Below are 57,671 nucleotides of genomic sequence, written 5' to 3'. Positions count from 1 at the left end.
GTATTTCCATTATTTAAAATTATATTTTTCATACTTCAATATAGTATTAATTGTAGATGTTTTCTTTAAGAGGAAGACTGTCATAATAGAATTTTGATGTGTATTATTCTTCCGAGACAATTTTCCTTATTCAATTTAGAAAAATGTTATTGTTTTAAAAAATCAATTAATGGTTTTATAAAACTTTCAAACTTTTCTATGTGAGGTAAATGTCCAACGTTTTCTATTTCAACTAATGTTGCATTAGGAATTTTCTTCTGGGTTGCTTTACCTAATTCATCATATAATCCCATGGTCTTTTTTACGTCCTCTGAAACAAGTCCTTTACCCAAAGCTGTTCTATCTCTAGTACCAATAATTAAAAGTGTTGGTGCAGTAATATTTTCAAATTCGTAAACAACAGGCTGTGTAAAAATCATGTCGTAGGTTAATGCTGCATTCCATGCTATGGTTTTATAATCTGAATTTAATGTCCAGCCAGCTAATAGGTTTACCCATTGGTCGTATTCAGGCTTCCATTTATTGTCGTAATAATTTTCTAATTGGTATTTTTTAATGCCTTCATAAGATTTTTTTAATTCATTTTTATACCACCATTCTACAGGTTTGTAAGGCACTTTTAGTTTCCAATCCTCCAGCCCTATGGGATTTTCTAAAATGAATTTTTCAACAGTTCCTGGATACATTAAAGCAAAACGTGTGGCGAGCATGCCACCCATGGAATGTCCCAAAATGGCAGTTTTCTTAATATTTAAAGTATCGAGCAGTGTTTTGGTGTTTTGTGCGAGTTGCTGAAACGTATAATGAAAATGCTCTGGTTTAGACGATTTCCCGAACCCAACTTGATCAGGTACAATGACGCGGAACCCTTCTTTAGTTAGCGCTTGGATAGTCGTTTTCCAATAGGCACCATTAAAATTTTTTCCATGAAGCAACACTATGTTTTTTCCGTTATAATTATCAGGTTTTACATCCATATACACCATTTTTAATTCTTGCTCTTGTATGGTCAACTCTAACTTAGAGACAGCATATGGATAGTTGTAATTTGCCAATTCAATATCTAACCATTGTAAACTATCTGTTTGTGCCTTTGTAATTTGAAAGACGAATAAAAGTATCAATCCTATTATTAAATTCTTTTTCATGATGTGATTTTGTATTAATTGTGTTTTATTCCATGCTTATAGGTCAAATAGAATATGCAATCTTAATGCCACTAAACCAATTTCTCGGCATTCCAGGATAATAATAACGTGGTTCTGAATTGCCAAATCCAACGGCATTAATTAATACGGATGAAGCATACTGTTTATCTGTAAAATTATTAACACCTATATTAATTTCAATATCGAAGTCCTTCGTAATTGAATTCTTGTAGGCTAATTTGGTGTTGAAAACGGTATATGCATCCGAAGATAAAGTGTTAGCATCGTTTAATGGCATATCTCCAATATGAAGAAAATTAGTGTTTAAGTTAACATTTTTAAAGCCTAACTGAAGACCTCCATTTATTTTCACCTTAGGAACACCTGTTAATTGATGGCCTGAATAATCAGTTTGGTCATCAACGAAATCTATAAAGCGATGGTCTGTAATTTCGGCATTTATATAGGGGGAAAGTAAAAATCCATTACTAAATTTTTGTGTATAAGAGGCAGACAACTCAATACCTTTATGTTCTGTTTTACCTGCATTACGACCAATATATTGATCATCTCCAACACGGTCAGCCACCAATAAATTGTCAATATCGAGTAGGTAAGCTGAAAGCTGAAATTTTAATTTTCTATCTAATAAAAACAGTTCACTTCCAATTTCGTAATTAAAACCAGTTTCTGGTCCTAAGTCAGGATTGATCACTCCTTCTGGTGTTAATGTTTCTTCTATAGAAGGGTAATTGAACCCACGGCTGACGTTTACATAAATAGTTGTATTTGGTGTAAATTGATATAAAACGTTCAAATTTGGAGCAAGTATAGGGTCAAAATCACGATCTGCATTTTTATTATTCTCACCAGAATTAAAGTCATCTTTAAACTTATAATTGGTCGTGTTGAAATTCACACCCAATTGCGCTTTTAGTTTTTCGGTAATAGGCAGCGTTACCGTTGCAAATGCATTCAGAGTGTTTCTATTCTCTATATTATCACTGAGTAATTGGCCTTCTAAACTTCCATTATTCGCATTGCTGTCATAAAGATTTTCAATGGTTTTCCAGATGTACTGATCGCTATAAATTTCGGCACCAAAACTAAGATTTGCTTTATGGTTTAAGAATTTAAAATCTTTTGCGAAAAGTGTTCTGGCACCATAACCATTCGTATATTCATCTAAAATATTAAAAGGACGTGGTTCATAATGATCGAGATAACTATAGAAAATGGATGTGGTATTACTAAAATTATTAGTAAAGCGATGTGTGTAATTAAGTCCAATTAAGACCTGCTTGTTATCTTCAAAACCTTGTGCAGCATTCCATGTAAAAGCTGCTTGCGAAGGGTCTTCATTAAAGGCAGTTTTGCTTATAGAACTTGGTATTTGAGCAAAATAATCTGTGTAATTTATTAAAAGTCCAATGTCATTTTTAGCGTCAAAAGTATAGTTAGACGTTAATAAAAGTGCTTTTCTATTATAATTGCTGTTCTCGCGAAATCCATCTGATTTTAAATGATCATAATTTAGATTTAGAGCTAATTTATCATTGGTAGTAGCAACAGAAATATTGTTTTTTATCAAACCGTAACTTCCAACAGTAAGATTGCTTTTAAAATAAGTTTCACCTTCTAAAGCTTGTTTAGAATTGAGTAATAAGGTACCTCCTAAATTTGTGCCATATTGAGAGGCTTTAGGGCCTTTTACAATTTCCAAATTACCAATATCTTCAGGATCAAAAGCATCAATAGCCGTTTCTCCTATACCGTTTGTTATCGGTATGCCGTTAAAATAAGCACGAATTTTGTTGGTGCCATAAAGTGTTCGCGATCCGACACCGCGAATAACTATTCTATTGGTATTTATGGCTCCACTTTGAATATAAACTCCAGGTGTTTCGTTAATAGCCGAAGTTAAATCAATCGGACTGAATTCCTCAAATTTCTCTGACGAAATTTTTGCTGTAGGAATAATAACCTGACTTTCTTTTTGATAGGTTGAAGAGATGAGGACTTCTTCAAGATCTAAACTGGTTTCTAATGCTGTAAGCTCGAATACACTGTTATCTTTAGAATACCGAACCGTTCTTATATAATAATTGGGATGTTTTAATTTTATGGTTATTGGCAATTCAATCGCTTGTGAAAGGATAAATATACCTTGAGCATCGGTTTTAGAAATCAGCTCATTTTCTATAAAAACAGACACATCTGATAGTGGTGTACCCAGCGCATCTTGAACTTTACCTTGGCTGTTTTGAGCGTTTAAAGGCATAATAAAGGCGGTTATAATCATAACCGCCAAGGTTTTAAAAGGTGTAAACTTCATGTATACTGTTGTGAGGATTGGTATTTATAAAACTATAATATTAATTCTTATAACTTACTTTCCAAATGGTATTCCCAGAATCATCATTAACTAATAGGTCACCAGATGGAGTAACAGCTACACAAACTGGTCGTCCGTATACATCAGTCTCACTATCTTCAGCTATAAATCCTGTTAGAAAATCTTGAGGTTTCCCAGTAGGTTTACCATTTTCAAATGGTATAAAAACAACACGATACCCTGAAAGTACTGACCGGTTCCAAGACCCATGTTGCCCAACAAATAATCCATTCTTATATTTAGAAGGAAAATTGCCTTCATCGTAAAAGGTGAGTCCTAATGACGCGGTATGAGGTCCTACAGACACATCTGGTATGATTGATTTTGCGACAAGATCTGGTGCTTCACCTTCTAAGCGTGGGTCTTCAATATTTCCAAAATAAGAATAAGGCCAGCCGTAAAAGCCTCCTTCCTTAACGCTCGTAACATAATCAGGTACAAGATTATCACCAAGCTTATCACGCTCATTTACTGCTGTCCATAGTTCTCCGTTTACCGGATTCCAATCCATTCCTACAGGATTTCTAAGACCGCTAGCGTAAATTTTTTCATTCGCCCCATTTAAATCAACTTCTATGATATTAGCACGACGGATTTCTTCTTCCATTCCGTATTCTCCGACATTACTTGCCGAACCTACCGAAATATAAATTTTATCTTGTGCTTTATTGGTAATAATATTCCGTGTCCAATGGTTATTATAACCACCAGCAGGAAGCGTTACTATTTTTTTGCCTTCAGATGGTTTAAGAGCTGTTTGCCCTTCCTTGTATGGATATTTATAAAGTCCGTCCGTATTTGCGACATAAAAATAATCACCAATAATTAACATGCCTAAGGGTTGTTTTAGGTCTTCAAGAAAAGTGTCTCTAAGTTCAATTGTACCATCGTTGTCTTTATCTCTAAGAATCGTAATAAGACCTGCACTATTCTTGGTGTTGGCTTCACAAACAAATAAATCTCCATTGGGTGCTATATACGTCCATCGTGGGTTTTTAAATCCATCTGCTAATTTAGTAACCGTAAATCCTTCTGGGGCGACTGGCATTTTACCTTCTGGCCAATCTGCCATGCTATTTTGTTTTCTTACCGACTCTGTTGCGTAAGGTTTTGGTAGAATTAATTCTCCTATAGCTGTTTGCACCGTATCTGCAGGCTCTTGAGATATCATTTCTTTTTCATCTTCAGATACTTTCATTTTCTTTTCTCTTTCCGTTTTACAAGATTGTAAAGAGACCATTATAAGAAGTATTATAAATGTAGTTTGTAGTTTCATAACGTTTGTTTTCGGTTTGTTCAAAAGTAAAGTATTCCCTATATTTTTTTAACTCATTTGAAATACGAATAGACTCAAATCGATTCTTAACCTTTAGTTAACATGCTTGCTAAGCAATTATATTTTAATCTTTCTATAACAGTTTGTGGTATAATTTATGATTATTATGAGGTATGAAATCGAAACTTATTACCACATTTATTGTACTGATTTTAGTCTCTTGTAAGCAAGTGCAACATGTTTCGGATGCTATTACAAAACCTTCAGCAAGAACTATTTTTGAACGTGATTTTAAAAACAACGATAGCATATTTCAACGCTATGAATTGGCGTACCGAAATGCCAAACGAAACAATCTTCAGTTGGAATTACCTATTGTATTACATTCAAAATCGGACACTTCAGACTTTAAAGTATTAGCTTATAGTCTAAACTTACAGCGTGGTGAGCGTTTTAAAATAGAATCACATACGGATAGTTTACAATTGGCATTTGATGTGTTTATGTTTGAAAATGATTCGGTAATATCTAAAAAAGCACTGCATTCTAATGAACCTGAAGCAAATCGTTTAGAATTTGATGTGACTAGAACTGGAAAATATAAAATAGTAATTCTTCCGAACCTTACATTTAGCAGCAACTTTGGAATAAAACTATTTACGGAACCGACTTTAGCGTTTCCCGTTAGTGGAAAAGATAATAAAGCGATTCAAAGTTTTTGGGGTGCGTCTCGAAGTAGTGGTAGTCGCTCACATCAAGGCATCGATATTTTTGCTAAGCGAGGAACACCAGTTGTAGCTGCAACTAATGGTTTTATTTCAAACACCGGAAATCGTGGTTTGGGCGGTAAACAAGTGTGGTTGCGCGATGGACTCTTTGGTCAGTCGTTATACTATGCGCATTTAGATCGTATTGCGGTGTCTGAAGGCAATCGTGTTAAGACGGGAGATACCTTAGGTTTTGTTGGTAACACCGGAAATGCTAAAACCACCAGTCCGCACTTACATTTTGGAATTTATACAAGTGGAGGGGCTGTAGATCCTTTGCCTTTTGTAAAACAAACTGATCCTATTGAAATAGCAGTTGTACCGATGCTTTTGAAAGGAGAAACGCGTCTTCGGAAAAATGAGCTAAGAGCTGGTGCCAGTGTTAAGTCGAAAAAACTTCAAGATTTAGAAGCAAATACGCAACTTGAAATTTTAGGAAAAACGCAACGATGGTTTCATGTACAGGTTAATGATACTTTACAAGGTTTTATGCATGAGTCTTTAATTAAAGAAATTGAGTGAATTATTAAGTGATAGATGGTAAGACTTAACGAAACTAAATCTGATGAATCTATGTCTTCTCAATATAATAATTGTTTAAGATGGAATCCATTTCTTCTTTTCCAGAAGCTATACGTTCAATCTTATTCCATAAATCATCTTTAATTAAAACGCGTAATGGTTGCTCGTTAAAAGGTATTTTACCAAAAACGTTCAAAATTTGTTGGTCCCAAATTTTATGGAAGTTCAATAAATCATCTGGGTAAACAATTCTTCTCTCTGTGCCTTCATCAACACCTTCAAAGGGTTCTGTAATATTTAAATACCCATAATCGTCTGTTAATTGTTCGCCTGGTTGAATGTCTCGTATTGCAATTTCAAAATCATAGGCGGTTGTAAAGCAATTAGAATTAAAACTATGGTTAACAAACCGACCGTTGTCCCAGCACAACACAAAATTTCCCTTATTGTTTCTATAAGAATACGTATCTAAGATAGTCTTGTAGATGGGATCCATAGCATTAAATGCTTCTGGACTAAAGTCGCGATCTAATTGGTCTAAGACCCAAGTAATGGTGCCTGCTGGAATAAACTCAGTAGCAACAACTCCGTAGCCAATCTCTTTGTTTATAAATTTTAATTCTGTTTTTGGGTGAATCATATCGTTTTAAATTAAGTTTTGTCTTAATTAAAAATAATGATTTTTTGAATTCAAAAATAGGTTGGTTGAAAATTATTATAGACCTTAATTTGTCGTCAGAATTCTCTTGAGTATGCGAGAACTGAACCAAGTGTTAAGAATATAAGTGCACTATTTTTTATATATGTTGATCTATTAAAATAGCATTACCATCGGGATCTAAAACTACAAAACTTGCAGGTCCTGAAGTCTTTTCATCAGCTTCGTTCTCTAATTTAATAGTATTACTTTTTAAATGTTTTTGAATGTTGCGTACATCATCAAAAGTTTTAAGTGTTTTGGCGTCTTGATCCCAACCAGGATTAAAGGTGAGCATATTATTTTCAAACAGACCTTGAAATAAACCCACAAGTATTGATTCGTTTTTCATAATAAGATAGTTCTGTTCTAAATCTCCTCCAAAAACAGAAAATCCTAAGGTTTCATAAAATGCTTTTGAAGCCTTAATATCTTTAACGGCTAGACTAATTGAAAAGGCTCCTAGTTTCATAATTTATTTTTTTTTGTAATACTAAAAGGTATTGAATGTTTGAATTTTCAATACCTTAAAATATAAGCGTTACTACTTTAATTCAACAACACAGCGTCACCAAATCCTAATTCGTTTAATTTACTTAATTGAGTTTCGGCATCACCAACAATCACATAAATCATTTGATTTGGTTTTATGTACTTTTCAACAAGTGCTTTAATGTCGTCAACACTTAAATCTTTTACAATAGATTGTCGTTGTTTGGCATAATCATCTGCATAACTATAGTTACTAATATTACTCAACATGTTTAATTTTGAACTTAAAGTTTCAAACGCACGAGCGCTACTTTTTAAGGTGAATCCTTTTGTGATTTCTAAATCAGCTTCACTATAATTGGTGCCATAATTTTCTAAAATCTCTTTAATCAAAGCGGCAGATTCATAAGTCACGTTAGTACGAATAGAACTATTAATTGAAAATTCTCCTGTGTTAGCGTCACCATCAAATCCAGATCTAATTCCATAAGTGTAGCCTTTAGATTCGCGTAATTCTTGCGTTAATTGTGACGCAAAACTACCACCACCTAAACGGTAATTCATTACAGACGCAGCATAGTAATCCGTATCAGTAGCTTTTAAAGACGGATACCCAAATGCGATAACCGATTGTTTAGCTCCAGGTACATCATAGAAAAATACTTTAGATGTTTCTGGTGTTATAGCTTGTGGTAATTCTGGAATGACAACATCTTTAGATTCCCAAGTTGTATTGATAGTTTCTAAAGCTGCGATAACATCGTTTTCTGAAATTGAACCTACAACGTGTAAATTCGTGAGTTTCGGAGTTAATTTAGTCGAGTAGAAATTTTGTAAATCTGAAATCGTAATCGCATTTACGGATGCTTCTGTACCATTATTGTTATACGCTAAAATGTTGTTTTCGCCATATAATTGCTTTGCAAATGCATTAGCAGCAATACTATTTGGATTTGCCTTTTGGCGTTGAATTCCACTAATCGTACTTTGTTTTAGTAAGTTGAATTCTTCTTCATCCCAACGTGGTTCTAAAAGAATTTCAGTCACTAAAGCCATAGTCGCATCAAAATGTTTTGCTAAGGTCGTTCCAGAAATAGTGACACTATTATCTGTGGCATAGCTGTAAATTTGAGCGCCTAGACTTTCAATGGCATTTTCTAAAGCTTCTGGTGTTTTGTTTTTTGTGCCTTTACTCATTAAATTGGCCATCAGGTTAGACACTCCAACTTTATCGGTTTGTTCTAATAGTAAGCCCCCTTTTATTTCCAATTCAAATTCTACTAATGGCACTTCGGTGTTTTCAATACCAAAAACTTTGATTCCAGAATCTAAGTTGTGCTTCCATACTTTAGGAATTACTAAATCTGGACTTTTTCCATATTCTGGTTCTACAGATCTATCAAAACTGCTTGGCGTTTTTTCGTATTCTGCGGCTAGGCTTGCATCAAAAGTATCTTCAGCACCTTCAACTATTTGCTCTTCTTCTACAACGGCCTGCTGAGAATTATCTAAAACTAAGTTCATTTGTCCTTTTGGAACAAAGCTCGTAGCAATAAAATTCTGATCCTTAATGTATGTGTTGTAAACACGCATCACATCTTCTGGAGTGACGGCTAAAATGTGTTGCACATCTTGATTGATAAAACCAGGATCACCTGCAAAAATTTCATATTGTGCTAATTGAAACCCTTTGCCTAAAACACTTGATAATCCTTTATAGAATGATGTTTCTTGTCCGGCTTTTATACGATTTAAATCCGTTTCAGAAATCCCATTCATTTCAAAATCTCTTAAACCTTCATTAATAGCACTAGCAACGGTATTTAAGTTGGTTTGATCGAATGCTGTAACCCTTAACATTAATTGTCCGGCTATTTCGGAAGAACTTTGATACATGCCGACATTACTTGTTAACTGTTGGTTTTCAACTAACACTTTATATAATGGTGCTTTTTTACCTTCAGTTAAGTATTGCGATAATACGCTTAGTGCATATGTGTCTGGGTGATATTCATAAACGGTTGGCCACGTCATTGTTAATCGCGGTGCACGTGCAAAATTGTCTTCATAAAATAAGCGTTTAGACGTTTTTAATGTCACTGGTTGCTTTTCCATTTTAGGAATATCTTCTCCTCGTGGAATTTCATCAAAATACTTTTTAACCCATTCTTTCGTTTGCGCTACATCAATATCTCCAGCAATGGTTAAGGTCACATTATTCGGTACATACCAACGTTTGTAAAACTCTTTTACATCGTCTAATGTTGCGTTTTGTAAATCTTCTAAGGATCCAATAACCTCCCAACTATATGGATGGCCTTCAGGGTATAGATTACTATTTATTACACTAGAATTAAAACCATAAGGTTGGTTGTCTACACGCTGACGTTTTTCGTTTTTAACCACTTGTTTTTCTTTAGCTAAAACAGGTTCGGTAACTGTATTTATAAAATAACCCAGTTTATCGGCTTCTGCCCAAATCATTTTTTCTAAAGCATCTTTTGGTACGGTTTGAAAGTAATTGGTACGATCTTGACTTGTAGAACCATTAGCGCCAGAACCTCCAATACGAGCACTCATTTGGTCTAAACCACCTTTGCCTAAGTTTTCAGATTCTAAGAATAAAAGATGCTCAAATAAATGTGCAAAACCAGTTCTGCCTGTTTTTTCGCGTGCTGATCCTACATGCGCTGTTAATGCTACAGCTGCTACAGGATCTGATTTGTCGACGTGAAGAATGACTTGTAAGCCATTGTTTAAAGTGAATTTTTCGTACTCGACTTTAAATTCTGGAGTCGTTTCTTTGGTGTCGTTTTCTTTACAAGACGTTATTGTAAAAAGCACTAAAAAGGCTAAAAGTATTGATTTGATGTGTTTCATAATTATGTATTTGAGTGATGATGATTTATGTTATAACAGGTTGAATGCGATTTGAAAATTTTTGAAATTGATATAATAGTTTTTCTGTCTTTTGAATACTGCATCTGACTTTTTAACACTAATGATAATTTATAAATAGTACTATGAATTATAGCATTCGTTTATTAACTCAGATTTTTAAGCACTTCAATAATGTCATCTGGTTCAGAGCGTGTTCTGTAGTCCACATTGACATAGTTCCATATTACTCTGCCATCAATTCCTATAATAAACGTAGCCGGAATTGGTAAAACACTAGCATTGCCATTATTGATTTTTTTAAGATCGAGTTGTCTATCTACGCGCATGTGATCCAATAAAAATTCAGGAACTTCCCAAGCCACACCATATTGTGAAGCAACTTTTGCATCTTGATCAGACAACACTGTAAATTCCATGTTATTTATTTCGTTTGCTGTCATGGATTCATCTGGCACTTCTGGACTAATAGCAACCAACGTCGCTCCTAATTTATGGATGTCGTCTAGTTTAGCTTGTAAAGCTCTTAGTTGTAAATTGCAGTAAGGACACCAACTACCGCGATAAAATGTAATAATTACTGGCCCTTTTTCTAGTAAATTGGATAATGAAATTAATTCTCCTTGTGGATTTGGTAATTTAAAATCTACTGCTTTTTCTCCTATTTTAAGAGCATTAGATCCTTGTTCGAAAGCTTTTGCTTTATCAATGGCTTCATCAACTCCTTTCATAAAGTCAGGTTTTGCTTTTCTTCCAGCAGCAATCTTAGCGTCAGTTTGTTCTTTTAACGTTTTCATTAGTTATATTTTAAACTATAATTCATAAGCATTGTTATTCACCATAAAAATAGAGTTCACTAAAAACAGTTTTCCATTTTCCCAGAAACTTCTAAAAAGTGTATTATCTACCATGTAAATAAAACTACCATTGCCCATATGTTCTTCACCAAATACTAAGGTTTGGTCTAAACTTTTCAATGCATTTTGTCCTGCAAAACCAGAATATACTTTGGTGTTATTTAAGTAAGCTACATTGTAGCCACTATCTAATAAACTATACGCCGTACTGCCTAATTTTAGTGTGAAGTAATTGTCGTCATAGCCAAAAGCCATAGGATGTGTATTATCTACTTTTGCGTTAAAAATAGCTCCAGTAATTAAGTTGTTACTGTATTCGCGTTCACGATCTGCGTAAGCGGTTAGGTTGTCTTTCTTTTTAACGTCATCTTCTTGTTTTTTATAATTGAGGCTAAAATTATCTTTACCAGCAAAGCTTCGCAGTGCTCCATCAATAGCAATCACTTTACCTCCAGCACGTACCCAGTCTTTAAGTTTAGTCATGTTGTCTTCCGTAAATACTTTTCTGTAATTACCATTCGGAAGAATTAAGACATGGTACTTGTCTAAATTTATGCTTCCAAAATCATCTGTATTGATTGAGGTTAAAGGGTAGTGCAATTGCTGCTCAAAGAAATGCCAAACTTCACCATAACTTAAAGACGATGTACCCTCTCCAGAAAGTACAGCCACCTTTTGATTATTCACCAATTTAATGTCTGGAGAGCCTATGTCAGGAGTCGTTTGTGAAAACCCTGAATTAATTTGCGTTAAGTGTTGTGCCTGTTCTTGAGCAATCGTATTTAAGGTTTCTAGGAAGTTTTTAATGTGTTTATTGTCTCCTTTAGTAATGATTAATGAACCACGTTCAAATTTATTGTTATTTGATGTGAAAGGTTTTTCGGTAAAACGAACTTTGAAATTATGTTTCAATAGCGCTGCCAAAAACTGTGCGTCATCCATAGAATTCCATTTACTAACATAGCCGTAAGTATCGGTTAACGTTTGCAGTTCTTTTTTACTTAAAAGTTCTTCACTCGGAATTTTGGTAGTGCTCGCCATCGCTTCTAATCCATAAGCATAAGGTAATGACCAAGCTGTGATATCGTAAGTTAAGGAATCCGAAAGTTTAGCATTTGGTTCAAATAAGGCTTTTACCATTTTACCTTTTGGCTGGTTGGCGTGAACAACTAAAGCCCTACTGTCAATGTTTAGAGAACCTTGTTTTCCAGTAGCATAATTCATGCCCGAAACTTTAGACGCTGTGGCATTTTCGAATGTGATATGGTGTTTGTTTAAAAGTGTTTTTAAGCTATTCAATTTATCTTCATTCCCTTTTAAAACGTAACTTTTATATTTTAAGTTGGAATTGTCAAAGAATTTAGCAAACTCAGTATTTAGTTGTTTAGCATTTTTTGAAGCCATTTCAACCGTTGAAAGTCCAGAGGTTGTATGATGCGTTAAGCGCTCCACTAAAGTTAAAACGTGACCTTCATCATTAAAGATCCCTAATCCTGCCATACCATGTCCACCTTGTTCGTAAGTCATTCCCATAGCTCCCATAAAAGTGGGATAGGTATCGCCATAACTCGGATAAAATAAATCGAAACGTTCTCTGGTAAAAAACAACCAACCTTCAGCATCAAAATATTTAGCGTGATTTTTTCCAATTTCGGTTTGAAAATCACGTTGCCAATCGGTAATCACTTCATGAAATGGTTCTGCGGCAGGCGCAAAATAATACGGTTCATTAATGCCTTGTTCATGAAAATCGACATGCACATGAGGCATCCACTTATTATACACTTCTAAACGTTGTTGTGTTTCTACTTGTGATGCCCAAACCCAGTCTCTGTTTAAATCAAAAAGGTAATGATTTGGTCGTCCTCCTGGCCAAGGTTCATTATGCTCGCTGGCTTGTCTGTCTATATCATAAGGTTGACTTGCCGTTTCATTATACCAATTGATGTAACGATCACGACCATCCGGATTCATGGAAGGATCAATAATTACAACCGTGTTTTTAAGCCACTCTTGTTTTTCAGTAAGTAATTTAAATAAGGTGAGCATTGCCGCTTCTGAGCTTGATGCTTCGTTACCATGAACATTATAACTTAACCACACAATGGCAATGTCATCTGCAGAAGATTCTCCGTCTAATAATCCGATGTTTTTTAAATTATTTTCTCGAATTGTTTCAAGATTTTTAATGTTTTCTTCGCTAGAAATATAAGCTAAATACAGACCTCTTCGTTCGTTTGTTTTACCGTAGGTTTCTAGTTTTACTTGGTTTGGAACTTGTTTTTCAACCGTTTTAAAGTAATCGATAACTTGATGATTTCGACTAAATTGTGTGCCTATTTCATAACCTAAAAAGTCACTTGGAGATGAAATGGTTTGAGCAGTTGTTAAGGGGAAGCTGCCAAAAACGACTATAAGAACTAAAATTAATTTTTGCATTTAATAAATTTTTTGATTGAAAGCTAGTAAAGATAGTTAGTGAAACTGAATTAACTAAAAATTAAGTCTAAAATATATTCCATTACATATCTTTGAAAAATGAAATCTATAAGTTCTTTTTTATATATTTGTACCTCTACTGGAGTTGGTCAGGCTCAACAATATGACAATTATATTTTTATTAATTCAAAAATTGATTAGTTATGACTAACAAAAACACAATCCTATTTAGGGATACCAACTATTTCTCAGACTTTATCTGTAATTATTTAGACCAAAAACCGGAATTAAACGACTTTTATAATCGTTTTCCGTTATTAGAAAATTTTGAAGCTCAGATAGAAGAGAAGCAATCAAATATTGATGATCACTTTGCCGAGAATCGACAGGTGTTAGTAAACACTTTAACTTCGCAATATAAAGATATTGAAACCTCAGGTGCCACTGCTGAGAATATCCAAAGCTTAGCTTCTAAAAATACGTTTACAATTACTACAGGTCACCAGTTGAATTTATTTACAGGACCACTTTATTTCTTGTATAAAATTATTTCAACCATAAATTTAACCAAGCAGTTAAAAGAAACATATCCAAAATACAATTTTGTGCCAATCTATTGGATGGCTTCGGAGGATCATGATTTTGAAGAAATAAATTATTTCAATTTTAAAGGGAAAAAAATACAATGGAATTCTAAACAAACCGGAGCAGTTGGTCATTTTGATACTAAAGGTTTAGATGAGGTCTTTGAAGTGATTTCTTTAGAATTTGGAGCAGGAAAAAACGCAGAACAATTAAAAGCATGGTTTAAGGAAGGGTATCTTCATCATAATAATTTAGCGGATGCGACTCGTTATTTGGCAAACCAGTTATTTGGAGAACACGGTTTAGTAATTTTAGATGCAGATGATAGCGAACTGAAACGTTTGTTTATTCCGCAGATGCAAAAAGAAATGTTAGAGCAAACAGCATTTAAAACCGTTTCTGAAACTAATAAGAAGTTAGAAGATTTAGAATTAAAGATTCAGGTAAACCCAAGAGAAATCAACCTCTTTTATATTAAAGATGGTTTACGAGAACGTATTATAGAAAGTGATGGAGTGTATTCAGTACTCGATACTGATATTAGATGGAGCAAGAGTGAGCTGCTAGAACACCTCGATGAGATGCCAGAGCGATTTTCACCCAATGTCATCATGCGTCCGTTATATCAAGAAGTCATTTTACCAAATCTATGTTACATTGGTGGAGGTGGAGAAATGATTTATTGGTTACAATTAAAATCTAATTTTGAAGCGCAGAAGGTGACATTTCCAATGTTATTATTAAGAAACTCAGCTTTAGTGACATCTAAAAAACAAGCCTCAAAACTTGAAAATTTAAATATTTCAAACAAAGATTTATTTTTAGATAGGCATTCATTTATCAATAAAAAAGTTCGAAAAATTTCGAATATAGATATTGATTTTTCAGAGCAAATTCAACATTTAGAATCACAATTTAAAGGCCTTTATGATTTAGCAGACCAAACCGATAAATCTTTTGTTGGTGCTGTAAAATCGCAAGAAGTCAAGCAAATAAAAGGATTGAAACAATTAGAAAAGCGATTGTTATTAGCTCAGAAACGCAAATTAGCAGATCAAATAGAACGTTGTACAGAACTACAAGAGCAATTGTTTCCTGGTCAAAGTTTACAAGAACGAAATACTAATTTTTCAGAATTGTATTTAGAATATGGTGATCAGCTAATTCCTGAAATACTAAAAGCCTTAGAACCTTTAAAAGGTGAGTTTTTAATTCTTAATTTAGAATAATTCATGCATAAAATTGATATTGAACTTGTTGAAATGACCTTAGATGTTATGAAATATGTCATAGGACGAGTTTCAGCAACAGAACATAAAATCGGAAAACCAAGAAAATCTGAAGAATTAAAAGCAGCTGTAGGTGAAACTATAACCGAAAAAGGAGTCGGAGGAGAGTATGCTTTTAACTTATGGAAAGAGCATTTAGCAACTGCAAATGTGCCTGTAGATCATCCTCGTAATTTAGCGTTTGTACCAGCGTCACCAACCAAAGCAGCCATTATGTTCGATTTAATAACGTCGGCATCGAGCATTCACGGAGCCTATTGGATGGAAGGTGCAGGAGGTATATTTTGCGAAAATGAAGCTATGAAATGGATGGTGTCCTTAACAGGTTTACCAGAAGGAGCATTTGGGGTATTTACAAGTGGAGGTACAGCAGCTAACTTATCAGCCATTGTTACAGCAAGAGAACATTGGAGAGAAAACCCAGAATATCAGCGCGAAAAAGGATTAATTATTACGTCTATTGGAGCGCACTCATCTGTAAAAGCCATGGCAAAAGTCGCTGATGTAGATATTGTGATGGTCGATTCTGAAGAGCATTTAACAGGCGAGGCTCTAAAGGAAGCTATTGCTACTTTAACAGCACATCAACGCAAATGTTTGTTTGCAGTTGTAGCTACAGGAGGAACAACCAATGCAGGAATTATTGATGATTTAGAAAGTGTTTCAAAAGTATGTGAAGATGAAAATCTATGGTTTCATGTTGATGCTGCTTATGGAGGAGGTGCTTTAGTTGCTGATTCGGTTCGTCATTTATTTAATGGTATTGAAAAAGCAGATAGTATTACTATAGATCCACATAAATGGATGTTTTCGCCTTACGATTGTGGAGCTGTGATTTATAAAAACATGGAATTGGCAAAAAATGCCCATTCGCAACAAGGCTCGTATCTCGAAATTTTTAAAGATGAAGGTGCACATGGATTTAATCCAACCGATTATCAAATTCAATTAACAAGACGCGTTAGGGGATTGCCATTATGGTTTTCACTAGCAACCCACGGAACAGATCGTTACAAGGAAGCGGTTGAGCGTGGTTTAGAATTAGCACAAATTGCAGGACGACTTATAGAAGCGCATCCCAATTTAGAATTGGTGCGAGAGCCAAGTCTGTCTTGCGTACTTTATCGAAGAATAGGTTGGCAGCCCGAAGATTACACACATTGGACTTATGAAAATCACGAAAAAGGATTCGCATTAGTGACACCAACTAAATGGAAAAATGGGGATACGTATGAAACCTGTTCGCGTTTTTGTTTTATCAATCCTGATACCACTGAAAATGATATTGCGATGATTCTAGAAACTATGATCTAATTGAAACGTAATGACGTGTTAAATGAATGAATTATTTGATGGTTTTGTGATATTAACTTAATAACACAAAAGTTGGTTTTATGTTAAAAACTTAATCCAAAAAATTATAAATCATAAAACGTAATTTCCAAATCAATCCTTATTTTTGCGCATGCAACACAACAAAGTCCTAATATTAGATTTCGGATCGCAATACACACAACTTATTGCGCGTCGCGTTAGAGAATTAAACATCTACTGCGAAATTCACCCTTACAATAAAATTCCTTCAGATTCAGAAAGCTTTAAAGCGGTAATTCTATCTGGTAGTCCAAACTCTGTTAGAGGAGAAGCAGTGCTTCATCCTAACTTAGAAGACATCAGAGGAAAAAAACCGATGCTAGCCGTTTGTTATGGAGCCCAATATTTAGCCCATTTTTCTGGTGGTAAAGTTGCGGAATCCAATACAAGAGAATATGGAAGAGCAAATTTAGCTTTTATTAAGCCTGATGAGGATTTCTTCGAGAACATACACGAAGGCAGTCAAGTATGGATGAGTCATAGTGATACCATAAAGCAACTACCAACAGGAGGGGTCCTTTTAGCAAGTACAAGCGACGTTGAGAATGCAGCTTATAAAATTGAAGGTGAACAAACGTATGCCATTCAATTTCATCCTGAAGTTTACCATACTACGGATGGTCATCAACTTTTAAGCAATTTCTTAATTAAGATTGCGAAGGTTGAGCAAGACTGGACACCACAATCTTTTGTTGAAGAAACCGTTGATAGTCTTAAGGAGCAATTAGGAAACGATAAAGTGGTCCTGGGTTTATCAGGAGGAGTAGATTCGTCTGTAGCTGCCATGTTATTGCATAAAGCTATTGGCAAAAACCTCTATTGCATCTTTGTAAATAACGGATTATTACGAAAAAATGAATTCGAAGATGTATTACATCAATACGAAGGCATGGGACTTAATGTAAAAGGGGTAGATGCTTCGGCACGCTTTTTGGATGCTTTAAAAGGGTTGAGTGATCCTGAGCTTAAAAGAAAAGCAATTGGATCCGCATTTATCGACGTTTTTGATGTTGAGGCGAATTTAATTAAAGATGTAAAATGGTTGGCTCAAGGTACTATTTATCCTGATGTGATAGAAAGTGTATCGGCAACAGGAGGACCAAGTGCGACTATAAAAAGTCATCATAATGTTGGTGGATTGCCAGATTATATGAAATTAAAAATAGTAGAACCATTAAGAGCTTTATTTAAGGATGAAGTTAGACGCGTAGGAGCTTCTATGAATATGGATAAACAGTTATTAGGTCGTCATCCTTTTCCTGGTCCAGGTTTGGCAATTCGGATTCTTGGAGATCTAACCGCTGAAAAAGTACGTATATTACAAGAGGTTGATGCTATTTTTATTAATAATCTCCGTTCTTGGAACCTATACGATAAAGTATGGCAAGCAGGTGCAATGCTATTACCTGTGAATAGTGTGGGAGTCATGGGCGACGAGCGTACCTATGAAAAATGTGTCGCTCTAAGAGCTGTAGAAAGTACAGACGGAATGACTGCTGATTGGGTGAATTTACCGTATGAGTTTTTACAAAAAACATCAAACGAAATTATAAATAAAGTGAAAGGTGTGAATAGAGTTGTTTACGACATCAGTTCAAAACCACCAGCAACTATTGAGTGGGAGTAAAAAAAGTTATCAGTTTACAGGTACAGTATATAGTGAAAAAACAAAAAAAAGTCACTGATCACTGAACGTAGTCGATTTGCAGTCTCAATCACTGTATAAAGTAAAAAAGTAAACTGTTTTAAATAGCCATTTACAGTAAAATAGAATTCATGAAAAATATCTTAACCATCATTTTAATTGCTTTTACAATTGGTCTAAGTGCTCAAGACTACATTGAGCACACCGTTAAGCCAGGTGAAACAATTGAAAGTATTGCCAAGGGTTATTTAGTGACTCCGTTTGATATTTATGCACTAAATCCGGATGCTAAACGTAAGTTTCAGCCTAATACAGTTTTAATTATTCCAAACTCTAAAGTTAAGAATAACGCTATTGTAGAAGATAGTAGAGAACTTATTGGTTATAAAAATCATAAAGTAAAACGTAAAGAAACCTTATACGGATTAACAAAAGAATACAATGTTTCTGAAGAAGAAATTAAAAAAGCAAACCGTTTTTTGTATTCTGAAAATCTTAAAAAAGGCGATAAAATTAGAATACCAAAATACAGAACGCAAGTATCTAAACAAACCTTAAATAATACCGTAAAAAAATATACGGTTCAGGCTAAGGAAGGGAAGTGGAGAATTGCTTATAAATTTGGAATTTCTGTTACTGAGTTAGAAGCTTTGAATCCATTTATGAATGAAACCATTCAGCCAGGAGATGAGCTAAACGTACCTAATATTGGTGATAACGAAGAAAAAAAAGTTGAATCGACTTTTGGGTATTACGAAGTGTTACCTAAAGAAGGTTTTTTTAGACTAAAAGTAAAATTAAATTTAACTCAAGAACAACTAGAAAAATTAAATCCTGAATTAAAAGAGACAGGTCTAAAAGCAGGAATGGTATTAAAAGTACCAGCAAATGTTGACACAACGAGTAGCTTAGAAATTGTTAAAACCACAAACTTAAAAAGTAATCTAACCAATTTTAAGACTAAAAAAATAGCCTTAATGTTACCGTATCGTCTCGATAGAATTGATGTAGATGCGGTTGAAGAAACCAAACAGAAGATAAAAGAAACACGTTTATTATCTACAGTATTAGATTTTCACGTTGGTGTTATGATGGCTTTAGATTCTGCTAAGCAATTAGGGATTTCAACAGATTTAAAGGTTTTTGACACGCGTTATCATGTTTCAAAAACAGCGGATATTTTAGCTGATAATGATTTTTCTGATTATGATGCTGTGATTGGTCCAATGGAAGAAAATAGTTTTAACCGTGTCGCAATGACATTAAAAGCCGATAATATTCCTGTTATTGCCGCTATGAACAAGCCAAAGCAAGTTTATAGTAATGTCTTCCAAACCTTACCAGAAAATAAGTTGTTAAGTAAAACAATGATCGATTTTGTAAAAGCGGATAGTTTAAAGACTAAAGTGGTTATTATTTCAGATCATGCGCACAGAACGAGTAGTGAAGCGTTACAAAAACAATTTCCAAACTCTAAGCTAATCTTAACTCAAAAAGATAAAAAAGATAAGACAAAAGATGCCTATTATATTTATCATTCTAATTTACAAAATGTGTTTTCTGCCGGTAAAACGGTTGTGTTTTTAGAAACTGAAAACACATCTTTAGCTTCTAGTGTTATTAGTATGCTTAATGGTTTTGCTGTAAATAAAACTGAAATTGTATTAGCAACTCTAAACAAAGGGAAAGCATTTGAAGGGAAGGATATAGACAATAATAATTTGTCTCATCTTAAATTTCATTACCCATCTGTACATAAGGATTTTGACGAATCGAAATCAAATGGTTTCGTAGATAGGTACCGTAAAGAATATGGAGTATCCCCAAGCAAATATGTAGCGCGTGGATTTGATATTACTTTAGATCTTTTAATGCGATTGGCTTCTGCTGAAAACCTATATGAAGCATCAATAGATTCAATTGAAACGGAATATATCGAAAATAAATTCAGATATAATAAAGCCTTAATGGGCGGTTATGTTAATGAAGCAGTATATATTGTAAAGTATGATGACCTCAGAATTGTAAAGGCTGAGTAAGTCGTTAAAAAAGGTTATTGATAGTAATTTCCTAGTCTTATAGCGTATTTAGTATTCTAATATCGAAAAAGATTTTACATTTAATTCGAAATAATTACTCTTGAAAAACCTACTTATAATTATAACCTTACTTTTTCTTGGAGGTACGTCTCATGAAGAATCTGTAACTTGGAATGAAAAAACCAAGCTAACTTGGGCCGACTTTAAAGCGCCACCAAGTTTAACGTCTAATGCTGTTGCTGTTACTGCGTCAGGTATTACTTTTGGATATGCCGTTAAGACGTCTGGAGAAAGAATCGTTGACTTCTCTACCACTGTAGAAGCGCACTTTTATCCAAATAAGTCTTGGTACATAAAGGAAAAAGGAAACCCTCATGTTTTGGCTCATGAACAGTTACATTTTGATATTACAGAACTTTATGCACGTCAATTTAGAGCACAAATAACAAAGTTGATTGTTAATCAAAATGTAAAAGAGCAGATGAACAGGCTACATGCTAAAATTAATGAAGCCGTAAATGAAACTCAAAAACTTTACGATGAGCAAACTAACCATTCTATGAATATTGAAATGCAAGAGGAATGGGAAACAACAATTCAAATTGAACTTAAGAAATTTGAAGACTACAAGTCACAATAATTTAGGAGCTTTTATCTACACTAAAATTTAATTAAAAATGGAATTAGACGGCACAGTTTTAATTGAATTGGCACATTACAAAATGCCATTTGGCAAATACAAAAATCAATACTTAATAGACGTCCCAGAACATTATTACATCTGGTATCAACAAAAAGGATTTCCTGAAGGAAAACTTGGTCGTATGATGGCACAGATGTGCGAAATAAAAATCAATGGCTTAGAAGAGTTGATTTATACGATTCGTAGGGATTTTAAAAAGCAGCGTTAATACTGTTTTCAGAGTAAAACTCAAGTTAGAGGTTATAGAATCACGGTAATCTGTTTAGGAAATTCTTTTGAGTTACAGCAATGATGAAACGCAGCAATAGAATAAAAGTTGAAGTTGTTTATTTGCGACAATACACAAATTATGATCTTCTTTACGTGCTTGTTGTTAGGATTTATTATTGCCGCTTCCGGTAGTATTGTCCCTAGTTTTTTGAATTTGACTGTTGTTAAGTTTAGTTTAAAAAGTGGACGGAAATCGGCTTTATATCTCATTGGTGGTTTTGCGACCGTATTATTTTTTCAAGCGAATATTGGCGCTTATTTATCAAGTGTTCTAATGAAAAATTCTGAATATATTTCTACTATACAAAAAATTGGTACAGGGATTTTATTCTTGGTCTCTATTCATTTTTTTAGATTACATTTTACTTTAAAAAAACAGAAAATTAAAACGGAAATTAAGAAGTCTAAAGCTTATTTTCATGGCATAGGTATGTCGCTGCTCAATACTTTTGCAATTCCGTTTTACTTTACAGCGATTTCTTTTTTAATAGGATTAGATTATTTTGAATACTCTTTTTTAAATAGTTTTTACTTTTCAATAGGTTCAACCTTTGGTTCGTTTATATTATACGCTATCTATGCCACAGTCGCTAGTAGAATAGAGCATAAACTAACTTTTATAGCAACTAAAATGGATTTTATATTAGGGTGCTTAACAGGTGTAGTTGCTATGGGGAATCTCATTTATTTAATTTAAGTCAGCTCTGTGTTTTTAGACGGAGTGTTTAGAACTAAAAGAGCATTTTTGTTTAGTTATTATTAAAGATAAATAAGTCTGATTACTGTTTCTTCCGTAGCGTAACTGCCTTATATATTCGGTTAAATTATTCTATATGGAAATACCTTTTGCTTTTAAAAGTAAATTAAGTATATCATAAGATTGAAATGTGCGTTATGTGCTTGTTTGTAATGTTTTGTCATTCAGTAGCTAAGGTTCTAATTCGTTTGTGTTTAACGATAGAAATAATAACATATTAACAAACCATAAACAAATAGAGAATAACTCATTAAATTTCGTAATTTTGCCTGCGTTTAAAAGCGTATCATGACCACAAACCCTAAGTATATTTTTGTAACTGGCGGCGTGTCTTCTTCTCTCGGAAAAGGCATAATAGCTGCATCTTTAGCTAAACTCCTTCAAGCACAAGGTTACAGAGCAACCATTCAGAAATTAGACCCATATATTAATATCGATCCAGGTACCTTAAATCCTTACGAGCATGGAGAATGCTATGTTACGGATGACGGAGCCGAAACAGATTTAGATTTAGGTCATTACGAACGTTTTTTAAACGTACCAACATCACAAGCTAATAACGTAACTACTGGTAGAATTTATCAGAGTGTTATCGATAAAGAAAGACGTGGTGAGTTTTTAGGAAAAACGGTACAAGTCATTCCACACATTACAGACGAGATTAAACGTAGAATCCAAATTCTTGGAAATTCTGGAGATTATGATATCGTTATAACTGAGATAGGTGGAACCGTTGGTGATATTGAGTCTTTACCATACATTGAAGCTGTTAGGCAGTTAGAATGGGATTTAGGTGAGCATAATACTTGTGTTATACATTTAACTCTTGTGCCTTATTTATCTGCTGCAGGTGAATTAAAAACCAAACCAACACAGCACAGTGTAAAAACATTAATGGAAAGTGGAGTGCAAGCTGATATCTTAGTTTGTAGAACAGAACATCCACTTAGTGATGGTATAAAAACCAAACTTGCACGTTTTTGTAATGTAAAAAAGGAAGCGGTTATAGAGTCTATTGATGCTTCTACTATTTATGATGTACCAAACTTAATGTTAGAAGAAGGTTTGGATAAAGTAGTTTTAAATCAGTTACAACTTAAAAGTGATGTGCCAGATTTAAAACGTTGGAACGAATTTTTAAAACGTCATAAGAATCCTAAGAGTGAAGTTACCATTGGTTTAATTGGTAAATATGTAGAGCTTCAAGATTCTTATAAATCTATTTTAGAATCGTTTATTCATGCAGGAGCAGAAAACGAAGTTAAGGTTAATGTAGAACCAATTCATTCTGAATATTTATCAGAGAGCAATATAGAATTCAAATTAGGTCATTTAGATGGTGTTTTAGTAGCTCCAGGTTTTGGTGAACGTGGTATTGAAGGTAAGATTGATGCTGTGCGTTTTGTGCGCGAACAAAATATTCCGTTTTTAGGAATTTGTTTAGGTATGCAAATGGCAGTAATAGAATATGCTAGAAACGTACTAAACCTTAAAGACGCGAATTCTGTTGAAATGGATGAGCGTACTCCAAATCCTGTAATTAATTTAATGGCATCACAAAAAGGTGTGGTTAATAAAGGAGGAACTATGCGTTTAGGAACTTGGGATTGTAATATTGAAAAAGATAGTATTGCCTATAAAGTTTATAATTCAGAAACGATTACAGAAAGACACAGACATCGTTTTGAATTTAATAACGATTATAAAGACCAATTTGAAAAAGCAGGAATGAAAGCTACTGGCCTTAATCCTGAAACTGGTTTAGTAGAAATTGTAGAAATTCCTGAAAACGACTGGTTCGTTGGTGTGCAATATCACCCAGAATATAAGAGTACAGTAAAAAGTCCACATCCGTTATTTGTAGCATTTGTGGCTGCTGCTCTAAAATACAAGAAGAAGAAAAAGTAATAATTAATATGTCACTTTGGCGTAAAATACATTTTGGACAGTTTTTTGGGTTGTTCAATTGATATCATATAAGACCTGTCAGATTTAAAAAACATGACAGGTCTAAAATTGAAAATTAAAGATGGAAGAAAAGAAATTCGACGTTAAATCAATAATAGGTTTTGTCCTTATTTTTGGTATATTATTATTTATAATGTATCAAAATCAACCAAGTCCAGAAGAACTTGAAGCTCAGAAAATAGCAGAACAAGAGCAGGTTGAAGCTGAAAAAAATCAAAGTAAGCAAAATGAAACTTTAGTAACGTCGTCTTCGGATTATTCTACAAATACGCAAGCTTTAGATTCTACACAAAAAGTTGCACTTCAAAATAAAGTTGGTTCTTTTGCTTATGCATTAACCTTACCAACTGTAGGTGACAAATTTACAACGGTTGAAACCGATGTTTTCGAATTAAAGTTTAATACTAAAGGCGGTCACTTAGCAGAAGTAAAGTTGAGAAACTTTGTAGATTACGATTCTGTGCCAGTTTATATGGTGAGGGATAATAATAGTGCTTTTAATATTACATTTGGTACTTCGGATAATAGAACATTAAATACACAAGATTTTCCTTTTCAACCAAGTGTCACTAAAAGTGGCGAGAACACTATTGTTTCTATGAAACTTAAAGTGTCTGAAACGGCATTTTTAGAATACCGGTATGAGTTGAAGCCTAATGATTATATGATTGATTTTTCAATTAGATCTCAAGGTTTAAGTGGGGTATTTAATACATCGCAACCTATTGAATTAGATTGGAAACAAAAAAGTATTCGTCATTCTAAAAGTATAAGTTACGAGAATCGTTATACCAGATTAACGTACATGTACGATGATGGTAAAGTTGATAAATTATCACAAGGTAGTGATGATGATGAAACTGTTGATGATGTAGAATGGCTTTCTTACAGACAGCATTTCTTTAGTTCTATCTTAGTAGCTAACGATAGCTCGTTTAAAAAAGTAACATTGACCTCTTTAGATTTAGTAGAGGATGAAGAAATAGATACTTTATATACTAAGTTATATACTTCTAAAATGCCATTAGCTTTTAATGGTGGAGAATTAAATCAAAACTTAGGTTTATACTATGGACCTACAGATAACGCTACTTTAAAAGATTATGATAAAGGTTTAGAAGAAAGTATCCCTTTTGGATGGGGAATTTTTGGATGGATCAATAAAATTTTATTCATTCCATTATTTGGTTTCTTAAGTCAACACTTACCATCTTATGGTATTGCAATTATTGTGATGACTATTTTGGTTAAAATTGTACTATCATTTGTACAGTATAAGCAATTCTTGTCGCAAGCTAAGATGAAAATCTTAAAGCCAGAATTAGATGCTGTAAGAGAAAAGTACAAGGACAATAAGTTAAAAGCACAGCAAGAAACTATGGCTATTCAAAGCCGAGCAGGGGCAAGTCCGCTTAGTGGTTGTTTGCCAGGTTTAATGCAGATTCCTGTATTCTATGCCTTATTTATGTTTTTCCCAACAGCTTTTGAGTTAAGACAAAAAGGATTTTTATGGGCAGACGATTTAAGTTCTTATGATTCGGTTTTAGATTTACCTTTTCACATTCCATTATATGGAGATCACGTGGCTTTATTTCCGATTTTAGCTGCAATTGCTATTTTCTTTTACATGAAAATGACTACTGGCCAGCAAATGGCAACACAACCAACACAAGAAGGGATGCCAGATATGGCTAAGATGATGAAGTATATGATTTACTTCTCTCCAATTTTAATGTTGATTTTCTTTAACAACTACGCATCAGGTTTAAGTTTGTATTATTTTATCTCTAACTTAATTAGTATTGGTATTATGTTAGTAATTAAAAACTACATAATTGATGAGGATAAAGTGTTAGCTAAAATTGAAGTCAGCAAAACGAAGCCTAAGAAACAAAACAAGTTTCAGAAGAAAATGGCTGAAATGATGGAGCAAGCTGAACAGCAAAAGCAGTCACAACAAAAAGGAAAGAAGAAATAAGTATTTCAACTTTCTATTCGTATAAGATTTATAGCCTCAACATTTTGTTGAGGCTATTTTATTAAAAATAGTATGCAGATGATAATTGATCTTTGTAACAAAGCAGATATTAAAATAATCGTTGATGGTCTTAACGCTTATAATTTAGATAAGGTCGCAGCATTATCGCCTATTTGGACACCTTTAGAATTCTGTATAAAAAATGAACAAGGCGATGTCATAGGTGGTGTTTTAGCTGGTATTAACTATTGGAATGGTTTAGAGATTAAAATTTTATGGGTCGATGAAGGCTATAGAAAACAGGCCTTAGGAACTAAGCTTTTAAGTTATATAGAAAAGGAAGCTACAAAAAGAGGAGCAACTATGGCAATGGTTGATACTTTTGATTTTCAAGCAGAAGGTTTCTATATTAAGAATAACTACGAAATTATTGGTGAAATTAAAGATTTCCCAAAAGGGCATCGACGGATTTACTTTTCGAAAGTATTACAATAAAAAAGACTCAAACCTTTTACAGTTTGAGCCTTTACTTAACTAATTAATCAACGTATTTAAAGTGAGGCTGTCAACCTTAATTTTACTTTTATTGCATTGGTAAAAGTACCTTGTCAATGACATGCACAACACCATTCATAGACTGAATATCTACTAAGCTAGTCACAATATTACTAACACGGTCGTTAGAATCTGTTAACGTAAACGCAGTGTTGTCAGCAGTAATTTCTCCACCTAGAGTCATAACAGCTCCATTTGGTAAACCACTAGATTGTATGTTACCACTTACGATATGATACGTTAAGACAGCGTCTACTGTTGCTGGTGCTAAATCACCAAGAGTAGTATTTCCTGAAGGATCTAACTCTAATAATAAATTAGCGAAAGCGTCATTTGTTGGCGCAAATACTGTAAATGGTCCAGCAGAAGCATCAGAAACTGTAGAAATGTATGGTACTGTTGGTGTACCAGTGTCAGCCAATGCTAATGCCGCTACTAAATTTGATAAAGCAGGATTGGTTGTCGCAAACGTCGCAATTGTTGGTAAGCCAATGACTTCATCAACAATATGTACAATACCATTACTAGCAAGGTTATCAGCATTAGTTACCGCAGAAGAACCGTTTAACATCACGCCATTCGATGTTGTGTAGTATAAACTTAAGTTAGCTCCATTAGGTCCTGTTGCAGCCGTGTTCGTATAACCAGATCCAGCGTCAACTAAATTAGTTGATGTTACTGTTGATCCGATTATTACATGGTTCAATAAAATGTTTTTTACTAAGGCGTTTTCTGCTGTAGATAAATTGTTTAGATCTAAACCAGTATCGGCTAATAATTGTGCAAATGCAGCATTACTAGGTGCAAATACAGTAAAAGGGCCTTCACCTTGCAAGGTTGTTACTAAGTCAGTGGCTTGCAATGCAGCAGCTAAGCTCGTTAAATTGTTTTCTAAAGCGATGTCAACTACAGTTGTAGGAGTTGGTGATGTTGTGTTATCATCATCATCACTACAAGACGTAAAACCTATAACCAATAGAAATACTGTAAGTAATTTGAAGTTTTTTGAAATAATTTTCATTGTTTTGAGTTTTTATATTGTTCAACATTCAAACCTTAATCGGTTTGTTTAACAAAAATACAAAATGATTAAACAAAAAGTTTTTACGCTTTTCACTTTAACACTATTTTTAACATCTGCTTATGCGCAAAACTCAGTCAATCAATTTGATAAAGACGGACTAAGGCACGGTACATGGACTAAAAACTATCATAACACCAAACAGAAACGTTATGAAGGAACTTTTAAACATGGAAAGGAAATAGACTCATTCAAATTTTACACCTTGTCTTCAGGAAAAAGTGTGCTAAGTGCGATAAAAGTCTTTAATGAAAGCGACAGCATTGCTAATGTTACTTTCCTAGCTTCAAATAAGAAAGTGATTAGCGAAGGTAAAATGAATGGCAAACGATTTATGGGGCCTTGGACATTTTATCATAAAAATTCTGCTGCTAAAATGATTGTAGAGAATTATAATGAAGAGGGATTACTGCATGGTGAGCGCTTTGTGTATTTTAAAAATGGAGTCGTTGCAGAAAGTGCCAATTATAAGAATGGTAAACTTGATGGTGAATCAAAATGGTTTTCCGAAAAAAGTGTCGTGTTAAGACATACACATTATAAGGACGATGAGTTGGAAGGTAAAACGATTAATTATGATGCTTTAGGTAATATAACTTCAGAAGGAAATTATATTAAAAGTCAGAAAAACGGCATTTGGAAATACTATAAGGATGGTGAACTCTCCAAAAAAATAGACCATACCACACAAGAAGTCTTATTTAAGAAAGAATAGCTTAAAGCTATGCGCTCTATAGAATTTCAGAATGGCAATCTTAATAGGATTGCCTTTTTTATTTGTAATTTTGCCGAAGTTTTTCGAACAAAAACATTATGAATATATAATGTTCATGTTTTTAGATTGTCCCCTTTACGGGACTTTAAGGGTGTTTTTAAAAAAGCACTAGTTATTAATTAAAAGAGATACCTGCTTTGGCAGGTAATTAATATGAAAAGAGTCATCGTAGGACTTTCAGGAGGAGTAGATTCTAGTGTTGCAGCCTATCTTTTAAAAGAGCAAGGGTATGAAGTTATTGGGCTGTTTATGAAAAATTGGCATGATGACTCTGTAACCATCTCTGATGAATGTCCATGGTTAGAAGATAGTAATGATGCCATGTTGGTGGCGGACAAATTGGGTATTCCTTTTCAAACGGTAGATTTAAGCGTACAATACAAAGAGCGTATTGTAGATTATATGTTTAATGAATACGAAAAAGGACGTACACCAAACCCAGATGTACTTTGTAACCGTGAAATAAAGTTCGATGTTTTTATGGATATCGCCTTAGAGTTGGGAGCAGATTACGTTGCAACAGGTCATTATTGCAGAAAAGGAATCATCGAAAAAGATGGAAACCAAATCCATCAGTTGTTAGCTGGTGCAGATGATAATAAAGATCAATCCTATTTTCTTTGTCAATTATCTCAACAACAATTGGCGAAAGCTTTATTTCCTATTGGTGAATTACAAAAACCAGAAGTAAGAGAAATTGCGAAAGCTCAAGATTTAATTACGGCTGAAAAGAAAGATTCTCAAGGCTTGTGTTTTATAGGAAAAGTAAGATTACCAGAATTTTTACAACAACAATTAAAACCCAAAGCAGGTGATATTGTAGAGGTGTCAGATACGTTTGAAACTTATAGTCAAGCGCTACCAGAATTCGATTCAAAAGAAAACGAATTAGAATTTTTGTCTAAAAAACCGGTTTATAGTTTAGCAGACGGAAAAGTAGTCGGTAGACATCAAGGCGCACATTATTTTACCAAAGGTCAACGTAAAGGTTTAGGAGTTGGAGGTACAGTAGAGCCTTTATTTGTTATAGATACAGACGTAAAAGACAATGTAATTTACACAGGTCAAGGGAAACAACATCCTGGTTTATACAGAAATGTATTGTTTGTGACTAACGAAGAATTGCATTGGGTGCGTGAAGATTTAGCAATAAACGAAGGAGAAACCATGGAAGTCATGGCAAGAATCCGTTACAGACAAACCTTAGAGAAAGCCACTTTGCATAAAGTCGCTTCAGGGATGTATGTGGAATTTGAAAGCAAACAATCCGCAATTACCGAAGGTCAATTTGTGGCTTGGTATATAGAAGACGAATTGTTAGGTTCAGGAGTTATTTCTTAACTTGGCTTTAAATAAATTTTTCTGATAGATTATATAGAGATCGTCAGTTCGAGTGATTTTTAACTGTTTTCTAGTTGAAAATAATCTCGATAACAAGTTAGATGTATAGTCTTATGAAAAACAGTTTTACAATACTACTTTTAATTTTTATTACCAATAGCTTTGCTCAAGAAGACGCTTGGATTTATCTTACTGACAAACCAAATGTTTCAACAGCACTAGCAAATCCTACAAGTATTCTTACTCAAAAAGCAATAGACAGAAAACAGAGGCATAATATTACTATTGATGAACGCGATGTGCCAGTCAATGAAATTTACATTTCAGATTTAAAAGCCCAAACAGGAATTACGGTTTTGGCAAAATCGAAGTGGTTTAATGCTATCCATGTTAGAGGGACTGAAGAAAATATTAACGCTTTAAGCAACTTAACTTTTGTTGAAAGTATTGATTTCGCGAATAAAAACTTGAATACGTCGTCAAGAAGTGCATCACAATTAAGCAAAACAGAAATAGAAGATGGAACCGTTGCTTTTATTTATGGAGATACACAAAATCAGGTAGAAATGATTAATGTAGATAATCTCCATTTAGCAGACTTTACAGGTGAAGGCATTACTATTGCTGTTATGGATTCTGGGTTTCCAAATGTAAATACTATGGGCGCATTTCAGCGTTTACGAGATAATAATGATTTATTAAATGGTTATGATTTTGTAGATAGAACCTCAGATGTGTATGCATTTACAGGAAGTAATCATGGTACAAAAGTACTGAGTACAATGGCTGCATTTGTACAAGATCAGTTTGTAGGAACAGCACCAGATGCGTCTTATTATTTATTTAGAACAGAAGATGCTGGTAGTGAAAACCCGGTAGAAGAAAGTTATTGGGTAGAAGCTGCTGAGCGTGCCGATAGTTTGGGAGTAGATCTCATTAATACGTCTTTAGGATATACCACTTATGATAATTCTAATTACAGTTATGCACCTTCTGACATGAATGGTCAAACCGCTTATATTTCAAAAGGAGCTTCCATAGCTGCAGAGAAGGGAATTTTAGTAGTGGTTAGTGCTGGTAATGCTGGTGCAACAGATTGGCAAACTGTTGGTGCACCCGGAGATTCACCAGATGTCTTGTCTATTGGAGCCGTAGATGGAAATGGAAATTTTGTGTCGTTTAGCTCGCAAGGTGGGCCAGCTCAAATTGGCTATCAAAAGCCAGATGTGGTAGCTAGAGGTGGAGCCGCTTATGTGGTTAGTGAATTTAATAGTATCGTTCAAAATAATGGTACATCGTTTAGTAGTCCTATTCTCTGTGGTGGTATCGCGTCGTTATGGCAAGCATTACCAGATGCTTCACCAACCGAAATAAAAGATTACGTTAGGCAATCAGCCTCACAGTTCAATACACCAGATGATTTTTTAGGATTTGGAATTCCGGATTTAGATTTGGCAAAAAACTTAGCGCTATCAATTAAAGAGGAACAGCTTGGTGATTTTAAATTTTATCCAAACCCGGTAAAATCGAATTTGAACATCGTCTTACCCTCAACTGTAAATCAATTAGAGGTTTCAATTTATAATCAATTAGGTCAAGAAATTTTGAATCAGATTATAACCGAAAATTCTAAAACCATAAATGTTTCAAGTTTTACAGCAGGAATTTATTTGATTAGATATTCATCTCAGAACATTTCAAAAACATTAAAGTTTATTAAAAGTTCTAATGAATAATTTACGTTAGTTCGAGTGATTTCGAGTTGTGAGAAATCGTATAGAGAGCAGCATGAACTATAATTCCCTTAGTACAATAAAAATTATCCTCATTTTCAATCGTGAAATTCACTTGAATTGCCGAAATTTATACGTTTTTACAACAGATATAATTTCAAACTATGGCAAATAGAATCACATCACTTTTCAATATAAAATATCCAATTATCCAAGCAGGAATGATTTGGAACAGCGGCTGGAAATTAGCTTCTGCATCAAGTAACTCGGGAATCTTAGGGTTAATTGGTGCAGGCTCAATGTATCCAGATGTTTTTCGAGAACACATTCAAAAATGTAAAGCGGCAACCGACAAGCCTTTTGGTGTTAACGTACCCATGTTGTATCCAAATGTTCAAGAGATCATGGATATCATTGTAGAAGAGGGTGTGAAAATTGTTTTTACGTCTGCCGGAAATCCGAAGACTTGGACCAAATGGTTACAAGATAAAGGGATTACAGTGGTGCATGTGGTTAGTAGTGTAAAGTTTGCTTTAAAAGCACAAGAAGCCGGTGTCGATGCTATTGTTGCCGAAGGTTTTGAAGCCGGTGGCCATAATGGAAGAGATGAAACCACAACGTTAACCTTGATACCAATGGTAAAAGAACAACTTGAAATTCCTTTAATTGCAGCAGGTGGTATTGCCACAGGAAAAGCCATGTTAGCCTGTATGATTTTGGGTGCGGATGGAGTACAGGTGGGAAGTCGATTTGTAGCGAGTGAAGAATCCTCGGCACACCAAGCGTTTAAACAAGTGGTCGTTGATGCCAAAGAGGGAGACACACAATTAACTTTAAAAGAATTAGCTCCTGTAAGATTAGTGAAGAATAAATTCTACAACGATTTACAAGAACTCTATAAAACAAGTCCAACATCAGAACAACTTAAAGAATTATTGGGAAGAGCTAGAGCCAAACGTGGTATGTTTGAAGGAGATCTAGAAGATGGTGAACTAGAGATTGGTCAAATCGCAGGATTGATTCATGATGTGAAACCAGTTGCTAAAATTGTTGAAGACATGATCAGTGAATTTGAGGACGCTAAGAAATCCTTGATTACATTATAGTTAGATTTTATATGTACTGATAATTAAATTATAGTTAAGTAGCTATAAATATGATAATTAAGGTGGTTTTGTTTTGTCATAAAAATTAAATCTAACTTTATTTTTTGTGAGATGATAATTTATTGAATTACGACGTTTTAAAACTCCTAATTACTTATTTCTTTTTAAGAAAAAACCTAAATTTGTGCTTGCTAATTTTAGCTAGTAGCGTATGAATTTAACCACCGAAAACATCCTCTTAATAGGTTCACTATTACTTTTTATAAGTATTATAGTAGGAAAGACATCTTATAAATTTGGAGTACCAACATTAATACTCTTTTTAGCTATAGGAATGTTAGCCGGTTCAGACGGTATTGGTGGTATTCGTTTTGATGATCCTAAATTAGCACAGTTCATTGGTATCGTTTCTCTTAACTTTATATTGTTTTCTGGTGGTCTAGACACCAACTTCAAAGCCATAAAACCCATTCTTAAAGAAGGGCTTATTTTATCCACACTGGGCGTTTTTCTTACTGCAGCAACCCTTGGTATATTCGTTTGGTTTGTTACAGATTTTACGATTTATGAAAGTTTACTATTAGGTTCTATTGTGTCTTCTACAGATGCAGCTGCCGTATTTTCTATTTTACGTTCAAAAAATTTAGCATTAAAAACAAACTTAAGACCAACATTAGAGCTCGAAAGTGGAAGTAACGATCCCATGGCTTATGTGTTAACCCTAGCGTGTTTAAGTTTAGTAATTAATCAAGATCAGAGTATTCCCACGATGATTTTCATGTTTTTTCAACAGATGATCTTGGGTGGTATTGCAGGTTTTGCCTTTGGTAAATTGAGTAGGATTATTATTAATAGAATTAAGTTAGGTTTCGAAGGACTTTATCCAGTTTTAGTAATTGCGCTGATGTTTATTACATTTTCGGCAACTGATTTTGTTGGGGGGAATGGATTCTTAGCTATTTATATATGTGCCGTATATTTAGGAAACCAAGATTTAATACATAAATCTACAATTCTAAAAATGTTTGACGGGATAGCATGGTTAATGCAAATTGTCTTATTCCTTACTTTAGGTTTACTCGTATTTCCGTCTCAAATTATCCCTTACATGGGTATAGGGTTGTTAATCTCCGTATTCCTTATTCTTGTTGCACGACCAGCAGCGGTGTTAATAAGTCTCATGTTTTTTAAAATGAAAATGAGAAGACGCTTTTATATTTCGTGGGTTGGTTTACGTGGTGCCGTTCCAATAGTATTTGCGACGTATCCGCTTTTGGCAGGTATTGATAAAGCCAATATGATATTTAATATTGTTTTCTTTATTTCAGTGACTTCTGTTTTAATTCAGGGGACAACCTTATCGTTATTTGCAAAATGGTTAAATGTGGCGTTGCCAGAAGAAGTAAAACCTATTGCAGAGAATGATCGCTACATTCTTAATTTGCCTAAATCAGCAATGGAAGAAATCTTAATACCGCCCCATAGTTTTGCCGTAGATAAACGAATTATAGATTTACATTTTCCTAGGTCGGCATTTATTGTAATGATTAAGCGAAATAATAAATTTGTGCGCCCAGGAGGTTCTACAGTTATTGAAGCTAATGATACTTTAGTCGTTCTATTAGATAATGAAGATAGCTTAAACGAAGTGAACGAAATACTAGATAAAACCTTAATAGGTTAAAATTAGTATTTCACGTTACCGCAGTAGATAATAATGTTTAATTTTTATTTGTAGTTCTAAAATTTATCGTTATTATTAAATGACTAAAATAATGCCAACTAATTAGTTTTTAATGACTCAAATTATCATATCATGAAAAGAGTAATAGTTTTATTTATAGTGCTTTATGGTTTTTATTCTTGTAATGAAACGTCGAATGGTGATGGGTACGAAAAAATTGATTGGAGTACGAGACAAGCAAATATTCAGCCTACTGATTCTTTAGAATCGGGAAAATCATATCTATCCGTTTATTCTCAAATTTATAGCTATTCTCAGCACAAAATGTATAATCTTACGGCAATGATAAGTATTAGAAATACAAGTGCTAAAGACACGATGTACTTATCTAAAGTAGATTATTTTGATACACATGGTACCTTATTAAAAACGTATTTTGAGAACCCGGTTTACTTAACTCCAATGGAAACTTTAGATATTGTTATTAATGAGGTTGATATAGCAGGTGGTACAGGTGGTAATTTTATTTTTGATTGGCAAACACCTAAAAATTCGCCTGAACCTATTTTTGAAGGGGTAATGACATCTACATCTGGTCAACAAGGTTTATCTTTTTTAACGCAAGCAAAAAGAATTGATTAATAGCCTTTAATTTTAGACGTTAATAGCGTCCTATTAAAATTTCAAAGACACCTATTATTTACTAAATAATTCATTCTTAAAACTAAATGGAAGTAGTACTTTTGCGCCATGGTTTTAAGCAACTACACTAAAGAATTTAGATATAATCTTAAACTCGCATCTCCTGTGATGTTGGGTATGCTTGGTCATACTTTTGTGAGTTTTGTAGATAATATCATGGTTGGCCAATTAGGGGCTACAGAATTAGCGGCAGTCTCTTTAGGGAACAGCTTTATTTTTATTGCCATGTCTATAGGAATTGGTTTTTCTACAGCTATTACACCTTTAGTGGCAGAAGCTGATACTGAGAAAAATTTCGAAAAAGGAAAATCTATGTTTAAGCATGGACTTTTTCTTTGCACCGTTTTAGGATTGGTTTTATTCGGCATCTTATTATTTGCTAAGCCTTTAATGTACATTATGGATCAACCAGAAGAAGTGGTCGATTTAGCGATTCCGTATTTAGATTTGGTAGCATTTTCATTAGTACCACTGATAATTTTTCAGGCATTTAAACAATTTAGTGATGGTTTATCGCTAACCAAATACCCAATGTATGCTACAATTGTAGCTAACTTACTCAACGTCGCTATTAACTATGTGTTGATTTTTGGAAAATTTGGTTTTCCTGAAATGGGAATTGTCGGTGCAGCCGTTGGGACTTTAGTTTCTCGTTTTGTTATGGTCGCTTATTTGTGGTGGTTACTAGCTAAACGCGAAAAATCAAAAGCCTACGTAACTAACATAAAGTTCTTTGAATTAAGTAAAGAACCTATGAGAAAACTAAGCAATTTAGGACTGCCAAGTGCAATGCAAATGTTTTTTGAAGTCGGAATTTTTACAGCAGCCATTTGGTTAAGTGGAACTTTAGGAGCCAATGCACAAGCGGCTAATCAAATCGCCTTAAATCTATCATCTATGACGTTTATGGTAGCCACAGGATTGAGCGTTGCGGCAATGGTTAGAGTTGGAAATCAAAAAGGTTTAAAAGATTTTACAGCTTTAAAACGTATTGCTGAATCTATATTTTTTGTTGGGTTTATTTTTGCGGTAATTTTTGCTTTACTCTTTGTAGCCTTCCACCAATTACTTCCTGATTTGTATGTGGATTTAGATGATCCTGAAAATGCAGTAGATACAGCAGAAGTTGTGAAAATAGCGGCAACATTATTATTAGCAGCAGCTGTTTTTCAGATAAGCGATAGCCTTCAAGTGATTGCCCTTGGTGCGTTACGTGGGTTGCAAGATGTAAAAATACCGACTATAATTACCTTTATTTCGTATTGGGTTGTCGGTTTTCCTATTAGTTATTATTTAGGGAAAGCAGAAGCTTATGGAAGCCTTGGTATTTGGATTGGACTCATTGCAGGTTTAACTGTAGCGGCTATTCTATTGTTTATTAGATTCAATATACTGACCAAAAAACTTATCGTTAAATCATCAAATTAAGGAATGATATTAAAGAGTATTTTGATATTTCAATATTACTCGAGTAGCTCATTCAAAATCTATATATTTGCAACTTAAGTTGAAAAACTGAAGACTTTCAAACACAAAATTCAAAAAAAATGGAATTACCAAAATTCATATTAGGAGACAATACAGATTATCCTAATGCCATATTTATTATACATACTGAATTTCCTCGTTTTATTATTAATCTTGAAGATGATGAAGTAGAGTGGTTTGAAGAATTTGATCAGCACGATGAAAAGGAACTAGAAACTGAAACTGAAAACTATATTCAGCAAGCTACAGACTTTTACGATAGAGAAATTGCGAGATACGACGATTAATGCTAGAACAACTTATACAGTACGACAAAGAACTTTTTTTATACCTCAATAATTTAGGATCGGATACATGGGATAATTTATGGTTGGTAATTACCAATAAATTCACATCAATACCATTGTACGCTGTATTGTTGTTTACAATTTACAAGAAATTTGGCTTAAAAGCCTTGTTGTTAATGGTGTTTGTAATTGCAGGTATGATTGCGTTTACAGATCAAATGACCAATCTTTTTAAGGATACGATCCAACGACCGAGACCTTGTAGAGCACAAGGAGTTATGGATGTAGCGCGTTATATCGCACCGCGTTGTGGTAAATACGGTTTTTTCTCAGGTCATGCGTCTAACTCCATGTCAACCGCAATTTTTGCTGGCTTGCTATTACGGCCATATTTTAAGAACCTTATTTATGTGCTAATTATTTGGAGTCTAATTGTAGCCTATAGCCGTATTTATGTTGGGGTTCATTATCCTTTAGATCTAATCTGTGGATTAAGCTTTGGTGCTATTGCTGGCTTTGGCTTTTACAAGTTAAATTTATATCTTATAGATAGATTTATTTCAAAGTAAGCTTGTAAAGTTGATTTATTAATCGTGATTTGTGATCTCTATCAGAAAAGTTCAAATCATAAGTAGCCATAAATTCAATGGTGTAAAGCTTCGCTAATTCGTCAATCTTTTCAGGATTTGTTGTTGACGTTAATAATCTAAACTCTTTTTCTTTCGGAAGTTCTATACCCTCTTCAGTTTTAATACTGGGAATTTTTTTACCATAATTATAAAGAGCTTCGGGTGAAACACCATCTAAAGTGTAAAGCGGTATGTTATCTGATGCTAATTCAGAAAGTGGTTTGTAATCTGCTTGTGATTGCACTTGTGCTAAAGGTAAAACCAAAACACCTACGCTGAGCATAAACGCTATGACTAAATAGAACGTTGCTTTAATGTTTTTAGCTTTTAACTGCTTAAAAATGAAGAAGCCAATAATGGCTAAAACGATAGCTGAAACGATAAATCTTGCTAGAACAATTCCTGTTAAAAACGGTCCTAAAAAGAAACCAGCTATCCAAAAAAGTAGTGCTATAATGCCTATTAAACCAAATTGAAAATATACAGGAAACGTTTCTTTTTTATCCTTTAAATTCTTGAATTCACGAATTAAATACTCCATATAAAATCCAATATTTAAGGCTAATGGAATTAATACTGGCATTAAATAACGCGATTTCTTTTCAGGAATAACAGATAATAAAATAACGGCAAAAATCGTCCAAAAGAACGTGAAGCGATACGCTTTGAGATTAGTGACTCTTGTTTTTAAATAAGGATACAGCAAACTAATAAATGCAGGAACTGTCCACAAACCACTCTGAATAAAGAAGCTCCAGTAATAATAAAACGGTCTTACATTGTAACTGTGCCAATTTGAAGTTTCGCGTTGTGCAATGGCAGAAAAGGTTTCAGGGTCTGCAACTCTAACATGCAAGTACCACCAACCACCTAAAACAATTCCAAAGACTAAAAGGCTAACTAATTTTAAAAAATGAAGCGTTCCTCCTTTATATTTAAAAGCAACACCATACGCAATAATAAAAGGTAAGAAAAGGACGTAAAGGGAAACGGGCCCTTTAGATAACACCGAACCCGCTAAAAACAAGACAAAGAGTAAACTTCTTAGAATTGTAGTTTTTTGATTTTGGAACAGAATAAATAATTGATACAAGGCCATCAACATAAAACCATGCGTATAAATATCCCAAGGTGCCTCAATCGTAATACCTAGGATATAAAAAGAGGTCAATGCTATAAAACCATTGATTAAACTATGGGATTTAGTTAGCTCTAATTTTTTTGATATAAGGTAAGTTGAAATCCCAATACTTGCCACAAATAGTAGTGCTGGCCAGCGTAAAGCCAAAACAGATGTTATACCAAATATATAACCAAAAACAGCTGTAATCCAAGTGGGTAATGGTGGTTTTTGATAACGGGCTTCACCATTCATTGTGGTTAAAATCCAATTATTATCAGTGAGCATTTCTCTGGCAGAAATAAAATTTCGAGCTTCCATAATGGTCACCGGAATGGCATCTATAGTAAAACCGAGCATTACAATTACAAAAAGTAAAATACTGAGTATCGGATATTTTTCAATGAGTTTAATCATTCGTATGTCTAATTAAATAAGCGTTACGAGCGTAGATCACTAAACCAAATAAATGACCGACAAACAGTACAGGATCTTTTCTTATAATAGCATAAGTTAATATTAAACCTGCTCCAATTAAGCTCAAAACCCAAAAGCCCATAGGTAAAGTTGATTCTTTGTTGCGTTCAGAATGAATCCACTGATACACAAAACGCAGTGTGAATATGACTTGTGCTACAATTCCTAAAACCAATAACCATGTTGGAATATCGGCATTTTGAAAGAGTAATTCTACATCTATTTGATTGTTATTATAATAGAATACAACAATTAAAATGGGAACAATGAAAAGTAGATATTGTACAATCTTCGGGAATTTTTGCCACTGACCTTGTAGTTGTAAATTCCGAATGTATATGAAATACGTTAAACTCTGACCTAACATAATAGCAAAGTCTAAACGTAAATAACCATAAATAAATAGTAAAAATGAAGCAATTAAACTCAGCGTCCAAAAGGTTTTTGGAGTGATAACTTTACGTTGTTTTTCAGAAGTTATCCATTGTATAATAAGCCGAGAAGAAAATAGAATCTGGGCTAAAAATCCAATACTGTAAATTATCCAGTCTTTCAAATTAGAGCTTTTGTTTGCTTGATTTTGCTACCTCGTAATTGATATACTTTTTCTTCATCCACAGATATGCAAAACAATCCATTAAAGGCCCGAGTAATCGATTCCAAACTCCAAATTTTGCTGTACCAGCCATTCTAGGAAAATGTTGCACCGTAATCTGTGTGACACGTCCGTGTTGTAGCATAATCATTGCTGGTAAAAAACGATGTAACCCTCTAAACATAGGAATCCGTTTTGCATAATCGGATCTTATAACTTTAAGAGGGCAGCCAGTATCGTCCATGCCGTCGTGTGTAAAAGCACGACGTATTCCGTTGGCAATTTTAGACGACATATTCTTAACAAATGAATCTTTTCGGTTAGAGCGTACACCTGTAACCAATTCATAAGAATTTATATGTTCTAAAAGGATATTAAAATCTTCAGGAGCGGTTTGTAAATCAGAATCGATATAACCAACCAGTTCTGAATCCACATGATCAAAACCTGCTTTTATCGCAGCACTTAATCCTCTATTCTCTTTAAATAAGATGTATTCAAAAGCGTCGTTACGTTCGCAAATAGCTTCAATTAAAACTTGACTATTATCGCTAGAGCCATCATTTACAAAGAGTATAGACGTTGTAACCGTAGCGATTTTAAGATATTTTAAAAGTTCCGATTCTACACGTTCTAAATTTTCCTCTTCATTATAAACGGGAACTATAATAGTGAATTGATACGTCATGCGTTATATTGCTTTGTCGGCACAAAAATATCGTTTTTTTGTGTTACAGCGCAAATCTTATGATTTAAAGTAAATGGTATTACTCTGTAGATTCCATTTTTAGTCTTATGTCATTTGTTATTTTCTGTAATTCTAAATTCTCAGGGGCTTTCATTTCGTTTTTTACCGCTTCAACATACTCTGGGAAATCTCTAAATTTTAGCGCTAAAAGTGTTTCCGATTTTATGAAGAAAAACAAGATACCAACGGCAGAAATTATAGTAAGACGAATTAAAAGTGTTTTGTAAAATCTATTTTTATGTGTGAAAAATTTAAAAATAACAACAGTAACTATAGGTAATACGCTAGCTAACCCTATCAGTAAAATGATATTACCATAAGGCCATCTTTGAAATTTGAATAGAATACTTATTGAGAGTATTGATAAAACAAGTCCGGTTCCCATAGCACCAATTACGCGTAATATGCTAATGTCTTTGTAAGCTTCCTTTTTAAATAAATTTCTAAATCTAATTTGATTTAAAAGCCCGAAGCTAAAAACAAAGTAAAGCATTGATAATAGTAGCGTCAATAGCGTAATAAGTAGAGCTGCATAAGGATACGTAAAGCATAATCGCAATACCATTAATAGGAGTATCGCTAAACCAATACTAATTTCAATCTGTTTCATTATTTTGAGTAGTTGTTTTGATGCGCCAATTAAAGAGAAAGCAAATACTCAGCAGCAGCAAATGGAGTTGTTTTTCCAACTTCAACCAGTTTGATTTGTAAAGGCAATTCTATTTTAATTTTAGAAGCGTTATAAAAATCAGACTTCAAACGGTCTTCAATGGTTTGCAGTAACCAAAATTTATTCTGATTGTTTCTGTTGGTTTCAAAATAGTGATTCTCTGACGTGGTTTTGATATAATCTTCAATCATGTTCCAAACTTCAGCTATGCCTTCGCGTTTAAGTGCGCTACATAACGATACTTTTGGAGACCATTCAGAAGACTTAGCAGGATATAAATGCAACGCCCTATTAAATTCTACCTTAGCTAATTTAGCGGCTTTTAAATTTTCACCATCAGCTTTATTAATCACAATAGCATCGGCCATTTCTATAATACCGCGTTTTATACCTTGTAGTTCATCTCCGGCACCAGCTAACTTTAATAGTAAAAAGAAATCAACCATACTATGTACAGCGGTTTCACTTTGTCCGACTCCAACAGTTTCAATAATAATGGTATCAAAACCTGCTGCTTCACATAGAATAATCGTTTCACGTGTTTTTCTAGCCACTCCTCCTAAAGAATTTCCAGAAGGAGAAGGGCGTATAAACGCATTTTCATTCTTAACCAAATCCTCCATACGAGTTTTATCTCCCAAAATACTACCCTGACTTAGACTACTACTAGGGTCTACGGCTAAAACCGCTACTTTTTTTTGTAAAGTCGTGAGGTGAATTCCAAAAGCTTCGATAAAGGTGCTTTTTCCAACACCAGGAACACCTGTAATTCCTATTCTAATAGATGTATTAGCATAAGGCAAGCATTTGGTTATGATCGCGTTTGCCTTTTTAGAATGTGAAGGATTGGTACTTTCAATTAAGGTAATTGCTCTACTTAAAGCCGTTATATTTCCTGAAAGAATCCCAGAAACTAAATCATCGACTGAAATGGTTTTTTTTCGATTCGCTTTTATGATTTTGGCAACATTAGGACTTAAACTATCTGGTGATTGAACACCATCTTGTTCATGCAAAGCAGATTTGTATGTCTTGTTTTTATTTGCCACCTAAAGTCCGTTTATTTCTCTGTTCTTGCTTTCTTAAGTTCAATAGGAACTTCAATTAGCGTATTATCCCAAGCCATAGTTAAATTGAGATGGCCTGTTTTATTATCAAAAGCAATGGTAAAACGCTCTACAGTAACGTCTAATTGTTGTGTTGGCACTTGAAATTCAAGCGCATCGTAATTAGGATCCCACATCGGTTCCATTTTTTCATCAACTCCCCAATCATACTGTTTAGAGTTAAACATTACTTTCCATTTGTCTTTCATTGGTACGGTCCAAATCGTATATTTTCCTTTCTTTAATTCTAAACCATCAATAATAAGTGATTGGTTAGTTTCAAAAGTAGTCGCTTCATTTGCTCCTGTTCTCCAAACTTTATCAAATGGCACTAATGCTCCAAAAACATCACGATCGCGTTTAGAAGGTCTGTTGTATTGAACCTTTATATTTAAATCGTTAAGCGTAATTTCTGCAGAATCTTTCGGACTCAATCGCGGTGAAAAAATGTTTTCAACAAATGCAGAATATAATAGCAAGCCTAATGCTAAAATGGATAAGATAATCAGGAGGCGTTTTAACATAGTTGTTAATCTTAAATAATTTGGGTTAAATTATAATGCAAACTTATGCATTCAAGATTTAAAGATAATTCAAATCCCTAACTTTATGGATGTCAAACGTTGAATTTTATGGAAATCTTATAAAATCGAAAATATTTTGAAGATTCTTGCAACACTTCAATTTTTGTGTCGTCTTTAAGGTGTAACCAATCAAAACCAAAACCAAAATCAGTACGTTTCAAATTCATATTGTTGAAAAATGCAAACAGAACGATAGACAAGCGCAAATGCAATTGTACAATCAATACTGTAACGGCATGTTAATTATTGCACTTCGATTTGTTAAAGATAGAATGGAGGCCGAAGATGTTGTACAAGAGGCGTTTATAAATGCGTTTTCAAAATTAGAACATTTTAAAGCTGAAGTCAGTTTTGGAGCCTGGTTAAAACGTATTGTTATCAATAGATGTATTGATGTTTTAAAATCGAAACACCAACGTTTGATTGCATTAGAAGAACATCACTTAAGTGTGATTGATGATGATAATGAGAAGGATTGGACCGTTGAAGACGGTATTACAGTTGATGACGTAAAATTAGCGATTGAGGCTTTGCCTGAAAAATACAGGTTTGTAGTGCTCTTGTATTTAATAGAAGGTTACGACCATAAAGAAATATCTGAAATTTTAAGTATTTCTGAAATCGCCTCTAGAACGCAATTATCGCGAGGAAAACAAAAATTAAAGGACGCATTAAAATTAGAAAAAGATGGCACAAGATCTTAGAAATTTATTTGAAGAAGACTCAAAAGATCAGCAGACAAAAATGTCTGAAGATCATGAAGCCCGTTTTCTTAAGAAATTAGAAAATGAGTTTCCAAAGCAGCAAAAATCAACTAACAGATTTGGCATTTTAAATATTGCAGCAAGTGTTGTGCTGCTGTTAGGAGTAAGCTATGGTGGGTATCAGTATTTTCAGGTTCCTACAAAAATAGTTGAACCAATTAAAGTTGTTGAGACCGAACTAAAATCCTTAGGTGATGTGTCTCCAGACTTAAAAAAGGTGGAAGATTATTACTTAGCCAGCATTAATTTAGAATTGTCTAAAGTGCAACTCACCCCAGAGAATAAGGAATTATTTGATGGTTATGTGGAACGACTGAAAGAGCTAAACGATGAATACAAAGCCTTAACTATAGAGCTAAATGCCAATGGTCCCAATGAATCTACATTAGATGCATTAATTAATAATTTAAAATTTAGACTCAATTTAGTGATGCGACTAAAAGATAAATTACAAGAGTTTAATGACGATGCCTTTTCTGAAGAACGTGTTTAAAATCGAGTCAGTCTAAGTACGGTCAAAGTAGTATAAAATCAATCAATCAATCAATCAAATTAAATCAAAAAACGAACAGATTTTACTCAGTTTAACTGGGTATGTCAAAAAAAATCAAGACTTATGAACACCATTAGAATTTTAGTAATGTGCCTTTTAACCACGTTTGGTTATGCACAAAAAAAGATGACTAAAACATCACAATCTATCAAAGTGAACAAAGAGGTAGTTGTCGATTTAAACACCAGTTATGTTGAAATAGAAATAGATACATGGAACAAAGATGTGGTGGAGGTTGAGGCTTATATTGAAGGTGATAAATTATCTGATGCCGAATTAAAACAAGCTTTAGAAAACTGGAATTTAAAAGTAGAAGGCTCTAGTAATAGGGTGCTTATATCTTCAACAGGAGGAAGTAGTTCTAGTTTATTTCCGCATTCAGAATATTCTAATGCTTTAAAAGAATTAGAATACCGATTAATCGAATTACCAGAAATGCCAGAAATGCCAATGATGCCAATGTTACCAGAAATGGTAGAAATACCAATGGTGCCAGAGATGCCAGAAATGCCAGTGATGCCAAAGTTACCGACCTTACCAAAAGGCATTATGACTATAGAATTTGATTATGATAAATATCAAAAAGATGGAGAAAATTACTTAGCAGAATGGAGTAAAAAGTATGAAAAGAAGGGTGGTAAGGAATTTCAGAAAAAAATGGAAGACTGGGCACGGAAATTTGGGGAGTCAGGATACCAAGAAAAAATGCAAAAATGGGGAGAACAGTACGGTGAACGTTTTGAAGGGAAATGGGCCAAAGATATTGAGAAATGGAGTGAGAAATTTGGCGAAAAGTACGGTAAGGATATGGAAAAATGGGGAGAAGAATTTGGAGAGAAATTCGGGAAAGAATGGGAAGAAAAAATGGCAGCTTGGGGAGAAAATTTAGCGAAACAAATGGAGGAGCGCTCTGAAGCCTTGGAGAAGAGAGGAGAGTCACTAGAAAAACGACAAGAAGCACTTGCTAAAAAACATGAATATTTGGCGGATAAAAGAGCGTCTATTTTGGTGAAGCGATTAGAATCAGGAAACAATAGCAAAGTAAGAAAAGTGATTAAAATAAAAATCCCCAAAAAAGCCAAACTAAAGACCAATATTAGACATGGTGAATTAAAAATAACATCTGCAATACATAATATGAAAGGTGATATTTCACATTCATTTTTAGTAGCAGAATACATTGATGGAAGCGAGACTTCCATCAATGTATCCTATTCTCCAGTAATGGTAAATACATGGAATTTAGGAACTTTAAATCTCAATTTTGTAGATAAAGCTCAGATTAAAACGGCTCAAAATTTAGTGCTGAATTCTAAATCGTCTAATGTAACAGTTGGCAATTTAATAGACACGGCTATTATTGATGGTAGTTTTGGGGATTTAACCATTTCTAATTTAAGTGCGACTTTTAAAAATCTCAATTTGGTTTTAGAAAATAGTGATGCGCTTATTAATTTGCCAAAAGATATAGATTATACCCTTTATTTTAAAGGCAACCGTTCTAAGTATAATAATAAAGCAACGACGCAAAAAACACTTCGTAATTATCCTAATGGACAGAATTCTAACCGAAATATTATGGTCAATGCTAAGTTTAGTAATGTGATTATTAATTAAAGCGTAATTATAATGTCAGGTTGCGTGTCGTTGACATCTAATTGTTTATTGACTGCGACGAATCTTCGATTTTTAATTTATTATTAAACTCACATTCAGTTTTCCAAGAGATAGATTTTCTATTTTTATGGAAATTTTGTTTTTATGTCATTTCTCACTTTCGAAGCCTTTTTAAAATCACTCCAACCACATTCGTTGTTGGATGCTGATCGTACTTCTAACGATTTTATTACACTCGATTTATCAATTCATAATCCGGAATTAAAAGCTGTTAACGTGTCTTCTTCAGATGATTTAGAACATTTTATTTGGAAGCATATTAAAACCAATACTGCTAAAATCGCTTATGGAGGTTATTTGGAAAAACGTGGCATCTACCAACGTAGCACCTATTTTAATCAACAAAATCCTGAGGAAGAACGCAATATTCACTTAGGTATGGACTTATGGATAGAGGCTCATACTCCAATTTACGCTCCTTTAAATGGAACGATTCATAGTTTTAAAAACAATACCAATCATGGAGATTATGGACCAACGATTATTTTAAAGCATCATATTGAAGGCCTTGAATTTTATACCCTATATGGGCATTTAAGCTTGGCATCAATTCAAGATTTAGAAGTTGGAGTAGAAGTAACCCAAGGAGACCAAATTGCAACACTAGGAACAGCGGAGGTTAATGGTGATTATCCTCCTCATTTACACTTTCAGATTATAAAAGATATTCAAGATTTTAGCGGAGATTATCCAGGTGTGAGTAATCAACTCGATTTAGCCTTTTATAAAGACAACTGTCCTGATCCTAATTTACTTTTAAAGTTGTCTTAGCTTTTTCTTCGCTTTTCAGAAGTTTTATAAATCCATTCCGCAATAAAGCATAAAGCAATAATTGCCCCAGAAACGAGCACACCTGTAAGGTTCGATTTGTACTGTTGATTAATTAAAATCACCAAAGCTAATATGCAAAGCGTACATCCAACGATGGGAATTATTTTATTACTACTCGTGTCTTTAGAGGTTTTAAAACCCACAAGATTAACGATGCCAAAAATGATGATGAATCCAACGCTTCCGGCTGTAGATATACTTTCTAAATCTAAAATATTCACTAAAACTAAAGTTGCAATAGCTGTGACTAGTAAACCAATAGGTTGATTCCACAGTTTAGATGTAAAGTGATGTGGTAATTCGTCATCTTCTGCAATTTCAAAATTAACACGACTACCTCCATACAACGATGCATTGATGGCAGAAAATGTAGAGATTAATGCTGCAATGGTTATAATAGTAAAGCCTATTTGACCTAACATCGGTTTTGCTGCTTCTGCCAACACATAATCTTCTGCCGTGGCAATGGTGTCAAAAGGCAATGAGCCAACAGTGACTATGGCAATGATTATATACAACACAATTACGAAAATGACAGAGCCATAATATGCCCTTGGGATGTTCTTTTTAGGGTTGATAATATCTGGAGCCGCATTCGCAATAAGTTCAAAACCTTCGTAAGCCACAAAAATCACCATACCTGCTGCAAATAATTGTACTGGAGATTCCCAATGCGAAATGGCCAATTGTGATAGGTTAGGGTTTCCGATGAGACCATAAGCACCAACACCTATAAAGCCAAAAAGTATAATCAGTTTTATGATCACAGCATAAGACTCTATCTTTCCTACGACAGCAATACTATAATAATTTATGGCAGTGGCAAGGATGATAATGGCGCTTGCATAAATATGAAAATCGACTGTTTTGTTTGAGGTCAACTCTAATAAATTAGGTGCATACGATCCAAAAGCAGAAGCGTAGAGCGAGAGCATAATAATATAGCTAATCCAGAGTAAGTTATTAATGGCTCCACTAAAAATAGACACGCCAAATCCTTGGTTGATAAACTTTACGGTGCCTCCTCGGTCCGGATAGTGTTGCGATAGTTTTACGTAGCTATACGATGTAATTAAAGCCAAAAGTCCAGCAAATAAAAAGGCTACAGGAGTTCCGCCATGTGCGATAGAAACGGCTAAACCGAGAACGGCAAAAATACCACCACCAACCATACCACCTATACCAATAGAAATCGCGTCTTTTAAACTTATTTTATCTGCCATGTTAAAAGAACTGATTCGTTATTTGAAGGAGGATTTAAAAGTGATTCATAAACTATAGTATTTATGTGTTGTGAATTGCCTTAGATGTGTTTATCGTTTTAGAGGCTACGACATGCCCTAAATAGAAACCAATAATAGCAAATAGCCCATCCGAAAGTGTAAACCAAAGTTCTTTAGGTAGCATAACAATATTAAAAAATGTAGCAGCAAGCATTAGCGCTCCAACAATATAACTTGGTATCCTACTTTTTTTAGAAATTAAAGCAGCCACAAACATACCTGTAACAATACCTAAAAAGTGGGCAATGACTACAAATATCTTTGCACCCATTGGTATTTTATCCATGTTACTGCTAAGCCATTCTAGATCCATCGCATTGGCTCCTTCGGGCAGAGGGAATAGACTTTGACCAATTAGAGATTCAAAGATATAAACCGTTACAGATGCTGCAATAAAACCAATTATGGTTGCTAATATATTTCTCATTATGGACGTTGGTTAGTTATAATAAATTCAGTTTATGCTTAAAAGGTATGACATATTATAAGGTTTCCTTCAACCACTTAAAAAATTCGTGTTGCCAAACTAGTGCATTTTGAGGGTTTAATACCCAATGGTTTTCTTCAGGGAAATATAATAACTTACTTTTTAAACCTAGCAGTTGTGCCGTTTGGTACGCAGCTAATCCTTGCTCAATTGGCACACGATAATCTTTTCCACCTTGAATAATTAACATCGGAGTATTCCATTCTGCCACCTTGTTTACAGGATTAAATTCATTATAAGCCTTTTGTGCAGCTTCATTGGTTGTATCCCAATAGTCGCCTCCAAAATCATGGTTCACAAAAAATAACTCTTCTGTTGTACCATACATACTTCTGGTATCAAAAACACCATCGTGAGAAATAAAAGTTTTAAAGCGATTGTTATGAATTCCTGCTAAGTAAAACACAGAATACCCACCAAAACTAGCACCAATAGCACCCAATCGGTCGTTATCTACATACGGTTCTTTTGCGATAGCATCAATAGCAGAAAGGTAATCGTCTATGACTTGGCCTCCCCAATCTTTACTGATGTCGGCATTCCATTTTACTCCATGTCCTGGCATACCACGACGGTTAGGTGCTACGACAATATAGCCTTGTGACGCCATGAGTTGGAAATTCCAGCGGTACGAATAAAACTGAGATAATGGAGATTGCGGACCACCTTGCGCATATAATAGCGTTGGATACTTTTTTGTAGCATCAAAATTAGGAGGTAAAATCACCCAAACTAACATTTGCTTGCCGTCTGTTGTAGTCACGTAGCGTTTTTCAACTTTAGGTAAATCGACACTATTGTATAAATCCTTGTTGATATTGGTTAGCTGGGTAAAGCTTTTCTTTTTTAGATTGAAACTATAAATATCAGCCGCATGGTTCATGTCTGTTCTTGTCACTAATAGCGTATTATCTTTTTGAGCGATAATACTAGTCACATCAAATTGACCTTCCGAAAGTTGTTCTACTACCGGAGCGATACGTTTTTTACCTGGATAATTCACTTTAAAAAGTTGAATAGTCCCATCTACAGCTGCTGTAAAATACACATGATTTCCATCGTTACTCCATGTAAAGCTTCTTACTGTGCCATCCCATTGTTGGGTTAAATTCTGTTTTATACCGTTGTTTAAAACAATGATGTCATTTTTATCACTTTCGTAACCATCGGTTTTCATTTGTAACCAAGCTAGCGCTCCAGTTGATGAGAACGCAGGATTAGTATCATATCCTTTGTTGTCCTCTGTAATATTCTCCGTGGTTTTAGTGGCTAGATTGTATTTGTAAATATCCGTATTGGTACTGGTAGCATAGGCTTTACCTTTTAGTTTTTTGCTGACGTAGTAAATCGCTTTGCTGTCTGGCGACCAGATATAATCTTCATCACCACCAAATGGTTTTTGTGGGGTGTGGAAAGGTTCGTTAGGCATAATGTCAATGCCTGTGGCATCTTCTGATCCTACTTTTTTATAAAACAAATGGTTGAAGCTACCATCGCTCCAAGTATCCCAATGGCGAATATCTAAATCTGAAAATATATACACATCAGATTTGTCTAGATTCTTATAAACGTCTGTGCCTTTAATCGCTTCAATTTGAACCTCAGTATTAAACAATTCATGGTTGCCATCTGTCGATACATTTTTGTCTGTAGCTTTAACATCTTCCTCTTTTATTTCAACGATAGCACCACCGTCTACAGGCATTTTAAAGTACTTGGAATCGTAACTATTGTCTTCAATGTTTGGTGTTTTTACAGTGAAAAATAGGGTTTTTCCTTCGCTATCTAGACCCACAACACTAAGGCGTTCTACTTGCCATAATAATTCTGGAGTCATGGTTTTTTGTGCGATCATTAGGTTGCTTGTCAGGATTACTGTGAAAATAAGGAGGGTGTTTTTCATAATGGCTATTTCAATAATTTGCAAGTGTAAAGTTAAGAAGATTTTTCCATTGCATCGAATCGTAGCGTAAGACTTCTGTGGTTGTGTAACAGGTTTATGAGTTGAGTTAATGTGTGAATTATTAGTGATTTGGGGTAAAACCGCTCAATACCTTGATATGACTCGCTTTAACCTTGCTTTAACCATAGTATAAGCATGCTATAACCACGCTATAACCTGTATTTTGAGATGTGTGTGTGTTGCATGAAAAAGGGAGCATTTTAGTATAATGCTATTTTGACTTGATGAGTTAAGTGATTAATTTGGAAAGGCAGTTTAACAGCTCATTTTACTATAACGGAAATGTGATTCCTACCGCCATAGCTCCAACAAACTGCTTAACTGAAGGTTGAAAGTAATAGGTAAATCCTAAATCGACATTATTGTTTTTTCCTAATTCTAGTCCGAATGCAATAGGGATGTGATAGATGATACCGCCTTTATCACTATAATCGTAGTATGTGAAGGTTTCAAATTTACCGATAGACGCTCCTATTCCTAGTTCAAGATAGGGTGCTACCCAAGGAATTGGTGCTCTAAGTCTCGCTTTTCCGCCAAGTAAAAAGGCTTTTGATTCCGCTATTTCATTCGTAGGGTTGTTATTTAAATCTTTACCATTGGAATTTGTTATGATCATACCAGCATAAGGTCTTAATTCAAACCAAGAACGGACTTTTAGAACGAGTTCTCCTTGTAATAAAAGACCACGATCAGCTACGTCATCCATGCTATCATAAGGTACACTAATGCCTAATCCGATGAGGGCATTTATTGATTTTTCCTTTCTAAAATGTGCGCTTACGATGTTTGAGGTAAGAAGGACTAAGAGGATTATTAGTGCTTTTTTTATGAGGTGTGGTTAAGTTTTAGTGTAGGAATGGTTAGCTGTTTTATGGAACTAATTTAAGGGATGAAATTTAATAGATAACGTAGTGAACTGGAATCGTTGTCCAAGGAAAGAGCAAAAAAACAGCATTAATTTCCGTGTGTAATAAGCTACTAAAAAGGCCTTTGCTATAGCTAAATCGGGATTAATATATGATGGAAATTATAAAAGTACTTTAGTGAAAAATTAATGAGTTTTTACTTGTTTTTTAGCATAGTACTTTGTTAGACACTATAATTAGTTTTTATTTATATACATTTCATTCAAATATCCTGTCCAACTTCCATATTTTACTTTGAAATATCCATCTTCTTTTTTGATTATTTGAATTTTTGCGTTCGCTGGTATTCTAGCGACAATTTCAGCTAATGGATTTGGTTCTGTTCTTAGTTTTGCAACCATTACGGTTTTCGAGTTCCCTGTTGTTGGATAATAAGTTGAAATTGGCTTTTCTTGTGAATAATCGATGGAAGTTTTTTCACTAGACGAAATATACATTTCATTCAAATATCCTGTCCAACTTCCATATTTTACTTTGAAATATCCATCTTCTTTTTTGATTATTTGAATTTTTGCGTTCGCTGGTATTCTAGCGACAATTTCAGCTAATGGATTTGGTTCTGTTCTTAGTTTTGCAACCATTACGGTTTTCGAGTTCCCTGTTGTTGGATAATAAGTTAAAATTGGCTTCTTTAATCGATTGTTTACTGTGGAATTGTTTGTTCTAGAAGGATAATTTATTCTGGTGTCAGGAATAATATAACCTTTTTTACCAGTCCAGGGATTTATATTTGGTTTGGTTGAGTAGTTGTCTCTATTAGTATTATTTTTGTTAGTTCGGTAATGTGATTTTACATATGTTCCGTCACTTCGATAATAGCCATTAACTTTATGGTGATTAGGATTTACTTGGCAATAACTGATAAAGAAAGAAACTAAAGCAAATAATATTAAATAAATTCTCATTGTTGATTGTCTTATGGTGGCTAACGGTTTTGTATAAGATTAGTTGCGTGTTTTAAGCTCTAAAGTAAGCAAATAAATCACGGATAGAAAATCCGCAAGGATTTTCGTAAGTAGGCTAGAACTAGCAATAAATTACATACGGTGTTAGCCACAGTTTTTATATTTTTTCTAATAAGTTTATACTTGTTATTGGAACAAAAGGATAGCATTTCGTTAAAATTATAGATAATTTATTTTGAAGCTCACCTTCATTTTTAAATTTATCCAACGCTGGAAAAATTTCTTTAATCATATCTACAATTTTGTGTCCTTGCATTTTTACATACCATTCAGGAACTTCGAGATATTTTTTATTTAAATATTCTAAATATACTTTTTTGGAATCATATTTATAAGCTGGAAATTTTTTTTCAAATTCATTAAAAAAGTAAGAGGTTAATTGCTGAAGTTTATCTTCGTTCTCTGTTCCAATCATAAATTGATTGTATGTTATATCCAAACCTATTTTCTGACAAATTCCGTGAGCATTTCCCATATCTATGAGAAGACATAAAATGTAAATTGGGTCTAAAATAAAGTTTTCTACACTGTACCTCTCGTTAAGACCGTGCACATAAACATTACTTTTGGGTTTATTTGTCAAATCCCAATCCACAATTCCATATGCTGTAGTATTACCTGACTTTCTTATTTCTTCAACAATTTTATAAACTTGAGAGCAATTGCTTTTGCCTGGGGAATTTGATATGAAGTATAATTTGTAATCTAAACTTTTGTTTTGCTGATGTTTGTCGTGTAAATTTTGAAAGTATAAAACATCAGTGGGGCTTTCAACAAAAACTTGTTTATGATTTTTATAGTCTATACTTAAAGTAGGAATAAAGCTTGTTAAAATCTTTAAAGCATCGTTTTTGGATATTTTTTTTAAACTTGTATTTTTTCCATTTGATAATTGGTATATACAGTTTTCAGGAGCTAACGCTATAGTGGACGGAGAATGCGTAGTTACTAAAACTTTTATGTTATAATTTTTAACGAACGTGTCTTGTAAGACATCAAGTAGTAATTTAGACATTTCAGGGTGTAAATGAGAATCAGGCTCGTCTAAAACTAATAATTCAGGAAATGTCATTTCAGAACCATAGTATTCGCTAACAAAAAGCTTTAAAATTAAACCAATTATTACTTTTTCTCCTGAAGATAAATCGTTGAATGGAATTTCTTGATTAGAAGATTTTTTATAAAGTTTGAAATCTATCGGTACTTCAATTGTAAATTCACTCTTTTCAATACCTTTAAAGTAGAAGTCCAGATTATGAAATTCTAAAATCTCATTTATTATTTTCCAAGGTGGTTTGAAATGTTTAGTAAATTCTTTATCTGAAATTGAATTGTTTTTTTCCCCTTCTTCCTTTTTGTAAAAATAATTTTTTCTGTTTAAATCTCTTCTTTTAGCATAGTTGTAAAAAACGAGCTCAATTTGGGAAGTAAACAAGTCATTTTCATCAATATAATGCTCTTCAATAGGTGTATTAAAAAAATCAGAATCAGTTAAGTCAGTTTCTTTTTTTCCTGTGCTTTTGCATAATTCTTCAATAAAACGGATAGTATTTTCATTTTCAGGAACAAATACTCTTCTTAAAGCATCTTTTTCCATATGAATTTTGACATCTGCAATTGGGGCAAGAACAGTCTGATTGTTTTCAGAATATAATTTTACGATAAGTTCTTTGTATTGTGGCTCTTCGCTTAAAAAAGTTCTTCTATTTTTCTGATTAATCGTGTTTTTTAAATTTTTGCTAAGAATAAATTGAATAAACTCTTTAGATGTATTTGAAAGCTGTTTATACTTCGTAAGATGTTTATGTATAATAGCTTTCCATTGGTCGTGTCCAATCGTTTTAGCATTTTCCTTTATAATTCCTTCTGATTGAATTTTGGTTAAAGTCGGTTCAATTTCGATTCTGACACTTATAACACTCGCATCATTCCTTGATTTTTTACTTAATAAATCCAAAAGTTGAGATTTCCCACTTCCATTTTTTCCTGTAATTAATGTGAAATCATTTAGTTCTTCACTAATGAACGGTTGGAGGGATTTATACTCATCACTTAAATTTATCTTCATTTATTGTAATTTTTTCAAATTGTGGCTAACGTTTATGTATAAGAATAGTTGCGGGTTTGTATGCGAGGATTTTCCGAAGGAAAATCAGACGTTACAAACACGCAACGACCTTTGATTAAGCACACTAATCCGCAATTATTTTTATACGGTGTTACCTGCAGGCTTTTCTACTGTTTCTTTTCAGATAGTTTTAAAATTGATTCTCCACCGGTATCAATAAATTCTATTTTTCGAGAACTTTCTTTAATTGAGTTTATTAATTCAGATTTAGCTTCATATTCAGCTGTTGATTCTTCTTCCTCCTCTGGTTCAGGTAGCGATTCAACTCTTATTTCTACATTAAAACCTTTATCAATTCTATTAGCTAATTTATTTAATGAAATTATTAATCCGTTCTCAAGTTCATTTTTTCTTCCATTTTCTCCTTCGTAATGTTCTGCAATAACTTCTTTCGCAATAGCCTTAATTTCATCTCGCATCATTCCATTCGCGTGAGTTTCGATAGATTTTGTTTTAGAAGCAGGAACTCCTTTTTCTTTTAATTGGTTTCTTAAAACCTTAATTTCGAGTATTTGTTTGTAATGATTTAATATTCTTTCGGTTGCTTTTGATAGAACGTCAGCTACTTGTAGACCAATAATTACATATAGAAGAAAATCACTTGAAGAAATTGTTTTTACTTTATATTCTTGCTTTTCACCAGTCACAGCCTCTGAAATATTATTAAGAATAAAATTTAACTCTCCGATTTCATTCTTTAATTCCGATAATTTGTTTTCCACATAATTTCTCGGAATAGTATAACCTAATTCACATTCTCCTTGTTCTAAATCTTCTTCTTCAATTCCTAAAGTTTTAAATCCAGTCAAAGTGCTTTTAGTTGCAGTTTGAAATGCTTGTAAATTATTAAAAATTGATTTTATATCCTCTAAAGCTTTTGCAGGTGTAATTGCATTCGATGAAAGTATTTCCTTAATTTCTTTTTTTAAAGGAATCCCAAATAATACATTTTCACTTATTTCTTCAATTATTTCTTTCCAACTAGGTGAATAATTATTGTATTCAGAATTCGCCAACGTTTCATATAGTTTATTTAAAGCACTTACTAAGTTCGTTTGATGTGCTGGTTGATTTGGTTGACTAACTTGATTCTGTAGATGGTCTCTAACTTGTTGTAAGAGTGTAACAATCTTTTCAGTTTTAATTAAATGGTCAAGGTCTTTTAATATTCTGTGTAGTCTTTCTACATTCATAGGTGTTGATTTTTTTGGCTTGCAGGTAACTTGTTATATGAATACAATCACTCATGTTGCCCCTTTTTTAATCCCGAATAACAAAATAAACAGCATTCCATTCTTAGTTTATAAAACTAAGAAAAACTTTACAAAGTTTAATACGTAACTTTACGTACATATCCATAAAAATAAGATAGTTATAAGACTTCTGATTACTGTTTTCCGTAATGCTATAAAAAAACGAATAGGTTGCTGAAAATTTTAGGTATTGTGTGTAAGCGTTGGGTGATTTTTGTAGCTATCTAGGTGATGGATACGATTATTGTAAATAGTATGATGTTTGGTTGTGATACTTCTCGATACATGCCGACAAATAGGTCGGAACACTCGAAGTGACGGTGGGAGGGTTTTATATGCGTTGGTACATAAGCTACATTTAGAAAGTCTGCGAGGATTTTGGTAAGTGGGCTAGGACTAGCAATTAATTTTATACGGTGTTGTGCATAGTAATTTATTTTGATAATTTCTAGTTTTAAACTAAAATCCAAATGTAAATATGTCATTTTATTATTGGTAAATATGACAATTTTTCAGAATTACGACAAGATTACAGAGAATATTGCCTGATAATTGCTAAAAAAAACCAATTAATCGATTTTGGTATTTTATTTGTTTAAAATGAAATGAAGTCGTAGAGATTTCAAATTTGAAATAATGTTTAATTTAAAATTTTGTAATTATGAACAATTTAGCAACTGTTCCTAAAAATGGAAGTTTAGCGAACAGCAATTCAAATCAAAACTTCCCAACGTTATCAAATTGGTTAGAAGACATTTTTAATAGAGACCTACCATCCGTATTTACTTCAAATTTTAATACTGGTATTACTTTACCAAAAGTAAATATTAAGGAAACTGTAGATGCTTTTATGGTAGAAATGGCTGTTCCGGGTTTAAAGAAATCAGATTTTCATATCAACCTGGATAATGAAATATTATCGATTTCCACAGAAACAAAGGAAGACAATGAACACAAGGAAGAAAACTACACTCGTAGAGAGTTTGGTTACTCCTCGTTCAAAAGAACCTTTAATTTACCAGAAAGTGTAAACGATGAAAAGATTAATGCTAATTATGAAAATGGTATTTTAAGTATTCTTTTACCAAAAAAAGAAGAAGCAAAACAAAAGCCTGCCAGAAGCATTAAGATTTCATAATTGTTTCACTAAATTTTAGAGTAAAATATTAAGTAGGGTGCTGATTTTTTCAGCATCCTCTTATTAATAATAAGTTTAATTCTTTAAAATTATAATGTTATGCCAAGAAAGTTTAGATCTGGGGAATGGGTAACAGTTAAAGGAAAACTTACTTCTCCAAAAATGCAAGTTATTAAATATGTTCCAAAAAAAGATTTCATATTTGGTTGGGTTGATAATGACACTTATTTGGAATGTGTTTGGTATAAAAATGGTGAACGAAATACAAAGGTGTTCCACCAAAACAATTTGATTAAAATGATAGAAACTGGTAGATTGTTCAAAACATTTAAAACAAATCCGAAATTAAGTTTGACTTAAAATATAAAGTAATGAAAAAGTATATTTTATTATTTATGGTTGGCTTGTTAAGTGTTAGTTGTAAAGGGCAAGAAAAAGAAACTAAAAAAGTTGAAAAAGAAGACACTAAAACTGATATAGGTGAAGCGCCTAAAGGCTCTTGGAAAGTTGATAAAGAATTTGATGAAAACGGAAATTTAATTAGATATGACAGTATTTATTCTTGGTCTTCCAACGATAAGTATGATAATCTCTCATTTTCTGATAAAGATAGTTTGATGCAATCTTTTAAATCACGATTTTTCTCAAACTATTCAGGATTTGAAAATCAAGGATTTTCTGATGTTTTTTCTCAAGATTCACTTTTCAGCAAACATTTCTTTAATGATGATTTTTTTGGAAGTAATTTTGGAAAGGACTTTATGGACATTGATAAATTAAGACAACAAATGATTGCGAGACAGAAGAAATTTTTAGAAAAATATCAATCGGAATTTAGCAAGCCTGAAGAGGTCGTCTAAAAACAATTTAGGCGACCTTTTAATTTTTAATCATGTTGGTTTTATTGTTAAGATACTTGATTA

50 protein-coding genes and 1 pseudogene (1 of these 51 running past the window's edge) are annotated in these 57,671 nt (G+C 33.6%); 28 read left to right on the top strand and 23 right to left on the bottom strand.

Annotated features, from left to right (window positions below; genetic code table 11):
- The 4 genes from HM984_RS15370 to HM984_RS15355 form a co-directional block, all read right to left on the bottom strand.
- Positions 1–32: the beginning of an aldo/keto reductase gene (locus HM984_RS15370; RefSeq protein ID WP_179349804.1), read on the bottom strand. Its footprint begins 811 nt before the window's first position; 32 of the gene's 843 nt are visible here — the first part of the coding sequence; it begins with the start codon at positions 30–32; the stop codon falls past the left edge of the window.
- Positions 33–146: 114 nt separating this feature from the next.
- Positions 147–1,148, bottom strand: coding sequence for an alpha/beta fold hydrolase (locus tag HM984_RS15365; RefSeq protein ID WP_179349803.1), 1,002 nt, complete (start codon positions 1,146–1,148; stop codon positions 147–149).
- 43 nt (positions 1,149–1,191) lie between these two features.
- Entirely contained in the window at positions 1,192–3,450 is a 2,259-nt protein-coding gene (locus HM984_RS15360; protein WP_257018511.1) for a TonB-dependent receptor family protein, read from the bottom strand.
- Positions 3,451–3,523: 73 nt separating this feature from the next.
- The gene (locus HM984_RS15355) at positions 3,524–4,819 is read right to left on the bottom strand and encodes a PQQ-dependent sugar dehydrogenase (RefSeq protein ID WP_115809997.1); all 1,296 of its coding nucleotides are present in this window, start codon (positions 4,817–4,819) and stop codon (positions 3,524–3,526) included.
- Between the two features lie 173 nt (positions 4,820–4,992).
- Here HM984_RS15355 and HM984_RS15350 point away from each other — a divergent pair, with 173 nt between their 5' ends.
- Positions 4,993–6,108, top strand: coding sequence for a peptidoglycan DD-metalloendopeptidase family protein (locus HM984_RS15350; protein WP_179349801.1), 1,116 nt, complete (start codon positions 4,993–4,995; stop codon positions 6,106–6,108).
- A 49-nt stretch (positions 6,109–6,157) separates the two neighbouring features.
- Here HM984_RS15350 and HM984_RS15345 read toward each other — a convergent pair whose 3' ends face one another.
- From HM984_RS15345 to HM984_RS15325, 5 genes are all read right to left on the bottom strand, one after another.
- Entirely contained in the window at positions 6,158–6,748 is a 591-nt protein-coding gene (locus HM984_RS15345; RefSeq protein ID WP_179349800.1) for an SET domain-containing protein, read from the bottom strand.
- Positions 6,749–6,905: 157 nt separating this feature from the next.
- Positions 6,906–7,277, bottom strand: a complete 372-nt coding sequence (locus tag HM984_RS15340; protein ID WP_179349799.1) for a VOC family protein — start codon at positions 7,275–7,277, stop codon at positions 6,906–6,908.
- 77 nt (positions 7,278–7,354) lie between these two features.
- Positions 7,355–10,177, bottom strand: coding sequence for a M16 family metallopeptidase (locus tag HM984_RS15335; RefSeq protein ID WP_179349798.1), 2,823 nt, complete (start codon positions 10,175–10,177; stop codon positions 7,355–7,357).
- Between the two features lie 164 nt (positions 10,178–10,341).
- The gene (locus tag HM984_RS15330) at positions 10,342–10,992 is read right to left on the bottom strand and encodes a peroxiredoxin-like family protein (protein ID WP_179349797.1); all 651 of its coding nucleotides are present in this window, start codon (positions 10,990–10,992) and stop codon (positions 10,342–10,344) included.
- Positions 10,993–11,007: 15 nt separating this feature from the next.
- Positions 11,008–13,491, bottom strand: a complete 2,484-nt coding sequence (locus HM984_RS15325; protein WP_179349796.1) for a M14 family metallopeptidase — start codon at positions 13,489–13,491, stop codon at positions 11,008–11,010.
- Positions 13,492–13,694: 203 nt separating this feature from the next.
- On the opposite strand from HM984_RS15325, the gene bshC reads away from it, so the two are divergent.
- The 10 genes from bshC to HM984_RS15275 all read left to right on the top strand — a co-directional run bounded on the left by bshC (position 13,695) and on the right by HM984_RS15275 (position 26,594).
- The gene (gene bshC, locus HM984_RS15320; protein ID WP_179349795.1) at positions 13,695–15,305 is read left to right on the top strand and encodes a bacillithiol biosynthesis cysteine-adding enzyme BshC; all 1,611 of its coding nucleotides are present in this window, start codon (positions 13,695–13,697) and stop codon (positions 15,303–15,305) included.
- A gap of 3 nt (positions 15,306–15,308) precedes the next feature.
- On the top strand, positions 15,309–16,679 hold the full coding sequence (locus HM984_RS15315; protein WP_115810013.1) for a pyridoxal phosphate-dependent decarboxylase family protein: 1,371 nt from the start codon (positions 15,309–15,311) through the stop codon (positions 16,677–16,679).
- Between the two features lie 151 nt (positions 16,680–16,830).
- Positions 16,831–18,366 carry a glutamine-hydrolyzing GMP synthase gene (guaA, locus tag HM984_RS15310; protein ID WP_179349794.1) on the top strand — a complete coding sequence of 512 codons (1,536 nt, stop codon included), beginning with the start codon at positions 16,831–16,833 and terminating at the stop codon, positions 18,364–18,366.
- A gap of 149 nt (positions 18,367–18,515) precedes the next feature.
- Positions 18,516–20,423, top strand: coding sequence for a LysM peptidoglycan-binding domain-containing protein (locus HM984_RS15305; RefSeq protein WP_179349793.1), 1,908 nt, complete (start codon positions 18,516–18,518; stop codon positions 20,421–20,423).
- A gap of 100 nt (positions 20,424–20,523) precedes the next feature.
- Positions 20,524–21,063 (top strand): DUF922 domain-containing protein, encoded by a 540-nt coding sequence (locus HM984_RS15300; RefSeq protein WP_115810019.1) that lies wholly within the window; start codon positions 20,524–20,526, stop codon positions 21,061–21,063.
- A gap of 37 nt (positions 21,064–21,100) precedes the next feature.
- Positions 21,101–21,334, top strand: coding sequence for a DUF3820 family protein (locus HM984_RS15295; RefSeq protein WP_115810021.1), 234 nt, complete (start codon positions 21,101–21,103; stop codon positions 21,332–21,334).
- 141 nt (positions 21,335–21,475) lie between these two features.
- Positions 21,476–22,093: a LysE family transporter gene (locus tag HM984_RS15290; protein ID WP_115810023.1), complete on the top strand. Its 618-nt coding sequence runs from the start codon at positions 21,476–21,478 to the stop codon at positions 22,091–22,093.
- 348 nt (positions 22,094–22,441) lie between these two features.
- Positions 22,442–24,061, top strand: coding sequence for a CTP synthase (pyrG, locus tag HM984_RS15285; protein ID WP_115810025.1), 1,620 nt, complete (start codon positions 22,442–22,444; stop codon positions 24,059–24,061).
- 121 nt (positions 24,062–24,182) lie between these two features.
- On the top strand, positions 24,183–26,099 hold the full coding sequence (gene yidC, locus HM984_RS15280) for a membrane protein insertase YidC (RefSeq protein WP_179349792.1): 1,917 nt from the start codon (positions 24,183–24,185) through the stop codon (positions 26,097–26,099).
- Positions 26,100–26,177: 78 nt separating this feature from the next.
- Positions 26,178–26,594 carry a GNAT family N-acetyltransferase gene (locus HM984_RS15275; RefSeq protein WP_257018510.1) on the top strand — a complete coding sequence of 139 codons (417 nt, stop codon included), beginning with the start codon at positions 26,178–26,180 and terminating at the stop codon, positions 26,592–26,594.
- A gap of 88 nt (positions 26,595–26,682) precedes the next feature.
- Here the strand turns inward: HM984_RS15275 and HM984_RS15270 are convergent, their stop codons facing one another.
- On the bottom strand, positions 26,683–27,675 hold the full coding sequence (locus tag HM984_RS15270) for a fasciclin domain-containing protein (protein ID WP_115810031.1): 993 nt from the start codon (positions 27,673–27,675) through the stop codon (positions 26,683–26,685).
- Between the two features lie 64 nt (positions 27,676–27,739).
- On the opposite strand from HM984_RS15270, the gene HM984_RS15265 reads away from it, so the two are divergent.
- The 9 genes from HM984_RS15265 (at position 27,740) to HM984_RS15225 (ending at position 37,420) form a co-directional block, all read left to right on the top strand.
- Positions 27,740–28,450: a toxin-antitoxin system YwqK family antitoxin gene (locus tag HM984_RS15265; protein ID WP_115810033.1), complete on the top strand. Its 711-nt coding sequence runs from the start codon at positions 27,740–27,742 to the stop codon at positions 28,448–28,450.
- 213 nt (positions 28,451–28,663) lie between these two features.
- Positions 28,664–29,851 carry a tRNA 2-thiouridine(34) synthase MnmA gene (mnmA, locus tag HM984_RS15260; RefSeq protein WP_179349790.1) on the top strand — a complete coding sequence of 396 codons (1,188 nt, stop codon included), beginning with the start codon at positions 28,664–28,666 and terminating at the stop codon, positions 29,849–29,851.
- A 113-nt stretch (positions 29,852–29,964) separates the two neighbouring features.
- Positions 29,965–31,587 carry a S8 family serine peptidase gene (locus HM984_RS15255; RefSeq protein ID WP_179349789.1) on the top strand — a complete coding sequence of 541 codons (1,623 nt, stop codon included), beginning with the start codon at positions 29,965–29,967 and terminating at the stop codon, positions 31,585–31,587.
- Between the two features lie 161 nt (positions 31,588–31,748).
- Entirely contained in the window at positions 31,749–32,690 is a 942-nt protein-coding gene (locus tag HM984_RS15250; protein WP_115810040.1) for an NAD(P)H-dependent flavin oxidoreductase, read from the top strand.
- 211 nt (positions 32,691–32,901) lie between these two features.
- Positions 32,902–34,374 (top strand): potassium/proton antiporter, encoded by a 1,473-nt coding sequence (locus HM984_RS15245; protein ID WP_179349788.1) that lies wholly within the window; start codon positions 32,902–32,904, stop codon positions 34,372–34,374.
- Between the two features lie 132 nt (positions 34,375–34,506).
- Positions 34,507–35,016 (top strand): DUF3124 domain-containing protein, encoded by a 510-nt coding sequence (locus HM984_RS15240; RefSeq protein WP_179349787.1) that lies wholly within the window; start codon positions 34,507–34,509, stop codon positions 35,014–35,016.
- Between the two features lie 108 nt (positions 35,017–35,124).
- Positions 35,125–36,504, top strand: coding sequence for an MATE family efflux transporter (locus HM984_RS15235; RefSeq protein ID WP_179349786.1), 1,380 nt, complete (start codon positions 35,125–35,127; stop codon positions 36,502–36,504).
- Positions 36,505–36,623: 119 nt separating this feature from the next.
- Entirely contained in the window at positions 36,624–36,851 is a 228-nt protein-coding gene (locus HM984_RS15230; protein ID WP_020896762.1) for a DUF8828 family protein, read from the top strand.
- Positions 36,851–37,420 carry a phosphatase PAP2 family protein gene (locus tag HM984_RS15225; RefSeq protein WP_115810048.1) on the top strand — a complete coding sequence of 190 codons (570 nt, stop codon included), beginning with the start codon at positions 36,851–36,853 and terminating at the stop codon, positions 37,418–37,420. The genes HM984_RS15230 and HM984_RS15225 overlap by 1 nt, the downstream gene beginning before the upstream one ends.
- On the opposite strand, the gene HM984_RS15220 is transcribed toward HM984_RS15225, so the two are convergent.
- The 6 genes from HM984_RS15220 to HM984_RS15195 form a co-directional block, all read right to left on the bottom strand.
- Complete coding sequence (locus HM984_RS15220; protein ID WP_179349785.1) at positions 37,407–39,017, bottom strand: ArnT family glycosyltransferase; 1,611 nt, start codon at positions 39,015–39,017, stop codon at positions 37,407–37,409. The genes HM984_RS15225 and HM984_RS15220 overlap by 14 nt on opposite strands.
- Positions 39,010–39,633, bottom strand: a complete 624-nt coding sequence (locus tag HM984_RS15215) for a lipid-A-disaccharide synthase N-terminal domain-containing protein (protein ID WP_020896766.1) — start codon at positions 39,631–39,633, stop codon at positions 39,010–39,012. The genes HM984_RS15220 and HM984_RS15215 overlap by 8 nt, the downstream gene beginning before the upstream one ends.
- A 1-nt stretch (position 39,634) precedes the next feature.
- On the bottom strand, positions 39,635–40,360 hold the full coding sequence (locus HM984_RS15210) for a glycosyltransferase family 2 protein (RefSeq protein WP_179349784.1): 726 nt from the start codon (positions 40,358–40,360) through the stop codon (positions 39,635–39,637).
- A 79-nt stretch (positions 40,361–40,439) separates the two neighbouring features.
- Positions 40,440–41,030: a hypothetical protein gene (locus HM984_RS15205; protein WP_179349783.1), complete on the bottom strand. Its 591-nt coding sequence runs from the start codon at positions 41,028–41,030 to the stop codon at positions 40,440–40,442.
- Positions 41,031–41,059: 29 nt separating this feature from the next.
- Positions 41,060–42,139 (bottom strand): methylmalonyl Co-A mutase-associated GTPase MeaB, encoded by a 1,080-nt coding sequence (gene meaB, locus HM984_RS15200; protein ID WP_179349782.1) that lies wholly within the window; start codon positions 42,137–42,139, stop codon positions 41,060–41,062.
- A gap of 11 nt (positions 42,140–42,150) precedes the next feature.
- A complete protein-coding gene (locus HM984_RS15195; protein ID WP_115810058.1) occupies positions 42,151–42,720 on the bottom strand; it encodes a DUF2911 domain-containing protein in 570 nt (189 codons plus the stop codon).
- Between the two features lie 266 nt (positions 42,721–42,986).
- Between HM984_RS15195 and HM984_RS15190 the strand changes: the two genes are divergently transcribed.
- The 4 genes from HM984_RS15190 (at position 42,987) to HM984_RS15175 (ending at position 46,545) form a co-directional block, all read left to right on the top strand.
- Positions 42,987–43,484: an RNA polymerase sigma factor gene (locus HM984_RS15190; RefSeq protein WP_179349781.1), complete on the top strand. Its 498-nt coding sequence runs from the start codon at positions 42,987–42,989 to the stop codon at positions 43,482–43,484.
- Positions 43,468–44,037 (top strand): hypothetical protein, encoded by a 570-nt coding sequence (locus HM984_RS15185; RefSeq protein WP_179349780.1) that lies wholly within the window; start codon positions 43,468–43,470, stop codon positions 44,035–44,037. Before HM984_RS15190 ends, HM984_RS15185 begins: the two co-directional genes overlap by 17 nt.
- Positions 44,038–44,160: 123 nt before the next feature.
- Complete coding sequence (locus HM984_RS15180; protein WP_179349779.1) at positions 44,161–45,714, top strand: hypothetical protein; 1,554 nt, start codon at positions 44,161–44,163, stop codon at positions 45,712–45,714.
- 144 nt (positions 45,715–45,858) lie between these two features.
- Positions 45,859–46,545 carry a peptidoglycan DD-metalloendopeptidase family protein gene (locus HM984_RS15175; RefSeq protein ID WP_179349778.1) on the top strand — a complete coding sequence of 229 codons (687 nt, stop codon included), beginning with the start codon at positions 45,859–45,861 and terminating at the stop codon, positions 46,543–46,545.
- Here HM984_RS15175 and HM984_RS15170 read toward each other — a convergent pair.
- From HM984_RS15170 to HM984_RS15155, 4 genes are all read right to left on the bottom strand, one after another.
- Positions 46,542–47,828, bottom strand: a complete 1,287-nt coding sequence (locus HM984_RS15170) for an APC family permease (protein ID WP_179349777.1) — start codon at positions 47,826–47,828, stop codon at positions 46,542–46,544. The genes HM984_RS15175 and HM984_RS15170 overlap by 4 nt on opposite strands.
- A 61-nt stretch (positions 47,829–47,889) precedes the next feature.
- Entirely contained in the window at positions 47,890–48,315 is a 426-nt protein-coding gene (locus HM984_RS15165; RefSeq protein WP_179349776.1) for a hypothetical protein, read from the bottom strand.
- Between the two features lie 55 nt (positions 48,316–48,370).
- On the bottom strand, positions 48,371–50,278 hold the full coding sequence (locus HM984_RS15160; protein WP_179349775.1) for a S9 family peptidase: 1,908 nt from the start codon (positions 50,276–50,278) through the stop codon (positions 48,371–48,373).
- 331 nt (positions 50,279–50,609) lie between these two features.
- Positions 50,610–51,044, bottom strand: a complete 435-nt coding sequence (locus tag HM984_RS15155; protein WP_218845062.1) for a hypothetical protein — start codon at positions 51,042–51,044, stop codon at positions 50,610–50,612.
- 215 nt (positions 51,045–51,259) lie between these two features.
- On the opposite strand from HM984_RS15155, the pseudogene HM984_RS17950 reads away from it, so the two are divergent.
- Positions 51,260–51,393, top strand: a pseudogene (locus tag HM984_RS17950) (IS110 family transposase); the annotation flags it as partial.
- A 47-nt stretch (positions 51,394–51,440) separates the two neighbouring features.
- Here HM984_RS17950 and HM984_RS15150 read toward each other — a convergent pair.
- The 3 genes from HM984_RS15150 to HM984_RS15140 form a co-directional block, all read right to left on the bottom strand.
- Positions 51,441–52,169 (bottom strand): SH3 domain-containing protein, encoded by a 729-nt coding sequence (locus tag HM984_RS15150; RefSeq protein ID WP_179349774.1) that lies wholly within the window; start codon positions 52,167–52,169, stop codon positions 51,441–51,443.
- A gap of 157 nt (positions 52,170–52,326) precedes the next feature.
- Positions 52,327–54,297: an AAA family ATPase gene (locus tag HM984_RS15145; protein ID WP_179349773.1), complete on the bottom strand. Its 1,971-nt coding sequence runs from the start codon at positions 54,295–54,297 to the stop codon at positions 52,327–52,329.
- 167 nt (positions 54,298–54,464) lie between these two features.
- Positions 54,465–55,550, bottom strand: a complete 1,086-nt coding sequence (locus HM984_RS15140) for a hypothetical protein (RefSeq protein WP_179349772.1) — start codon at positions 55,548–55,550, stop codon at positions 54,465–54,467.
- A gap of 721 nt (positions 55,551–56,271) precedes the next feature.
- On the opposite strand from HM984_RS15140, the gene HM984_RS15135 reads away from it, so the two are divergent.
- The 3 genes from HM984_RS15135 to HM984_RS15125 all read left to right on the top strand — a co-directional run bounded on the left by HM984_RS15135 (position 56,272) and on the right by HM984_RS15125 (position 57,608).
- Positions 56,272–56,748, top strand: coding sequence for an Hsp20/alpha crystallin family protein (locus HM984_RS15135; protein ID WP_179349771.1), 477 nt, complete (start codon positions 56,272–56,274; stop codon positions 56,746–56,748).
- A gap of 99 nt (positions 56,749–56,847) precedes the next feature.
- Positions 56,848–57,108 carry a YodC family protein gene (locus HM984_RS15130; protein ID WP_179349770.1) on the top strand — a complete coding sequence of 87 codons (261 nt, stop codon included), beginning with the start codon at positions 56,848–56,850 and terminating at the stop codon, positions 57,106–57,108.
- An 11-nt stretch (positions 57,109–57,119) separates the two neighbouring features.
- Positions 57,120–57,608 carry a hypothetical protein gene (locus HM984_RS15125; RefSeq protein ID WP_179349769.1) on the top strand — a complete coding sequence of 163 codons (489 nt, stop codon included), beginning with the start codon at positions 57,120–57,122 and terminating at the stop codon, positions 57,606–57,608.
- Positions 57,609–57,671 lie beyond the last annotated feature (63 nt).

This window comes from Winogradskyella pacifica, assembly GCF_013403915.1.
Classification (GTDB): Bacteria; Bacteroidota; Bacteroidia; order Flavobacteriales; family Flavobacteriaceae; genus Winogradskyella; species Winogradskyella pacifica.
Note: the sequence above shows the minus strand (reverse complement) of the source record. Positions and strands in the feature narration are given on the sequence as shown.

Bases quoted from the DNA above. Each gene is read 5' to 3' on its own strand.
- HM984_RS15245 (WP_179349788.1), top strand. From the start codon at position 32,902: ATGAATTTAACCACCGAAAACATCCTCTTAATAGGTTCACTATTACTT.
- HM984_RS15355 (WP_115809997.1), bottom strand. From the start codon at position 4,819: ATGAAACTACAAACTACATTTATAATACTTCTTATAATGGTCTCTTTA.
- mnmA (WP_179349790.1), top strand. From the start codon at position 28,664: ATGAAAAGAGTCATCGTAGGACTTTCAGGAGGAGTAGATTCTAGTGTT.
- HM984_RS15340 (WP_179349799.1), bottom strand. From the start codon at position 7,277: ATGAAACTAGGAGCCTTTTCAATTAGTCTAGCCGTTAAAGATATTAAG.
- HM984_RS15305 (WP_179349793.1), top strand. From the start codon at position 18,516: ATGAAAAATATCTTAACCATCATTTTAATTGCTTTTACAATTGGTCTA.
- HM984_RS15330 (WP_179349797.1), bottom strand. From the start codon at position 10,992: ATGAAAACGTTAAAAGAACAAACTGACGCTAAGATTGCTGCTGGAAGA.
- yidC (WP_179349792.1), top strand. From the start codon at position 24,183: ATGGAAGAAAAGAAATTCGACGTTAAATCAATAATAGGTTTTGTCCTT.
- HM984_RS15230 (WP_020896762.1), top strand. From the start codon at position 36,624: ATGGAATTACCAAAATTCATATTAGGAGACAATACAGATTATCCTAAT.
- HM984_RS15295 (WP_115810021.1), top strand. From the start codon at position 21,101: ATGGAATTAGACGGCACAGTTTTAATTGAATTGGCACATTACAAAATG.
- HM984_RS15225 (WP_115810048.1), top strand. From the start codon at position 36,851: ATGCTAGAACAACTTATACAGTACGACAAAGAACTTTTTTTATACCTC.
- HM984_RS15235 (WP_179349786.1), top strand. From the start codon at position 35,125: ATGGTTTTAAGCAACTACACTAAAGAATTTAGATATAATCTTAAACTC.
- HM984_RS15130 (WP_179349770.1), top strand. From the start codon at position 56,848: ATGCCAAGAAAGTTTAGATCTGGGGAATGGGTAACAGTTAAAGGAAAA.
- HM984_RS15160 (WP_179349775.1), bottom strand. From the start codon at position 50,278: ATGAAAAACACCCTCCTTATTTTCACAGTAATCCTGACAAGCAACCTA.
- bshC (WP_179349795.1), top strand. From the start codon at position 13,695: ATGACTAACAAAAACACAATCCTATTTAGGGATACCAACTATTTCTCA.
- HM984_RS15335 (WP_179349798.1), bottom strand. From the start codon at position 10,177: ATGAAACACATCAAATCAATACTTTTAGCCTTTTTAGTGCTTTTTACA.
- HM984_RS15195 (WP_115810058.1), bottom strand. From the start codon at position 42,720: ATGTTAAAACGCCTCCTGATTATCTTATCCATTTTAGCATTAGGCTTG.
- HM984_RS15145 (WP_179349773.1), bottom strand. From the start codon at position 54,297: ATGAAGATAAATTTAAGTGATGAGTATAAATCCCTCCAACCGTTCATT.
- HM984_RS15175 (WP_179349778.1), top strand. From the start codon at position 45,859: ATGTCATTTCTCACTTTCGAAGCCTTTTTAAAATCACTCCAACCACAT.
- HM984_RS15185 (WP_179349780.1), top strand. From the start codon at position 43,468: ATGGCACAAGATCTTAGAAATTTATTTGAAGAAGACTCAAAAGATCAG.
- HM984_RS15290 (WP_115810023.1), top strand. From the start codon at position 21,476: ATGATCTTCTTTACGTGCTTGTTGTTAGGATTTATTATTGCCGCTTCC.
- HM984_RS15240 (WP_179349787.1), top strand. From the start codon at position 34,507: ATGAAAAGAGTAATAGTTTTATTTATAGTGCTTTATGGTTTTTATTCT.
- HM984_RS15170 (WP_179349777.1), bottom strand. From the start codon at position 47,828: ATGGCAGATAAAATAAGTTTAAAAGACGCGATTTCTATTGGTATAGGT.
- HM984_RS15365 (WP_179349803.1), bottom strand. From the start codon at position 1,148: ATGAAAAAGAATTTAATAATAGGATTGATACTTTTATTCGTCTTTCAA.
- HM984_RS15180 (WP_179349779.1), top strand. From the start codon at position 44,161: ATGAACACCATTAGAATTTTAGTAATGTGCCTTTTAACCACGTTTGGT.
- HM984_RS15255 (WP_179349789.1), top strand. From the start codon at position 29,965: ATGAAAAACAGTTTTACAATACTACTTTTAATTTTTATTACCAATAGC.
- HM984_RS15220 (WP_179349785.1), bottom strand. From the start codon at position 39,017: ATGATTAAACTCATTGAAAAATATCCGATACTCAGTATTTTACTTTTT.
- HM984_RS15125 (WP_179349769.1), top strand. From the start codon at position 57,120: ATGAAAAAGTATATTTTATTATTTATGGTTGGCTTGTTAAGTGTTAGT.
- pyrG (WP_115810025.1), top strand. From the start codon at position 22,442: ATGACCACAAACCCTAAGTATATTTTTGTAACTGGCGGCGTGTCTTCT.
- HM984_RS15165 (WP_179349776.1), bottom strand. From the start codon at position 48,315: ATGAGAAATATATTAGCAACCATAATTGGTTTTATTGCAGCATCTGTA.
- HM984_RS15150 (WP_179349774.1), bottom strand. From the start codon at position 52,169: ATGAGAATTTATTTAATATTATTTGCTTTAGTTTCTTTCTTTATCAGT.
- HM984_RS15270 (WP_115810031.1), bottom strand. From the start codon at position 27,675: ATGAAAATTATTTCAAAAAACTTCAAATTACTTACAGTATTTCTATTG.
- HM984_RS15360 (WP_257018511.1), bottom strand. From the start codon at position 3,450: ATGATTATAACCGCCTTTATTATGCCTTTAAACGCTCAAAACAGCCAA.
- guaA (WP_179349794.1), top strand. From the start codon at position 16,831: ATGCAACACAACAAAGTCCTAATATTAGATTTCGGATCGCAATACACA.
- HM984_RS15345 (WP_179349800.1), bottom strand. From the start codon at position 6,748: ATGATTCACCCAAAAACAGAATTAAAATTTATAAACAAAGAGATTGGC.
- HM984_RS15140 (WP_179349772.1), bottom strand. From the start codon at position 55,550: ATGAATGTAGAAAGACTACACAGAATATTAAAAGACCTTGACCATTTA.
- HM984_RS15315 (WP_115810013.1), top strand. From the start codon at position 15,309: ATGCATAAAATTGATATTGAACTTGTTGAAATGACCTTAGATGTTATG.
- HM984_RS15275 (WP_257018510.1), top strand. From the start codon at position 26,178: ATGATAATTGATCTTTGTAACAAAGCAGATATTAAAATAATCGTTGAT.
- HM984_RS15155 (WP_218845062.1), bottom strand. From the start codon at position 51,044: ATGGATGACGTAGCTGATCGTGGTCTTTTATTACAAGGAGAACTCGTT.
- HM984_RS15265 (WP_115810033.1), top strand. From the start codon at position 27,740: ATGATTAAACAAAAAGTTTTTACGCTTTTCACTTTAACACTATTTTTA.
- HM984_RS15250 (WP_115810040.1), top strand. From the start codon at position 31,749: ATGGCAAATAGAATCACATCACTTTTCAATATAAAATATCCAATTATC.
- HM984_RS15205 (WP_179349783.1), bottom strand. From the start codon at position 41,030: ATGAAACAGATTGAAATTAGTATTGGTTTAGCGATACTCCTATTAATG.
- HM984_RS15325 (WP_179349796.1), bottom strand. From the start codon at position 13,491: ATGCAAAAATTAATTTTAGTTCTTATAGTCGTTTTTGGCAGCTTCCCC.
- HM984_RS15190 (WP_179349781.1), top strand. From the start codon at position 42,987: ATGCAATTGTACAATCAATACTGTAACGGCATGTTAATTATTGCACTT.
- HM984_RS15135 (WP_179349771.1), top strand. From the start codon at position 56,272: ATGAACAATTTAGCAACTGTTCCTAAAAATGGAAGTTTAGCGAACAGC.
- HM984_RS15210 (WP_179349784.1), bottom strand. From the start codon at position 40,360: ATGACGTATCAATTCACTATTATAGTTCCCGTTTATAATGAAGAGGAA.
- HM984_RS15350 (WP_179349801.1), top strand. From the start codon at position 4,993: ATGAAATCGAAACTTATTACCACATTTATTGTACTGATTTTAGTCTCT.